The organism is Paenibacillus allorhizosphaerae (genome assembly GCF_042659105.1).
Taxonomy (GTDB): Bacteria; Bacillota; Bacilli; order Paenibacillales; family NBRC-103111; genus Paenibacillus_G; species Paenibacillus_G allorhizosphaerae.
On record NZ_JBHSRV010000005.1, the window covers coordinates 461372 to 502210 of the forward strand.

General features: G+C 53.4%; 35 protein-coding genes and 1 rRNA gene (1 of these 36 running past the window's edge). 32 read left to right on the plus strand and 4 right to left on the minus strand.

Translation table 11 applies throughout. From position 1 onward, the window contains the following. From ruvB to yajC, 5 genes are all read left to right on the plus strand, one after another. Positions 1–28, plus strand: the end of a protein-coding gene (ruvB, locus tag ACFQI7_RS21130; protein WP_218102251.1) for a Holliday junction branch migration DNA helicase RuvB. It extends 980 nt beyond the left edge of the window; only the last 28 of its 1008 coding nucleotides appear in the window; its start codon lies off the left edge, out of view; its stop codon occupies positions 26–28. Between the two features lie 62 nt (positions 29–90). Further along, positions 91–2223 (plus strand): SpoIID/LytB domain-containing protein, encoded by a 2133-nt coding sequence (locus ACFQI7_RS21135; protein ID WP_230415564.1) that lies wholly within the window; start codon positions 91–93, stop codon positions 2221–2223. Positions 2224–2233: 10 nt separating this feature from the next. Further along, on the plus strand, positions 2234–3298 hold the full coding sequence (gene queA / locus ACFQI7_RS21140; protein WP_218102250.1) for a tRNA preQ1(34) S-adenosylmethionine ribosyltransferase-isomerase QueA: 1065 nt from the start codon (positions 2234–2236) through the stop codon (positions 3296–3298). Positions 3299–3334: 36 nt separating this feature from the next. Further along, a complete protein-coding gene (gene tgt / locus ACFQI7_RS21145) occupies positions 3335–4468 on the plus strand; it encodes a tRNA guanosine(34) transglycosylase Tgt (RefSeq protein ID WP_218102249.1) in 1134 nt (377 codons plus the stop codon). A gap of 78 nt (positions 4469–4546) precedes the next feature. Continuing rightward, positions 4547–4894 carry a preprotein translocase subunit YajC gene (gene yajC / locus ACFQI7_RS21150; RefSeq protein ID WP_218102248.1) on the plus strand — a complete coding sequence of 116 codons (348 nt, stop codon included), beginning with the start codon at positions 4547–4549 and terminating at the stop codon, positions 4892–4894. A 79-nt stretch (positions 4895–4973) separates the two neighbouring features. Here the strand turns inward: yajC and ACFQI7_RS21155 are convergent, their stop codons facing one another. Further along, entirely contained in the window at positions 4974–5333 is a 360-nt protein-coding gene (locus ACFQI7_RS21155) for a TIGR04086 family membrane protein (protein ID WP_218102247.1), read from the minus strand. Between the two features lie 179 nt (positions 5334–5512). On the opposite strand from ACFQI7_RS21155, the gene ACFQI7_RS21160 reads away from it, so the two are divergent. Continuing rightward, positions 5513–6190: a DUF421 domain-containing protein gene (locus ACFQI7_RS21160; protein WP_218102246.1), complete on the plus strand. Its 678-nt coding sequence runs from the start codon at positions 5513–5515 to the stop codon at positions 6188–6190. 4 nt (positions 6191–6194) lie between these two features. On the opposite strand, the gene spoVB is transcribed toward ACFQI7_RS21160, so the two are convergent. Then, entirely contained in the window at positions 6195–7760 is a 1566-nt protein-coding gene (gene spoVB / locus ACFQI7_RS21165) for a stage V sporulation protein B (protein WP_218102245.1), read from the minus strand. A gap of 166 nt (positions 7761–7926) precedes the next feature. Between spoVB and ACFQI7_RS21170 the strand changes: the two genes are divergently transcribed. From ACFQI7_RS21170 to ACFQI7_RS21250, 17 genes are all read left to right on the plus strand, one after another. Beyond that, positions 7927–8508, plus strand: a complete 582-nt coding sequence (locus ACFQI7_RS21170; RefSeq protein WP_329958284.1) for a post-transcriptional regulator — start codon at positions 7927–7929, stop codon at positions 8506–8508. 111 nt (positions 8509–8619) lie between these two features. Next, on the plus strand, positions 8620–9852 hold the full coding sequence (gene secD / locus ACFQI7_RS21175) for a protein translocase subunit SecD (RefSeq protein WP_218102244.1): 1233 nt from the start codon (positions 8620–8622) through the stop codon (positions 9850–9852). Further along, entirely contained in the window at positions 9842–10747 is a 906-nt protein-coding gene (gene secF / locus ACFQI7_RS21180; RefSeq protein ID WP_218102243.1) for a protein translocase subunit SecF, read from the plus strand. Before secD ends, secF begins: the two co-directional genes overlap by 11 nt. A 90-nt stretch (positions 10748–10837) precedes the next feature. After that, positions 10838–11785 (plus strand): cation diffusion facilitator family transporter, encoded by a 948-nt coding sequence (locus tag ACFQI7_RS21185; RefSeq protein ID WP_218102242.1) that lies wholly within the window; start codon positions 10838–10840, stop codon positions 11783–11785. A 15-nt stretch (positions 11786–11800) separates the two neighbouring features. Next, entirely contained in the window at positions 11801–14269 is a 2469-nt protein-coding gene (gene recJ / locus ACFQI7_RS21190) for a single-stranded-DNA-specific exonuclease RecJ (RefSeq protein ID WP_218102241.1), read from the plus strand. A gap of 57 nt (positions 14270–14326) precedes the next feature. Continuing rightward, positions 14327–14839 (plus strand): adenine phosphoribosyltransferase, encoded by a 513-nt coding sequence (locus ACFQI7_RS21195; protein ID WP_218102240.1) that lies wholly within the window; start codon positions 14327–14329, stop codon positions 14837–14839. A gap of 218 nt (positions 14840–15057) precedes the next feature. Continuing rightward, entirely contained in the window at positions 15058–15450 is a 393-nt protein-coding gene (locus tag ACFQI7_RS21200) for a hypothetical protein (protein ID WP_218102239.1), read from the plus strand. 108 nt (positions 15451–15558) lie between these two features. Next, a complete protein-coding gene (locus ACFQI7_RS21205) occupies positions 15559–16626 on the plus strand; it encodes a CotH kinase family protein (protein WP_218102238.1) in 1068 nt (355 codons plus the stop codon). Between the two features lie 144 nt (positions 16627–16770). Next, a complete protein-coding gene (locus tag ACFQI7_RS21210) occupies positions 16771–18963 on the plus strand; it encodes a RelA/SpoT family protein (RefSeq protein ID WP_218102237.1) in 2193 nt (730 codons plus the stop codon). 43 nt (positions 18964–19006) lie between these two features. After that, positions 19007–19450 (plus strand): D-aminoacyl-tRNA deacylase, encoded by a 444-nt coding sequence (gene dtd / locus ACFQI7_RS21215; protein ID WP_218102236.1) that lies wholly within the window; start codon positions 19007–19009, stop codon positions 19448–19450. Between the two features lie 116 nt (positions 19451–19566). Further along, a complete protein-coding gene (locus ACFQI7_RS21220) occupies positions 19567–19743 on the plus strand; it encodes a hypothetical protein (RefSeq protein ID WP_218102235.1) in 177 nt (58 codons plus the stop codon). A 136-nt stretch (positions 19744–19879) separates the two neighbouring features. Next, on the plus strand, positions 19880–21418 hold the full coding sequence (locus ACFQI7_RS21225; protein ID WP_218102234.1) for a coproporphyrinogen III oxidase: 1539 nt from the start codon (positions 19880–19882) through the stop codon (positions 21416–21418). A 151-nt stretch (positions 21419–21569) separates the two neighbouring features. After that, positions 21570–23558 carry an FAD-dependent oxidoreductase gene (locus ACFQI7_RS21230; RefSeq protein ID WP_218102233.1) on the plus strand — a complete coding sequence of 663 codons (1989 nt, stop codon included), beginning with the start codon at positions 21570–21572 and terminating at the stop codon, positions 23556–23558. A gap of 511 nt (positions 23559–24069) precedes the next feature. Next, positions 24070–25332 (plus strand): histidine--tRNA ligase, encoded by a 1263-nt coding sequence (hisS, locus tag ACFQI7_RS21235; RefSeq protein WP_218102232.1) that lies wholly within the window; start codon positions 24070–24072, stop codon positions 25330–25332. Positions 25333–25371: 39 nt separating this feature from the next. Continuing rightward, positions 25372–27150 (plus strand): aspartate--tRNA ligase, encoded by a 1779-nt coding sequence (gene aspS / locus ACFQI7_RS21240; protein WP_218102231.1) that lies wholly within the window; start codon positions 25372–25374, stop codon positions 27148–27150. 30 nt (positions 27151–27180) lie between these two features. Beyond that, positions 27181–27933: a tRNA threonylcarbamoyladenosine dehydratase gene (locus tag ACFQI7_RS21245; RefSeq protein ID WP_218102230.1), complete on the plus strand. Its 753-nt coding sequence runs from the start codon at positions 27181–27183 to the stop codon at positions 27931–27933. Positions 27934–28152: 219 nt separating this feature from the next. Continuing rightward, positions 28153–29469: a replication-associated recombination protein A gene (locus ACFQI7_RS21250; RefSeq protein ID WP_218102229.1), complete on the plus strand. Its 1317-nt coding sequence runs from the start codon at positions 28153–28155 to the stop codon at positions 29467–29469. 389 nt (positions 29470–29858) lie between these two features. Here ACFQI7_RS21250 and ACFQI7_RS21255 read toward each other — a convergent pair whose 3' ends face one another. Beyond that, entirely contained in the window at positions 29859–29951 is a 93-nt protein-coding gene (locus ACFQI7_RS21255; RefSeq protein WP_268966859.1) for a putative holin-like toxin, read from the minus strand. A gap of 381 nt (positions 29952–30332) precedes the next feature. Here ACFQI7_RS21255 and ACFQI7_RS21260 point away from each other — a divergent pair, with 381 nt between their 5' ends. Beyond that, positions 30333–31688, plus strand: a complete 1356-nt coding sequence (locus ACFQI7_RS21260; protein ID WP_218102228.1) for a hemolysin family protein — start codon at positions 30333–30335, stop codon at positions 31686–31688. A 570-nt stretch (positions 31689–32258) separates the two neighbouring features. Here the strand turns inward: ACFQI7_RS21260 and mnmA are convergent. Further along, positions 32259–33344 (minus strand): tRNA 2-thiouridine(34) synthase MnmA, encoded by a 1086-nt coding sequence (gene mnmA / locus ACFQI7_RS21265; protein WP_329958283.1) that lies wholly within the window; start codon positions 33342–33344, stop codon positions 32259–32261. 178 nt (positions 33345–33522) lie between these two features. Between mnmA and cymR the strand changes: the two genes are divergently transcribed. The 8 genes from cymR to ACFQI7_RS21305 all read left to right on the plus strand — a co-directional run. After that, complete coding sequence (cymR, locus tag ACFQI7_RS21270; protein WP_218102226.1) at positions 33523–33942, plus strand: cysteine metabolism transcriptional regulator CymR; 420 nt, start codon at positions 33523–33525, stop codon at positions 33940–33942. A gap of 23 nt (positions 33943–33965) precedes the next feature. Next, on the plus strand, positions 33966–35111 hold the full coding sequence (locus ACFQI7_RS21275) for a cysteine desulfurase family protein (RefSeq protein ID WP_218102295.1): 1146 nt from the start codon (positions 33966–33968) through the stop codon (positions 35109–35111). A gap of 81 nt (positions 35112–35192) precedes the next feature. Beyond that, entirely contained in the window at positions 35193–35714 is a 522-nt protein-coding gene (locus tag ACFQI7_RS21280; RefSeq protein WP_218102225.1) for a PRC-barrel domain-containing protein, read from the plus strand. A gap of 10 nt (positions 35715–35724) precedes the next feature. Further along, on the plus strand, positions 35725–35922 hold the full coding sequence (locus ACFQI7_RS21285) for a hypothetical protein (protein ID WP_218093074.1): 198 nt from the start codon (positions 35725–35727) through the stop codon (positions 35920–35922). A 205-nt stretch (positions 35923–36127) separates the two neighbouring features. After that, positions 36128–37198 (plus strand): AI-2E family transporter, encoded by a 1071-nt coding sequence (locus ACFQI7_RS21290; RefSeq protein WP_218102224.1) that lies wholly within the window; start codon positions 36128–36130, stop codon positions 37196–37198. Between the two features lie 269 nt (positions 37199–37467). Beyond that, the gene (locus ACFQI7_RS21295; RefSeq protein WP_218102223.1) at positions 37468–38748 is read left to right on the plus strand and encodes an ArsB/NhaD family transporter; all 1281 of its coding nucleotides are present in this window, start codon (positions 37468–37470) and stop codon (positions 38746–38748) included. A gap of 29 nt (positions 38749–38777) precedes the next feature. Then, positions 38778–39062, plus strand: coding sequence for a hypothetical protein (locus ACFQI7_RS21300; RefSeq protein ID WP_218102222.1), 285 nt, complete (start codon positions 38778–38780; stop codon positions 39060–39062). 1068 nt (positions 39063–40130) lie between these two features. Beyond that, positions 40131–40839: ribosomal RNA gene (locus ACFQI7_RS21305) — 16S ribosomal RNA — on the plus strand; the annotation flags it as partial.

Consider the following 40839-nt stretch of genomic DNA (forward strand, 5'->3'; position numbering starts at 1 on the left):
CTTGCCGATGCCGAGCCGGTCATCGTAGCGGGGGCTGCCTGTGGAGGTACGGGCTGAAACAGTCATCAGGGAGAGGGGAATACGGTAGTGATGAGGGGAATAGGGCGGCTCCTCGGGGAACGAAGAGCCGTCCGTACGTTGAAATATGCCGCCGGGATCGGAATGAAGGCGGCGCTGATTGCCGGTCTGCTGCTGACCGGCGGGAGTTACGGCACAGCGGAGGCGGCCGTGCCGAAGCTGGAGCAGATCCGTGTCGCGCTGTTCATCGACACGGGCAAATACAGCGACACGGCGCCTGCGGTCACGCTGTCCTCGGGCGCCGGTCTGGCGCTCAGCCTGCGGGACTCAGGCGGCGCCGTCCATACGGCGGCAGCGAAGGAGCTGGTCCGCGTATACGCGGACGGCTACTATGCGCAGCTGCCGGATACGGCGGATGCCGCCCAAGCGAAAGCGCAGGCGCAGAAGCTGGCTGCGGCCGGCAAAGATGCGGGCATCGTGCAGCGCACGAAGCGCGGCCAGCCGGCCTATCAAGTATACCTTGGTCCGTATCCGACCAAGGAAGCCGCATCGGCCGCGGCGGCTTCGCAAGCCGGGGCGGTGCTGACCGGCCCGCTGCGTCTGAGCGCGGGCTCCTATAGCGGCGCCGCGGAGGCGCAGGCGCAAGCGGCCGCGATCGCGCAGGCCGGCTTCGACGCCGACGTGGCGCAGCTGACCGCCGGCAGCGCGGGGGCGCCCGCGTATGCCGTGCTCGTCGGCGGCGCAGCCGACGCCGCCGCGCTGCAAGCGCAGCGCACGCAGCTCGCCGCGGCGCTGCCGGGCGTGGCGTTGACGCCGGTCGACGCCGCGCAGCAGGGCTACGTCCTGCAGCGCAGCGAGCTGGCGGTCACCGCCGACGCTGCCGAGGCGGCCCGCGGCTTCGTGTTCGGCGGACCGGTCAAACTGTGGGCCGCACCGGCGGTGGCCGATGCCTCCGCATCGGCCGGCATTGTCGTCCGCGAGCGCGGGGGACGGGCATACCGCGGCGGGATCGAGCTGACGCGGCACAACGGAAAGCTCGCGGTGATCAATGAGCTGCCGCTTGAAGATTACTTATATTCGGTCGTCAGCTCCGAATTAACGAAAGATTGGCCCTTGGAGGCGCTAAAGGCGCAGGCGGTCGCCGCCCGCACTTACGCGCTCAAGCAGGGAGTGAAATACCAAATTGCGCATGTGGCCGATACGACGATTGATCAAGCCTATAAAGGACTGACCGCGGAATTTCCGGCCGCGCTTCAGGCGGTGCAAGCGACGAACGGCGAAGTGCTGCTTTATAAAAATGCTCTGATTGACCCGCTCTTTTATTCGAACGCTGGCGGCAAAACGTCCGAATCGACCGAAGTCTGGGGGAACAAAGTCGACTATTTGAAGAGCGTGACCTCCCCGGATGAAGGCGCCGGTGCCGGGAAAAAGCCATGGTATCGTATCGTTTTGCCGAACGGCAACACCGGATATATACATTCCGACTATGCGCGCGCTACCGGACAGTTGAATCCGGCCGGCCTGGAGTTCTATGTGTCGACCGGCACCGATGTAAGCGTACGGTCAGCGCCTTACGCAGACAATGCAGCCAACCCTGCACTCTTTAAAGTCAACATCGGAGACCGGTTCGTCGTGATCGATCAGGTAACCGAATCCAATGCATACGCCTGGGTTCGCGGGCCAATTGATGCCGCGAAGCTGAGAGACAAGCTGGCGAGTGCGCTACCGGCCGGCGCCAATGCGGCAACGATCGACAGGTTGGAAATATCGAAACGCGGACCTTCCGGCCGGGCGCTCGAAGTTACAGCAAACGGACAGCCGCTGAAAGCCGCATATCCGGATGCGCTTCGCACATTATTGGGCGGACTGCCGAGCACACTGTTTGAAATTGAAGAAACGGGACGGTATACTATATTGGGTACGGGCGGGGCAACCCGCAATCCATCGGCATCGTCGACATCCGTATACGTAGCTTCGGGTTCCGGCGCGACGATGGAACGCAATGAGCCGCAGCTGTTTGTAATGGACGGCGACGGCAACGTGCGAATCGTTACCAAAAGCCAGCAATATATATTTAAAGGAACCGGCCTCGGTCACGGCCTCGGCATGTCCCAATGGGGAGCCCGAGGGTATGCGGAGCTCGGTTACGATTACCAAAAAATACTGCAGACCTACTACGTAGGAGTCTCGGTCGTTAAGGGATGAAGCCAACATTATGCAAGTCGACTTGTTCGATTACCATTTGCCCGAATCGCTAATCGCCCAGACGCCGCTCGCGGAGCGCACCGCTTCGCGGCTCATGACGCTGGACAAGCGTACGGGCGAAATCGGTCATCATACGTTTGAACAACTGGAACATTATATTCAAGCCGGGGATGTGCTCGTGTTGAACGATACGCGGGTCATTCCAGCCCGGCTTTTTGGCGTGAAGGCGGACACCGGCGCCAAAGCGGAAGTATTGCTGCTCAAGCAGCTGGAGGGGGATCGCTGGGAAGTGCTCGTTCGTCCGGCGAAACGACTCAAGACAGGAGCCGTGCTTCATTTTGGAGCAGGGGCGGAACCATCGAACGGCTCGGGCATTTCCGGCGAACCTCCGCTTACGGCAACGGTGGAAGCGGAAGGGGAAATGGGCGGTCGCGTACTGCGCTTCCATTATAAAGGGATTTTTAATGAAGTGCTGGATCGGCTCGGCTCCATGCCGCTTCCTCCGTATATTAAAGAGCAGCTTGAGGATCGGGAGCGGTATCAGACGGTATATGCCCGTCATGAAGGGTCGGCCGCGGCACCGACGGCAGGTCTTCATTTCACCAAGGAATATTTGCATAAATTGGAACAAAAAGGTGTACAATTAGCTTATGTTACGCTTCATGTCGGTCTTGGCACATTCCGGCCGGTTTCTGTGGAGACGGTGGAGTCGCATGAGATGCATGAAGAATTTTATGAGGTTACGGATGAAACCGCGGCGCTGGTCAATCGTATCAAACAACAGGGGGGCCGCGTGATCGCTGTCGGGACGACGTCGGCGCGCACGTTGGAGACGGCTGCCGATGAGAACGGCCTGCTGCGGGCCGGGCGCGGATGGACGGGTATCTTTATTTATCCGGGCTATCGATTTCGTATCGTCGAAGCGCTTCTGACCAATTTTCATTTGCCGCAATCGACGCTCTTGATGCTGATCAGCGCGCTGGCCGGGCGCGAACATGTGCTGGCGGCCTACAACGAAGCGGTGCGCCGCGAATACCGTTTCTTCAGCTTTGGCGATGCGATGTTTATCCATTGAAGCGGTTTGTGAACTGACAGGGAGAAGGATTATTCAATGACGATTACATACGAACATATTAAGACGTGCAAACAATCCGGAGCGAGACTCGGACGGGTTCACACCCCGCATGGCGTGATCGAGACGCCTGCTTTTATGCCAGTCGGTACCCAGGCAACGGTGAAAACGATGAGCCCGGAAGAGCTCAAGGCGATGGATGCGCACATTATTTTAAGCAATACGTACCATCTGTTTCTCCGGCCCGGACATGAGCTGGTCAAGGCTGCCGGGGGATTGCACCGCTTCATGAATTGGGATCGCCCGATTTTGACGGACAGCGGCGGCTTTCAAGTGTTTTCCTTGAGCGAAATGCGCAAAATCAGCGAACAGGGCGTAGAGTTCAGGTCGCACTTGAACGGGGACAAGCTGTTTATATCCCCGGAAAAGTCGATTGAGATTCAGAACGCGCTAGGCGCAGATATTATTATGGCGTTCGACGAATGCCCGCCTTATCCGGCCGAGCATAGTTACGCGAAGCATTCACTGGAGCGGACGACCCGCTGGGCAGAACGCTGCCTCAAAGCGCATAGCCGTCCGAACGAACAGGGATTGTTCGCTATCGTGCAGGGAGGCATGTATGAAGATCTGCGCAAGCAGAGCGCCGTTGAGTTGACTTCCATGGATTTCCCGGGGTATGCTATTGGGGGATTGAGCGTCGGTGAGCCGAAACATCTTATGTATGAGGTGCTTGACTATACCGTTCCTTTATTGCCGGCGAATAAGCCGCGCTATTTGATGGGCGTCGGTTCGCCGGATGCGCTTGTAGACGGTGCCATACGAGGAATCGATATGTTTGATTGCGTGCTTCCGACACGGATTGCGCGCAACGGAACCATTATGACCAGCTCAGGCAGGCTCGTCGTGCGCAATGCCAAATACGCGGAAGATTTCGGGCCGCTTGATCCGGAATGTTCCTGCTACACCTGCACCAATTACTCGCGGGCCTACATTCGCCACTTGATTAAAGCGGACGAGACCTTCGGTATTCGTCTGACTACATATCATAACCTGCACTTTCTGCTGGAGCTGATGCGGGGCGTTCGCCAGGCGATCCGCGAAGATCGTTTGCTCGATTTCCGCGCAACCTTCTTTGAAAAGTACGGCATAGACGAGAACAGCAAAGGGTTTTAATCGCGGCGGAACGTTCCTCTCGGAGCGATTCGGCTGCATACATAACGATTTTAGTTAATGGAGAAGGGGGTAGATTGCATGTGGTTAGCGGCTGACCCGGCGGCACAACCGTCCGGCGTTGAATCGATGCTTGTCACTTACGGTCCGCTTGTACTGATGTTCGTTGTTCTGTATTTCCTACTTATTCGTCCTCAACAGAAACGGCAAAAAACGCGCAGCATGATGCTGGGTAATTTGAAAAAAGGGGACAAGGTCGTTACCATCGGCGGTATGCACGGGACAATTGTCGAGATTACGGACGATTCCGTCGTACTTCGCGTCAACGATGTAACAAAACTCACTTTCGATCGTTCGGCCATCAATTCCATAACGAGCAGTTCGGCGGCGGAAGAAAAGAAAGAAGAAAAAAAGGAAGAAAAGAAATAAAGCGGCGAATGCCGCAAAAGAAAAGCGAGGCCAGGGTACATTCATCCGTCGGCGCTCGCTTTTTTTGTCTGGACATTCGTTACTTTTTCATATTGACCCCGATCATCCCTCCGAGCGCTCCCGCTGCAAAAGCGACACCGGTCAAGTACATCAGCTCTTTCGTCAGCCCGGCATCATACGCCAAAAAGCCGATGATCCAGACGATGACCGCGTAGACGATGCCGAGCAGGCCGCCATGATACCAACCCTTGCTGCCGCCTCGTTTTCCCGACGAAATTCCGCCGATGAACATGGCCACGCCGTGAATGAACAGAGCCGAGCTCAGCCACGAGCTCTCCGGCACATTCGTTCCGAGCATAATTAGTGAAGCAAGCAGTGTGCCGACTAGCATAAACAATCCCGCATACATTAAACCGGAAAACAAAGGAGAACTTTTCACATTCTTCAACCTCCATCACGAACCATTCTATACTCCCATTGTATGGGCATGTACTACGAAATAGTACATGTTCCTCCTTCGGAATTCGTTTTTCCTCTTACCAACATTTCACCCGCATGTTCGCCTTCACCCAAGGTCAAAATACCCATGCACCCTTTCCAAGGAGGACGGATCGATCCATGCAGATGTCAACTCTGCTTTTTCGCACCATACTGATTTATGTGATCGTATTTTTTACGATGCGTATTATGGGCAAAAGAGAAATCGGGAAGCTGTCTGTCTTCGACTTGGTCATTTCGATTATGATTGCGGAAATCGCGGTATTTGTGCTCGAGGACATGAACAAACCGCTATTGGAAGGCATATTACCGATGGTCACACTGGTCGCGATTCAAATGCTCATTGCATATGTGTCGCTTAAAAACGAAAAGTTGCGGCGATGGTTTGAAGGGAAACCGTCGGAACTCATCGTGAAAGGAAAGCTGAACCGTGAGGAGATGAAGCGGGAACGGTATAATCTGGACGATTTGCTGCTGCAGCTGCGGGAAAATAAAATATTGAACGTCGCGGATGTCGAATTTGCGGTACTGGAGCCTTCCGGTAAATTAACGGTAAAAGAAAGAACACCGGGGGAACCATCCGGTGATTCGAAAGACAAGCCGTTGTTCCGCTATGAAGGATTGCCGCTCCCGCTTATTATGGACGGAAAGGTGCAGGACGACAGCTTGACCAAGCTGGGCAAAACCCGGTTCTGGCTGAAGCGGGAGCTTCAGGCCCGAGGGATCAAAGAATTCAAGGACGTTTTTTTCTGTTCCGTCGATCACCGCGGCAAGTGGTTTATTGATAAAAAGCGATAAACGCCTACTTTACAAACCGTTTGCCCAGCCAGAACAATCGGAACAAATCAGACCGGTCGAACAGCCTCAGCAGCAGGGCAATCATTAAATACACGAGCATTCCGGCGCAGCATGCAGCAAGGAAACGGATCATCCCGCTGTCGGTCCATTGCGTAAACATGACCAGGTGGCAGGTCATTCCGGCAGCGGCCATGCTGAATGCCACTTTGAAGAAGTCGCTAGCGTTCATGGAAAATTTCAGCAGCCGGGCGATGCTGTTCCAATGCAAGACGGTGACGAGCATAATATTGACCGTGATCGCGACGACCGCGCCAAGAATGCCGAATTGCGGATTGCTGGCCAGGAAGTATATGAGAACAAGCTTTACGGATGATCCGACAAGCGTATTAATGAGCGCACTGCCGGGACGTTCAAGCGCCTGAAGCGCCGCCTGGAGAGGGGCTTGGAAGTAAATGAACAGCGCAGCAGGGGCCATCATTTTGAGCATGGCACCCACCCCGGCCTGTCCATACATATATAAGCATATCGGTTCAGCCAGCACATACATGATTACGGCAAACGGAGCACCGGTGACCAAGGCGAGCTTCAGCGATTGATGCAGCCGTTTGTGGATGGTCTTCATATCGCCGAGGGCCGACGCTTCGGATAAAGACGGAATTAACGAGACGGCGAGCGAGTACGTCAGCGCGCTTGGAAGCAGCAGCACAGGCATGACCATTCCTTGCAGAGCACCGTATTGGGCTGTCGCCACTTTGGTGGCGACGCCTGCGGCAGCCAAACATTGCACGATCAAAATCGATTCCAGCAAATAGGAGCAGGAGCCGACCAGCTTGCTGCCCGTTACCGGAAGAGCGAGCTTGACGATTTGCTTCAAGTTGTCGATGTGGGAGAGAGCGCCGGCCTTGCCGTTTTTACCCGCGGCAGCCGCAGGCGCTTTTTTGCGTCCCTGCCTGTACAACAGCATAAGAACAAGCATGGCGCATACTTCACCGGCGAGCACGCCGACCATTGCTCCGGCCGCCGCATATTCGATGCCGTAAGGCAGCATGAGGTAGGCGAACGCGAGGACGGTGACGATCCGGACGATCGTTTCGATGACCTGAGACAGCGCCGTCGGGATCATGTTGTGGCGTCCTTGAAAATAGCCGCGGAATACGGCGGATATTCCTACGATGAAGATGATCGGCGTCATGCAGAGAAAAGTTAAATATACCCTGTCGTCGGTGAATAAATATTCCGTAATCCGGCTGGCTCCGAAATAAGTGCCGGCGGTAAAGACGGAGCTTAAGATAAATGAGAGCGACAGCGTAATCCGGAAAATGCTGCGGACTCTTGCTTCATCGCCCTCGGCTTCGGCAGCGGCGACCAGCTTGGCCACCGCAATGGGAATTCCCCCCGTGACAATCGTCAATATAACGATAAGAAACGGGTATCCCATCTGGTAAAGACCGATTCCTTCGGCCCCGATTACGCGCGGAAGCGTAATCCGCGGAATGAAGCCGAGAATGCGATTAATAATGCCGGCTGCAAGCAGGATGAGCGTGCCCTTGATGAACGATTGTTTTGTCACGGGAATAAACCTCTTTTCTGCCACCTGATTATTAATGGATATGCATAACCTGTCCGAATGCATGCAATAATTTTTATAAAGGCCGGGAAGCGCCCGGCGGCAGGAAATCGGATGCACGCAGCGAATACATTATTCGACAAGCGATTGCGCGGGAGGTCAAGCATATATGGGGCAAGACGAATGGAAGCAGAACCGGGAAGGCTCCGGCAAGCTGGAAGAAGTCGAGGAGAACGATTTGCCTGCTGCGAATGAGTCGAATGCCGGCGCAGAAGGGAAAGCCGTGGACGGCGTGCCATATATGGAACAGTTTTTCGGACCGGAAGCAGACGAGCGGCCGCAGCCGCAGGACATGCTCCCCGCTGTGGCGAACGAAATTGCGGCTGCGGGAGCGATCGACGCCGAAACCCCGGTTGAGGCCGAACATGCGGCGGATCAGGACCGTGCGGCGGACGATACTGAGGAAGAGTCGGGAATGGACGCAGACGATACGGATGAAGAGCCGGGAATGGACGCAGACGAGCTGAACCAGGTCATCGAAGAAATATGCCGCAGCAAGGCGGCGGAATTCCGTATGCTGGGTTACGAGCAAGTGACCGGAAGAGAAATTTGGGAATGCGTCAGCGATAAATACGGGAAGAGCGGTATTCCGCCGATACACCGGATCGTTAACGATATTTTATCGTTAAAAGTAACGCAGTTCATGAACTGGATGACGATGAGCATATACAAAGATGCCCATTTCCGTTGAGAAGGGCGTCTTTTTTCGTTGCTCCCGCGGCGAATTCGCCAAAATCCTTCAAATTGACTCGTTTTTCGGAGGTAGGTATAATAGGAATATTGATTATGGAAGGAGATCGTTATGGACATCAAAAGAATTGTCTCTTTTTTCGCTATCGTCGCGATTTTGTTCGCCTCCATTGCGTACACGAGTCCGGCGCTGGTGAAGAACATCAAGCTGGGACTGGATCTCAAGGGCGGGTTTGAAATTTTGTACGTAGCGGAGCCGATCGAGGCGGGGAAACCGGTTACACCGGAATCGCTCAAGCAGACGGCGGTCAGCTTGGAAAAAAGAGCAAGCGAGCTCGGCGTGGCCGAGCCGGAAATTACGACGGAAGGCACGAATCGCATTCGCGTAAGATTAGCCGGGGTCGTCAACGAAGAAGAAGTAAGAAAAATTATTAAGAAACCGGCGGAACTCACTTTCCGTGGTCCCGACGGAACGAAAGAAATGATCGGAAGCGACTTTGTCGAAGGCGGAGCGAAGCTCGGTTACGACCAAAGCAATCGGCCGATGATCTCGATCCAGGTAAAAGATAAAGAGAAGTTCAAAGCGGTGACCGAAAAGCTGTTAGGTAAGCCGCTGGCTATTTATTTGGATGAAACGGAGCTTTCCGCGCCGATCGTGCAGCAAGTTCTGACGGACGGATCGGCAAGCATTACCGGTAACTATACGTTCGATGAAGCGAAAAAGCTGGCGGATACGATCAACTTAGGGGCACTGCCGTTGAAGCTGACGGAAAAGTACACGCAAAGCGTTGGGGCTTCCCTGGGGCTATTGTCTTTGCAGGAAACGGTGAAGGCAGGATTGATCGGATCCGTCTTGATTTTACTGTTCATGCTGGTGTTTTACCGGATACCGGGCGTCGTGGCCTCGATTACGATCATTACTTACGCTTGGCTGCTGCTCATCATATTTGAACTTGCGAACGCAACGCTTACGCTGCCGGGGATTGCGGCCTTTATTCTCGGTATCGGGATGGCGGTGGACGCGAACATTATTACGTACGAACGGATTCGGGAAGAGATTCGCAGCGGTAAAAGCATCCTCTCCTCGCTCAAATCAGGCTCCAAACACTCGTTCCGGACGATAATGGATGCGAACATTACGAATATTATCGCAAGTGCCGTCCTTTTCTATATCGGGAACGGCGCGATTCGGGGCTTCGCTTTCACAAGTATCGTGAGTATCATTGTCAGTATTTTAACGAATATCTTTTTGGCGCGGCTGCTTATTCACTTGTTAATCCGCGGCAATTTGTTCAAAAAGCCGGGGTATTTCGGAGTGAAGGAGGCGGAAATTCGTGACCTTTAAACACCATATCGATTTTGTAAAGCATCGTAAAAAGTTTTATTTCAGTTCGCTCGCGATCATCGTGCTTGGGTTGATTTTTCTGCTTGTAGGCGGCATGAATTACGGCGTTGACTTCAAAGCGGGTACATCGCTTGATATTACGGTAGGACAAGCTTTGGATTCTGCGAAAGCGGAGCAAATCTTTAAAAATGCCGGCGTGGAACCGGCGGTCAGCACGATCGGCGGAGAGAGCGGCGACAGGCTTTCTGTCCGGTTCGACGATATTTTGTCGGAAGATACCGTGAAAAAAATAAAGGATGAGTTCGTCGCCACCTATGGGGACAAAGTTTCCCAAGAGGTGAACACCGTAACTCCGGATATGGCGATTGAACAAAGGAACAAAGCGATTATCGCCATCGCTGTTGCCAGCGTGGCCATCTGCCTGTACGTAACGATCCGGTTCGAATGGAGGTTCGCAATCGCATCCATTATCGCGATTTTACACGACGCCTTTATGGTCATTGCATTTTTCTCGATTTTCCGATTCGAGGTGAACTTGCCGTTCATGGCGGCCGTACTGACAACCATCGGGTATTCGATCAACGATAAAATCGTTATTTTTGACCGCGTACGGGAAAATTTGCGGTTCTCCAAGCTCAAAACGTCCGAAGACGTTGCGAAATTGCTGAATGACAGCATTTGGCAGACAATGTCGCGGAATATTAATACGGTCCTTACCGTATTGATTGCTGCAGTTTGTTTGTTTATTTTCGGCAGCCCGGCGATCAAACTGTTTGCTCTTGCGAAAATTATCGGGTTGACTAGCGGCGCATATTCGTCCATATGTATTGCCGGTCCGCTCTGGTACTACTTCAAGCACAAATCGCTCGGTTCTAAAAAGAAAGCCGCAGCGTAAAAAATAAAAGTACCGGCCGCGCGAAACCGCGAGTTTCGGCGGCCTTTCTAATCGCTCAATTACTTTATCATCTCATGGAGGGGTGACCCCATGACAGAGGAACGTTACAAGAAAACGGAATTTGTTGCATGGATTGGCATTGCCGGCAATATTGCCTTACTGGTGCTCCAAGGACTGGTCGGCTATGTTGCGCACAGCAAAGCGCTTATCGCGGATGCGCTGCATTCGGCTTCAGCGGCTGCAGGCTCTATTGCCATACTGATCGGGAGCCGGTCAGGCAAGCGGTCGCTCGATGATCACCGCTACGCAAGGGGAAAGACGGAGTCCGTAGCAGCAATGACCGTCGCGGTGCTTTTGCTTGTAATCGGGATTGAGGTAGGCATTACATCCGGGCAAGCGATCTACTATGGAGTTGACGAGCCGCCGAACCAACTCGCTTTCATTGTCGTCATCCTGTCGATTATCGCGAAAGAAGTCATGTTCCGTTACAAGTATCGGTTAGGCAAACAGCTTTCCAGCCAGACGCTGATGATGAACGCGTGGGAACATCGTTCCGACGTATACTCGTCCATCGCGGCTTTTATCGGCGTCGGAGGAGCGCTGCTTGGCCATTCCCTGGGAAATGATTTGTTTTATTATTTGGATCCCGCTGCCGGCTTGTTCATTTCCTTGCTCGTAGTTCGCAAAGGCTATCGACTGATTCAGCAATCCATACATAACACATTAGGTCGAATCCTCCATCAGGAAGATACGGCGGAGCTTCTGGAAACCGTCCAGCGTGTAAAAGGGGTTATCGCCGTTGACGAGCTGCGCCCTCGGGAACACGGGCATTATGTGATTGTGGACATGAAGATCAGCGTCAACCCGAAAATCACGGTTCAGGAAGGCCATGACATCGCCAAAATTGTAAAACATACGTTGATGAAACGGTTTATTCATGTGTCCGACGTGTTCATTCACGTCAACCCGTATGATGCGGGATATCCATACAAGAACGCGGAAACGGAAGCGGATGATTATCCGACATTGCTACATTAAGGAGGCACTGCCGGCATGCTTCAAGCAAAGGCTAGGTGGAGCATAGGCCAAGGGGATGCGGAAAAGGCGGATGCCTTGTCGAAAGCGCTCGACATATCGCCGCTGCTTGCCAATATGCTCGTGATCCGGGGAATAACAGACATCGAGCATGCCGCCAGCTTTCTATACGGGGGGGCGGATCAAACCCATGATCCGTATTTGTTGGATGGAATGAAGGAAGCGGTCGAGCGAATCCGATTGGCATTCGAACGCGGCGAGCGTATTCGGATCTACGGCGATTATGATGCCGACGGCGTCAGCAGCACGACATTAATGGTTCGACTGCTGCGCCAGCTTCACCATACATACGATTATTATATCCCTCACCGAGTGCAGGAGGGATACGGACTTCATTGCGCAGCGATCGACGCGGCGCATGCCCAAGGCGTTACCTTGATCATCACCGTAGACACGGGGATCAGCGCAGTGAAGGAGATTGCGCATGCGCGGTCGCTCGGCATCGATGTAATCGTGACCGATCACCATGAGCCGCCCGAGATTTTGCCGGAAGCTTACGCGCTGATCAATCCGAAGAAGCCGGGGTGCCCATATCCTTTCAAGCAGCTGGCGGGCGTCGGCGTTGCTCTGAAGTTGGCGCAAGCGCTGCTTGGCCGTTGGCCGGAGGAGCTGCTCGAAATCGCGGTGATCGGCACGGTGGCGGACCTGATGCCGTTAACCGGTGAAAATCGGGTGATTGTCAAGCAAGGGCTGCAGCAAATGCGCGAGACAAGCAGTCCCGGCATTAAAGCGCTGCTCGAAGTTGCCGGTATCGCGATCCGTGAGACGACCGAAACGCACATCGGCTATTCCTTGGCGCCGCGGATCAATGCAAGCGGGAGGCTGCTGAGCGCCGATACCGCAGTCCGGCTCCTGACGACGGAGGATGATCAAGAAGCGAGAAGAATGGCGGACGAGCTTGATCAGCTTAACAAGGAACGGCAAAAGATCGTCGACGAGATGACAAAGCAAGCGGTAGCGATGGTCGAGGAACGTTCACGGCAGACGGGCGAGCTGCCTAAAGCGGTCGTGCTGGCCCATGAAGATTGGAATGTGGGCGTCATCGGTATCGTAGCATCCAAGCTGGTCGACCGTTTTTACAAGCCGACCATCATTCTTGGGATTGACAAGGAGACCGGGATGGCCAAAGGCTCCGCGCGTTCGATTGCGGGCTTTGACATGTACCGGGCGTTAACGCATTGCCACGATCTGATGGATCATTTCGGCGGACATCCGATGGCGGCGGGAATGACGCTGCCGAGAGAGCATCTGCCGGAGCTCGAACGTCGGCTTGCGCGGCTTACGGAAGAATGGCTTACGCCGGATGACTGGGTCCCGCTGATGCAGGCCGATATGGTATGCAGCTTCGAGGAGGCGGCGATCGAAAACATAGAACAGCTGGAACTGCTCGGACCGTTCGGTATGGGCAATCCTTCTCCCAAGTTTGTGTTCAGCGGTTTACGGCTCGGCGAGCTGCGCACGATGGGCAAAGAGCAGCAGCATTTGAAGCTGTCGCTGCGCAGCGCAACGGATGAGGCTGCGTCAGGACTCGATGCCGTGGGCTTCAGCAAGGGGCGGCTTGCGGATTGGATTACCCCGTCGGCGCGCATCGATGTGTTGGGCGAATTGAACATTAACGAGTGGAACGGCGTGCGCCGGCCGCAAATCATGATTCAGGATTTGCGCATCCCGCATGCGCAGCTGTTCGATTGGCGCGGGACGCCGAGACCGGACAAAAAACTGGATGAGCTGTGCCGCCGGCTTGAGCGGGACGGTTCCGGGCAAAGCGCGGAGGCCAACCTGGCGGTTGTGCTGTTCGATGCGGTCATCCCTGCCGCGCTGATGCAGCTGCCTGCAATGTTCACGCTTTGGCATGTCGATCTGCGTGGGAGGCTTCACCCTCTGAACGAATTAGCAGCGAAGGCAAAGTACGAGGAAGCGCAGGATATTTTTTTCTACGCACTGCCCGACCGGTTGGAGCAACTCGATGCGGCGGTGGCGAATGGGGCGTCCGCCGAACGCTATTATGCCGCCTTCGGAGGCACAGAAGAGGAGAAGCAGTCGGCCGTGATGCCGAGCCGCGACATGTTTAAATCCGTATACGGCGCGGTTGGCGCTCTCCGGTCTGCTGATCCGTCGACGGCTGGGCGGACGGATTACATTCAAGCAATTTCGAAACGATGCAGCTTGACGTCAGGCACGGTCCGATTTATTATCGACGTCTTTGCTGAGCTTGGGCTGATGGAATCCGACGGCAAGACATGCCGGTTGATTCCGTCGTCGGATAAAAAAGATCTGACTTCCTCCGCTCTGTACCAGAGCCGTCAACATCGGCCGGAAGTGGAGCAGGAGCTGCTGTACACGTCGGCGAAGGAACTTCTATCCAGGCTTCTCCGGCAGCATGCGCATGTACATTCGGAAGACTACATGCAAAGCAGCGGCGCATAGAAGCGCTAGAACGATAAACTCAGGAAACTATATATCCTTTTTGGAGGGAATTGCTTAATGGATTTCAAACCTTATATTCGCGTCATTGACGATTTTCCGCAGCCCGGCATCAGCTTTAAAGACATTACGACGCTGCTGAAGGACGGAAAGGTATACCGGGAAGTGATTGCCGAGTTGGCCCGCCGTTTGGAAGGAAAACAGATCGACGTGATCGCCGGGCCGGAAGCGAGGGGCTTTGTCATCGGCGCTCCGCTGGCCGTGGCGCTTGGAATCGGCTTTATCCCGATTCGCAAGAGCGGCAAGCTGCCGGGCGAAACGATCGAGGCCGATTATGCGCTCGAGTACGGCAAAGACAAGCTCGCGATGCACAAGGATGCGATTCAGCCCGGACAAAAAGTGCTTATTGCCGACGACCTGCTGGCAACCGGAGGTACGATCGCAACATCGATTAACCTGGTCAAGCAGTTGGGCGGCGACGTTATCGGCGCGGCGTTCCTCATCGAACTGCTCGAATTGAACGGCAGAGAGAAGCTCGGCGGCATCGAGATCGAATCATTGGTACAATATTAATATACAGCCGATCGCGGCAGAAAAGGCGTCCGACGCAGGGCGCTTTTTTTGTATGCGCTTTTGACGACACGGCTTCGGGAAGGCCGCGATTTGCCACGAACGTTCGGGTGCTCGTTCCGTTTCGGCAACCCATTTTCGATGATGACCGCTATGGCCGTGTCTTTCAATCGATGGCAGCCATATATTGGACTATCCCGTAAAAGGAGGTAGTTTAGGAGATGGGCGCACATAAGTCTTCGAAAAGTAAAGGACACAAAAAACGCGTGTGCCGCTGCGGTAAAAAGCGCAGACCGGTTGGGCGTGGCAACGTGATCCGTCACAAGTCGAAAAAAGAGAACTCGAGTCTTGGAAACGTAAGCCAAGGCGCTTTGGAAAATGCGACGCGCGGCAATTTGACCCAGGGCGTAGCAGGCAAAGAAAATGCAACCCGGGGCAATTTGACGCATGGCCAAAAGACGAAGGGCCATCGGACGCACGGCCAAAAGACGAAGGGCCATCGGACGCACGGCCAAAAGACGAAGGGCCATCGGACGCACGGCAATGCGGTCCAGGGCACAGAGAATCAACAAACCGTTTCACCGTTCAGCGCACCGAACGGCTTTTGGTTGTAGGACAGAAGCCGTGGCTTCTGCGTGCACAATCGCATACGGTGTAATAACACAAAAAGCCTATCCGCATCGATAGGCTTTTTGCTTTCCGAACGAAAGGCGGAGCTTTCGATGCCGGCGGACATTCCCGTATGCCAAATTTGGGTTCACGAAGAGCAATTGAAACGGCTGCAGAGAAATGTATGGAGCGACCGTTTCGTTCCTGCGGCGATGACGAGGAACGGAGAACAGGCCCCCATTCTCATGCGCTACCGCGGAGGACATACGCGAGAGTATCCGAAGCGTTCGTATGAAATCGCAATTTCAGGAAAGACTTACCATTACAACGCTGAATACGATGATCCGTCCTTAATCCGCAATGCGCTGTCATTTCGTTTTTTCGAATGGATCGGCGTGCCTGCTCCGAGCACAAGGCACTGCTTGCTGTATTTGAACGGTCACAGCCTCGGGGTTTACCTAGAGATCGAGAGTGTCGACAGAAGATTTTTTCGCAAAAGAGGGATCGGCGCCAAAGCGTTATTTTACGCTTCCAACGATAATGCGAATTTTGGCCTTCGGTCGGGAGGCAGGAAGCGAAGAAAGGCGTCGCTTTTTTCCGGATATCAACAAATGATAGGAAGCGTTGCGGATCGTCGGGCGCTGATCGGTTTCGTCCGGCGGCTCAATACCGGTCCGGCACGGTCCGAAACGTTGCGCCGCTATTTGCACAGACGGCTTGATATCGACAATTACCTTCATTGGCTGGCCGGTGCCGTATTTACAGGCAATTACGACGGATTCGATCAAAACTACGCTTTGTATCTTCACGAAGGTACGCAAAAATACAGGATTATCCCATGGGACTACGAAGGCACCTGGGGCCGCAATTGTTACGGAAAGCCGTGCGGCAGCAGCCTGGTGAGCGTAATGGGTTATAATCGGCTTACGCGACGCTTGCTTCTTTATCCGTCGGTCCGGAAGCGGTACAAAACCATACTTGATCGCATTCTGAAAACCCATTTTACCGTTCAAAAGATCGTTCCGGCGGCCGTGGAAATGCATCGCAGCATCCGTCCTTACGTCTACCGCGATTCAGCCCGCAAATGGTCCTTCGGCGTCTTTGACGGAGAGCCGAAATTTATACGCCATTACGTGGAAGAACGGCGCCAAAAGATCGCCGAAGCGATCCGCACATTATAACTTTTCGAGCAGCGCCGGGCGGAAATGGCACGAGGCTGCTTTTCTTCTATGCGGAACATGTCGGATTGTCCCGTAAATTCTTGACGGCATGCCTATATCGGGGGCATAATGGATTAAAATCGAATTAAGGGAATGGATGAGCGGATGGGGATTGAGCAGCTTCTTGAGAAGGCATCCGGCTATTTGAAAGAAAGCGATCTGAACAAAATCCGGGAAGCCTACGAATTTGCGGATCGGGCGCACTACGGCCAAGTACGCAAGTCCGGGGAGCCCTATATATTGCACCCGCTTGCGGTTGCGGAAATACTCGTCGGCATGCAGATGGATACGACGTCCATCATTGCTGCGCTGTTGCATGATGTGGTTGAGGATACGACCGTGTCGCTCGAAACCGTCCATGAGAAATTCGGACCGACGTGCGCCATGATCGTTGACGGCCTTACCAAGCTGGAGAAAATCAAATTCAAGAGCAAGGTGGAACAGCAGAACGAGAACTACCGCAAAATGTTCGTGGCAATGGCTCAGGACATTCGTGTGATTTTGATCAAGCTGGCCGACCGTCTCCATAATATGCGTACGCTGAAGCATCAGTCGGAGGAAGCGCAGCGGCGAATTGCCGATGAGACGCTGGAAATCTTTTGTCCGATTGCGCACCGGCTCGGGATTTCCGCTATCAAGTGGGAGATGGAGGATATCGCGCTCCGCTACTTGAATCCGCAGCAGTATTACCGGATCGTCAATTTGATGCAGAAGAAACGCGCCGAACGCGAGCAGTACATCAATGACGTCATCCATACCGTGCAGGAAAAGCTTCAGGAAATGGGCATCGACGGCGATATTTCCGGGCGGCCGAAACATATTTACAGCATCTACAAAAAGATGACGGCGCGCGCCAAGCAATTTAACGAAATTTACGATCTGCTCGCACTGCGCATTATCGTTGACAATATTAAGGACTGCTATGCGACACTCGGCATTATTCATACGCTGTGGAAGCCGATGCCCGGCCGGTTCAAAGATTATATCGCGATGCCGAAGCCGAATATGTACCAATCGCTGCACACGACGGTGATCGGTCCCAAGGGGGAGCCGCTGGAGGTGCAGATCCGTACCTTCGACATGCACCGGACTTCCGAGTTCGGGGTGGCTGCGCATTGGGCTTACAAGGAAGGCACTTCGCTGCCGTCCAGCGGCTACGAAGACAAGATGCAGTTTATCCGCGAAATTTTGGAACTGCAAAATGAAGCGCAGGACGCGTCAGAGTTCGTTGAATCGCTCAAAATGGACTTTTTCGCCGATCTCGTATTCGTCTTTACGCCGAAGGGCGAGGTTATCGAGCTGCCGGCCGGTTCGGTACCGCTTGATTTTGCGTACCGGATTCATACCGAGGTAGGCAACCGGACGATCGGAGCGAAGGTGAACGGCCGGATTGTGCCGCTCGATCACAAGCTGAAGACGGGCGACATCATTGAAATATTAACGTCGAAGCATTCGTACGGCCCGAGCCAGGATTGGGTCAAAATCGCCCAGTCGTCCCATGCGCGAACGAAAATTCGCCAATGGTTCAAGAAGGAGCGCCGCGAGGAAAATGTCGTGAAAGGCCGCGAGGCCATCGAGCGTGAGCTGAAGCGCCTCGGCTACGAGCCGTCCGCACTCATGAAAGAAGAAGAATTGCTTGAAGTTGCCGGCAAATTTAACTTCCATGAGGTCGAGGATATGTTCTCGGCTGTCGGCTTCGGCGGCATTACGGCGGCTCAAATCGTGACCCGGCTCACCGAAAAGGTTCGCAAAGAAGCCGAGGAAGCGCAACAGCAAGCGCTGCAGCTGACTTCCGAGGTGCGCGAGGTTAAGGCGGGGGACAAGGAGCGTAAGAGCCGGCCGACGAACGGCGTCCGCGTCAAAGGGGTAGACAACCTCCTTGTTCGCTTTGCCCGCTGCTGCAACCCGGTCCCGGGCGACGACATCATCGGATACATCACCCGCGGTCGCGGCGTATCCGTTCACCGCTTGGACTGTACGAACATCCCTTCGCCGGAATGCGAAGACGAAGGGAATCGCGTCATCGAAGTCGAATGGGTGGAAGACATCGAAGCGAATTACAGCGTGGAAATCGAAATTACGGGACACGACAGGCTCGGTCTGCTCAATGAGGTGCTGAAAGCCGTCTCGGAGAGCAAGACGACCATTTCCGCCGTTTCCGGCCGATCGGATAAAAACAAGATGGTCGTCATTCATATGACGATCTTGATTCGCAACATCGATCATCTGCATTCCGTTGTCGAGAAGATCAAGCGGGTGAAGGACGTGTATTCCGTACAGCGGATTATGCAGACGTGAAACGATTGTTCCATGCGACGACAATAAGGAGCAAAGTACGAAGATGAGAGTAGTCATTCAGCGCAGCAAAGCTGCGCAGGTTACGGTGGAAGGGGAAACGGTCGGTCGAATTGATCACGGCCTTGTTCTATTGGTCGGCGTTTCTCATGAAGATACGGAGCAGGATGCCAAATATGTCGCGGAAAAGGTGGCGGGTTTGCGTATTTTTGAAGACGAGGACGGGAAGATGAACCGTTCGGTGCTTGAAACGGGCGGACAGGTGCTTTCCATCTCGCAGTTTACGTTATACGGCGATTGCCGCAAGGGGAAGAGACCGAATTTTATGGCCGCCGCCCGGCCGGAGCATGCCGAGCCGCTGTATGACCGTTTTAACGGGATGCTGCGGGAGCTAGGTCTGCAGGTCGAGACGGGACGTTTCGGCGCGATGATGGACGTTTCTCTGGTCAATGACGGGCCTGTTACGCTGATCGTCGAAAGCAAGCAGTAACCGGTAAGGGCGCAAAAGTTTCTTGGGTTTAAACGTTATGGATAGATGCGGCCTCTTGTGGGAAAAATAGGTGTAATGCGATTGCCTATTTACGAACCGTAAGGAGTGGACAAGACATGTACCGTTCCCCCAAGGAACGAATCGCAGCGATGCCAGAGCAGCAGCTGCTGGCCGGCGCGCTGCAGGATACGCAGGCGCTGCTCGCCACGGATATGACGGATACGGAGCTTAGCGCCGCGCATACTTCCGGCCAGGAGCAGATGAAACAAACGCCGCGCAAGTCTTACCGTTGAAGGACAGGCCGTTTTCGTCGGCAATGACGAAAGCGGTCTGTTTTGTTTTCATTGGACTGTTAATGTGCTACACTATTGCTAGTTTTGGTGTAAAAAAGCTTATCCATGTCCCTGAAGCGCAAGGAGGGAAAACGAAATGAAAATTCAATTCGAGCGGGTTGGCTTCGGCGAACAAGCAACGGAGATGTTTCATATAGGCAAGCTGTTTTTTGAAGATGTGGAAGCGGTGTACGAACCTGCGGACGATGCGCGCCTGCACATCAAGGTGACGGTGACGGCGGATGAGGCGATGCGAACGATTACGGCGGAAGTGTTGCTGACGGACCGCGACACGGGCGCAGTTCATAAAAGCCGTCACGAGCGGGCGATCGGCGCGCGGGATGAGGGGCATAAGCGTGCCGTGAAACGGTCGGTCGGCTACGGTTTGCTGCAGGTGCTGCGGGAGTACACCGGCATTGAGCAGGCGTGGGGGACGCTGACCGGCGTTCGCCCGACGAAGCTGATGCATAACCTGATGATGAAGCACGGAATGGAACACTGCAAGCAGGTGCTGCGCGACGAATATTTGGTGACGGAGCCGAAGGTGGAGCTGCTCAGCGGCATCGCCGAGCGGCAGCTGAAGGTCATTCCCGATTTGTTCCGGTTGGACCGCGAAGTAAGCATTTATATCGGCATCCCTTTTTGTCCGACCAAATGCGCCTACTGCACGTTCCCGGCTTACGACATCCGGGGAAATAACGGATCGGTCGAGGCGTTTCTCGAAGGGCTGCATTACGAGATTCGCGAGATGGGACGATGGATGCGGGAAGCAGATGTTACGATCACGACGATCTATTGGGGCGGCGGAACGCCGACCAGCATTACCGCAGATCAGATGGACGCGTTGTTCAATACGATGCAGGAAGCGTTCCCGGCGATGGAGGGGGTGCGCGAGCTGACGGTGGAGGCGGGACGGCCGGATACGATTACGGAAGACAAGATCAACGTGATGAAAAAGTGGAAGGTCGACCGCATCAGCATTAACCCGCAAAGCTTCACGCAGGCGACGCTCGATACGATCGGACGGCATCATACGGTAACGGAAACGCTGGACAAGTTCAAGCTGTCCCGCGAGATGGGAATGAACAACATCAACATGGACCTGATTATCGGCTTGCCGAACGAAGGGATGACGGAGCTGCAGCGGACGCTCGATCAGACGGCCGAACTGCTGCCGGAGTCGCTCACGGTTCATACGCTGTCGTTCAAGCGAGCTTCCCGCATGACGAAGAACAAAGACGATTACGAAGTCGCGGAGCGGGACGAGATAACCGATATGATCCGCACGACGGCCGAGTGGACCGAACGCCATGGGTACGTGCCGTATTACATGTACCGGCAAAAGAACATACTCGGCAACCAGGAAAATGTCGGCTACTCGCTGGTAGGGTATGAGAGTTTGTACAACATCCTGATGATGGAAGAGCGGCAGACGATCATCGGGCTCGGCTGCGGCGCGGTCAGCAAGGTGCTGTTCCCGAAGGTGGAGCATGAGGACGGCTATGAGCAGCGGATCGAAAGGTTTCCGAATCCAAAGGAGCCTGCGGTGTACAACAAGGCGTATAAGGAATATATCGTGAAAAAAATTAGCTTGCTGGACGAAGCGTACGGACGCGTAACAACGGGCCAATCGTAAGTGCAGCAGCGGTGTGGACTGGATTGAAAAGATCGTCAAATGTGTCATTATGATGAAACTTGTCGTAAATTTGCATCCTTTTGTAAATTTCCCCGTATATCATCAGGATAAGCGTGATCGGTTCATCTTATTTTTTATTCAGAGGTGTTGTATGTCGTCGAAAACGAGCACTACCCGCAGCAAACGCAACAGGGGCTATCTTATTATTGCTATTGCCGTACTTGTACTTTTGGCCGCCGCTTGCGTCAGTTGGTATTATTGGAAAACGAGTGGCAAAGGGCGTTTGGGCCCGCCGCAACAATTGACGGAAGTGAACACGGTCAAATCGCCGAAAGACAGCTATGACGTAATTGTCGTCGGAACCGATCCCGAAGGTGTGGCTGCCGCCGTCTCGGCAGCGAAAAACGGACTCAGCACACTGCTAGTGGACGGCAGAGACCGTGAAATTCTCGGCGGATTGATGACGCTGGGATGGTTGAACAGCCTTGACATGAACTACGAGCCGGACAAGGGACCGCTGTACAAACGAGAAATATTGAATAAAGGCATATTCACCGAGTGGTATAACAAAGTCGAAGGCGACTCGTTCGATGTAGTGACGGCGGCCAACGTGTTAAACGAATTGGTCGCGCAACAAAAAAATATCGACGTGCTGCTGAAGACGAAAGCGATGGAACCAGTGCTTACCAAAACGGGCGATACGTCGACCATAACCGGCATCAAACTAACGCAAGCCGACGGCAAAGTGAAAACCGTGCAGGCCAAAGCCGTCATTGACGCGACCCAGGATGCGGACATTGCCGCAGCGTCGGGCGTACCTTATACGTTCGGGCGCGAAGATCTGGGCGACAAAAAATCGAAAATGGCGGTAACGCTCGTATTTCGTTTGAAAAACATCACGCCTGAAGTTTGGAAGCAGATGCAAAAGCGGATGGAGAACGATAACGATGAGGGAACCGGCGCCAATGAGATGAGCGTCTGGGGCTATAAGGAAATGAAAGATTACCCGCCGCTCAATAAAGAACGGGTCGCGATGCGCGGTCTGAACATCGGAAGGCAAAACAACAACACGATGCTGATCAACGCGCTGCAAATTTTCGGCATTGACGGCACGGACCCGAAAGCCCGCGAAGAAGCGTTCGAGCTCGGGAAGAAAGAGCTGCCCCGCATCGTGGATTACATGAAGGAAAAATATCCGGAGTTCGCAGGCATTGAGCTCGACGCTACGGCGCCGGAGCTGTATGTTCGGGAAACCCGCCACATTCAAGGCGAATACCGGTTGAACATTCTCGACGTGATGGAAAACCGCGATCAATGGGACCGCATCGCATTCGGCGCTTATCCGATCGATATCCAGAGATTGTCGCCTGCGGATACCGGGGCGGTCGTCGGGCAGCCTCTTCAGTACGCGGTGCCTTACCGGAGCATTGTTCCGCTCAAGGTGGACGGGCTGCTTGTCGTCGGTCGGGCTGCCAGCTTTGATACGCTGCCGCACGGTTCGGCCCGCGTCATTCCGGTAGGGATGGCGACAGGCGAGGCGGCGGGCGCGTCGGTGAAACTGGCGATCGACCAGAAGATGACGTTCCGGCAGCTGTCGGCTTCCAAAGAATCGATAGCGAAATTGCAGGAGCAATTGAATCGGCAAGGGATGGTACTGAAGCCGTTTGACGTGAAGGCAATGGGCCTGCCGGACAGCAACACCGCCTACAAAGGCTGGAAGACGTTCATGGGGCACAAAGCATACAAAGGACTGGAAGTCGCCATGTCGCTCGCGCTTGCCACCGGGGCATATAACAACGATTTTTCGCTCGATGCCAAATCGAACCAGCAGCGCATGATCAATCAGCTAGAAGGGATGCGCAAGTTCAAGCCGGACAAGCTTGTCGGCAGTACATCCGCGGCGATTGCAAAAGGCACGGATCCGAAGACGCTGCCGGTGACGCTCGATCAGGCCGCTTATATGATCGCGCTGCTGCTCAAAGTGGATGCTACCCCGACAACCGCGGTTGCGGCGCTGCAGAGTATAGGCTTCCTGACGAAGGAATCGGTTGACACGATCGTGAATAAGCAGGAGTTGACGAACGGCGATACGTATATGCTGATCAAGGATGTTTATAACGCGCTGAAAGCGGCAAAATAACATCAGCTTCGCGAATGACTTCTGCGCATATGTTTTTCGGCGCAGCAAGACGGTCAGATGATGGGGACAAAGCTGCGATTTGGCTTACGGCAGCATGCCGGGTAACACCCATATGTCGTTTTTTGCTTGACTTTGGTAAAAATCGCGTATAGAATAATGCTTAATTCTTAATCGAAATTCGTTGATCCGTTGATGGGACAAAGTAATTCGAACCTTGCATAACCAGAGAGGGAAGCCGCCGGCTGAAAGCTTCCTTATGCGAATCGGACGAACAGACCTCCCGGAGGACCGGCGGCGAACCCTTACGGGCAGTAGTCGACCGGCGCAGGCGGGCGTTAACCGCATACTTAAAGTGTGAATGAACCGGTGAATCGGTTCGTTCGAATCGTGGGTGGTACCGCGGGAGCCTGATCGACATCAACTCTCGTCCCTGACTGCAATGCTGCAATCAGGGGCGGGAGTTTTTTATTTTGAACCCGCATGAGCCGGGAAGAAAGGAGCTGGAACATAGATGAGTATTCAAAAGCCAAAAGGTACGCAGGATCTGCTGCCCGGTGAAATCGAAAAATGGCAGTATATCGAAACCAAAGCGAGGGAGCTCTGCGCAAGGTTCAACTACAAAGAAATTCGCACGCCCGTCTTCGAGCATACCGAGCTGTTCCAGCGCGGCGTCGGAGAAACAACGGACATCGTGGAGAAAGAAATGTACACGTTCCTGGATAAAGCCGACCGCAGCATCTCGCTCCGCCCGGAAGGGACGGCCGGCGTTGTTCGGGCCTATCTGGAAAACAAGCTGTACGGCGAACCGGACGTGAACAAGCTGTACTATATCGGCCCGATGTTTCGGTATGAACAGCCGCAGGCCGGACGTTACCGCCAATTCCACCAGTTCGGGGTCGAAGCGTTCGGATCGCAGGATCCGTCCATCGATGCGGAAGTGATCGCGCTCGGGTATACGTTCTACAAGGAGCTTGGGCTGAAGGAAGTAACCGTGGAGATCAACTCCGTCGGCAATCCGGCGGTGCGCGCGGCTTACCGCGAACACATTCAGCGTTTCTTTGCGCCGGTGAAGGATAAGCTTTGCAAGGATTGCCAATCGCGCTTTGACCGCAACCCGATGCGGATTCTGGACTGTAAAATAGACCAGAAATACGGCGAAGGGGCACCAACCATCGTCGAGCATCTCGATGAAGAATGCTCCACGCACTTCCAGGCGGTACAGGATTACTTGACAGCGATGGATATTCCGTTCCGCTTGAATCCGCGCCTTGTCCGCGGTCTGGATTACTACACGCATACGGCGTTCGAGTATAAAGCCGGCGGGATCGGCGCGATTGATACGATTGGCGGGGGCGGCCGCTATAACGGCCTCGTCAGCCAAATCGGCGGGCAGGATCAACCCGGCGTCGGGCTTGGTCTCGGGATGGAGCGCATCCTGCTTGTGCTGCAGTCGCAAGGCGTCGACATCCCGGCACCCAAACCGCTTGACGTGTATCTGGTCGCGCTCGGCGAAGCCGCCGAGAAAGCGTGCGTCAAGCTGCTTCACGACCTGCGCCTGGCGGGGCTCAAGGCCGAGAAGGACTATCTCGGCCGTAAAATCAAGGCGCAGATGAAATCGGCCGACCGTTACAACGCGGCCTATGTAGCCATCCTTGGCGATGACGAGCTCGCCCGGAGTGAAATCACTGTCAAAGCGATGGCGACAGGCGAGCAGGAAACCGTATCGCTCGCTTCATTCGCGCAAACGATGCAAAGCCGAAACCGGCATGTATAAGGGAGTCCATTCTTAACCAAACTTGGAGGTAGATATCAAATGTTGTTAAAAACACATCATTGCGGAGCCTTAACGAAAGCGAACGTCGGGGAAACCGTCGTTTTGAACGGCTGGGTACAGCGCCGGCGCGATTTGGGCGGCGTATTGTTTATCGATCTGCGCGACCGCAGCGGCCTTATGCAAATCGTCTTTAACCCGGCGTTTTCCGGCGATGCGCTCGCCATTGCCGACCGCGCCCGTAACGAGTACGTGCTTGCCGTACGCGGCCAAGTCGTAGAGCGCGACAAGGAAACCGTAAATCCAAATATCCCGACAGGCGAGATTGAAATTCGCGTAACGGAAATCGAGATTATGAACGCGGCCAAAAACCCGCCGTTCTTCATCGAAGACGGCATAGAAATCGACGAATCGCTTCGCTTGAAATACCGTTACCTGGACCTGCGCCGTCCGGAAATGCAGCGTACGCTGATGCTTCGTTCCAAAGCGGCCAAAGTGTTCCGCGATTACCTCGACGACAACGGCTTCATTGAGATCGAAACGCCGATCTTGACCAAGAGCACTCCGGAAGGCGCGCGTGATTATTTGGTGCCAAGCCGGGTGCACCCGGGCGAGTTTTTCGCGCTGCCGCAATCGCCGCAAATTTTCAAGCAGCTGCTGATGGTAGGCGGCATGGAGCGCTATTATCAAATCGCCCGCTGCTTCCGCGACGAAGACCTGCGCGCCGACCGCCAGCCGGAATTTACGCAAGTCGACATCGAGACGTCGTTCCTGTCGCAGGATCAACTGCTTGAGTTGATGGAGAAGCTCGTCGTCCGTTTGTTCAAAGAAACCGCAAACGCGGACATCCCTACGCCGTTCCAGCGAATCAGCTATGCGGATGCCATGGGCAAGTACGGCTCCGACAAGCCGGACCTTCGCTTCGGACTCGAGCTGAAAGACGTGTCGGATATCGTATCCGATTCCGGCGTTCAAGTGTTCGCGAACGTCATTAAGAACGGCGGTCAAGTCAAGGCGCTCAACGCCAAGGGCTGCGCAAGCTGGAGCCGCAAGGAGATCGACGATCTCGGCGTATTCGCCGCCCGTTACGGCGCCAAGGGTCTCGCCTGGATCACGTATAAAGAAGGCGAATTGAAAGGGCCGATAGTGAAGTTCTTCAACGAGCAGGAGCTGGAGCTGCTGAAACAACGTCTGGATGCCGAAGAAGGCGACCTGCTGCTGTTCTCCGCCGACAAGAAGAAAGTGGTTGCGGACGTGCTCGGCAACCTGCGTCTCAAAATCGGCCGCGAGCTCGGCCTGATCGACGAAAGCCAGTTCAAATTCGCTTGGGTGGTTGATTTCCCGCTGCTCAGCTATGATGAAGAAGAAAAACGTTACGTGGCGGAGCACCATCCGTTCACTCGTCCGAAAGAAGAAGATGTGCATTTCTTCGATACCGATCCGGGGCAAATTCGCGCGCAAGCGTATGACCTTGTGCTGAACGGCTATGAAGTGGGCGGCGGCTCCATGCGGATTTACAAGCGCGAAGTGCAGGAAAAAATGTTCGGCGCACTTGGCTTTTCCAAGGAAGAGGCGCAAGAGAAATTCGGCTTCCTGCTCGAAGCGTTCGAATACGGCACGCCGCCGCACGGGGGTATCGCGTTCGGCTTTGACCGTCTGGTCATGCTGATTACAGGACGCAACAACTTGCGTGAAACGATCGCGTTCCCGAAAACCGCAAGCGCGACCGATCTGCTGACGGATGCGCCGGGACCGGTGGACGACAAGCAGTTGGAGCAGCTTTCGATCCGTGTTGCGCTCAAGCAGCCTTCTTCCAAATAAGAATCGAATAAGGAGTGTGGGCTTAAGCAGATGCTGCATCAATTTTCGCGAACGGAGCTTGCGATCGGACCCGAAGGTCTAAAAGCCATGAAAAACAGTACGGTGGCGGTGCTCGGCATCGGCGGCGTCGGATCGATTGCCGCCGAAGCGCTCGCCCGCACCGGCGTCGGCCGCGTCGTCATGGTCGATAAGGACGTCGTCGATATTACGAACGTGAACCGGCAAATTCATGCGCTCACCACGACCGTGGGTCAGCCGAAGGCTGAGCTGATGCGCGACCGCATTTTGCAAATCAATCCGGAATGCGACGCCGTTGCTCTGAAAATGTTTTACACGGAGGAAACGTACGAGCGGCTGTTCGAATATCCGATCGATTACGTGCTTGACGCGTCGGACACGATCAGCTATAAAATTCATTTGATCAAGCAATGCTTGACGCGCAAAATCCCGATCATTTCCTGTATGGGCGCGGCGAACAAGATGGACCCGACCCGATTCCAGGTGGCGGACATTTCAAAGACGACCGTCGATCCGATGGCCAGAGTCATTCGCCACAAGCTTCGCAAGGAAGGGATTAAGAAGGGCGTCAAGGTCGTCTTCTCCACGGAAGAGCCGATAAGGCCGCGGGGCGATGTGACCCAGCGCATTGTACCGGAGAATGCGCCGGAAATCCGCAAAGCGCAGCAACCGCCGGCCAGCAATGCATTCGTACCGCCGGTTGCGGGGCTGATTATGGTCAGTGTAGCGGTAAGAGACTTGCTGGCGAAGAACGGGATTCAGTAGCAAAGCGCTTGCTGCCGTAGGGAGCGGGAACGACGCTGAGGTTTATTAAACCGTTGCAGTCCTTTATAATAGAAACATAGGGTTGGTAGGGGAACATATACCGAAGCCCTGTGTTTCTTTTTTTGCGCGCCAATTTCACTGCGGGTTGTCAGGATCGGGGCGATAGCAGCCGACAAGTCGCACTGTTTTTATTTCATACGAATAAAGGTTGTGTGAGAGATGGATCTATTTACACTGGCGGCGGAGCAAAGTCCAAGCGGCAAACTGCTGGCGGACCGGATGCGTCCGGTGACGCTGGATGAATATATCGGGCAGGAGCACATCGTTGGAGCCGGGAAGCTGCTGCGTCGCGCCATTGAGGCGGATCAAGTGACCTCGATTTTGCTGTACGGTCCTCCCGGCACCGGCAAGACGACGTTGGCGAACATTATTTCCCATCGGACGTCGGGCATATTTGTGAAGCTGAATGCGGTCGATGCCAGCGTCAAGGATGTTCGCGAAGTAATCGATCAAGCGAAACAAAATCGGACGCTGTACGGCAAAAAGACGATTTTGTTCCTTGACGAGGTACACCGGTTCAATACGTCCAGGCAAGACGCGCTGCTGCCTGCGGTAGAACAGGGGATCATTATTTTTATCGGAGCGACGACGGAAAATCCGTTCCACCACGTCAACGGCGCGCTGCTCTCGCGTTCGACACTGTTTCAACTGCAGCCCTTGACGCACGAGCACTCGCTGATCGCCATGCGCCGGGCGCTTGCTGACCGCGACCGCGGACTCGGCTTCATGGCGATCGAGGCTGAGGACGGCGCGCTCGAGCATCTGTCGCGGATGGCCGGCGGCGATATTCGCCGGGCGCTCAATGCGCTCGAGCTTGCGGCGGTGACGACGCCGCCCGAGGCAAGCGGTACCGTGCGCCTAACGCTCGAGGTTGCCGAAGAGTCGATTCGGCGCCCGACCGTCAAAGCGGACGAATCGACGCAGTACGACGTGCTGTCCGCGTTTCACAAAAGCTTGCGCGGCTCTAGCGACGCGGCGCTGTTCTGGTTTCTGCACGCCGTCGAAAAGCTGGGTATGGATCCGATGACGTTTCTGCGGCGGCTGATCGTCATGTGCAGCGAGGACATCGGTCTTGCCAATCCGCAAGCGATGGTGCAAGCTGTTACCGCGATGGACGCCTATCACAAAATCGGCTGGCCTGAATCGAAATACGTCATTGCCCAGGCTATTTTATTTGCAGTGGAGAGCCCCAAATCCAACGCCATTCCCATGGCGATCGGAAAAGCGATGGAGGCGATGGAACGGCTGCGCTCTGCGGAGGTGCCGATGCATCTGAGAGATACGCATTACAAAGGAGCGGAACAGCTCGGACATAAGGGCTATATGTATCCGCATAACTATCCCGGCCACTACGTGGATCAGCAATATTTGCCCGATCCGATCAAGCAGGAGTATTTTTACGAGGCATCCCGCCAAGGGATGGAAGATAAGATCAGCCAAAATCAACAAAGACGCCGCTCCTCGGGCCGGCAATAATATCGCCAAAGGCACACCTCGTGGAATACGAGGTTTTTCTTTTAGCAAGAAAGAGCCTGACAGCTGCCATGCGAATATGCACGGATCGGAAGAAGTTTGCATAAAGTACATGGATATATTTCCTGTAGTGCAGTAGAGGGGACGCGCGTCATAAGCGATATACGAGCCTATTCACTATTATTCTATGAAAATGGTATTGTCAATACCCATAACATTGTATAAGATATTAAGTAATGAGTGTTTTACCTTCGGGCTGCATGCATATACTAAGTAAAAGAAGAGAGGATGCGTCAACATCCGCTCTTCGACGCACAATAGCCGCTTTTAAGGGCGGTTGGCTTCAAAGGGTGCTGCGACGAAATAGACCGTCTACCTTTGCAGAGGGCGGTCTATTTCTTTTTGTTAAGGTAAGTAAGCAAGGCTAAGATGAACATGCCGAACATGAACATCAGAGTAAGCGCTTGATACACCTCCACAGGCATCACCTCCCTTCCGAGAGGTTAGCCGACCGCCTATAAAGCCGTTCTATCGTGATTGCTTAATTGTACCATATTTTACCTTGCGTATGAACCTGCCTTGTCCAACGGAACCCCGATCCTGATATCCCGCCACCAAGTCACACCGCCACCCGCAAACGTTCGAACTTGTCCTCCTAAACGTTGAGCGTTTTACTCCCTTCGAAATGCGAATGCTCCGAAAAGTTCGTTCCGATTCATGCAAATAAAGCATATTTGAACAGGTTATGCGCTTATAATTTGATTAACAGTCTATTTACATTTCCTGTGACACGGCCAAGCGGCTTACAATTTGGTATTCCAAGGGAGGTGTACCTGTTCGCCTCAGCGGGTGGGTAGGTAAAACATTTGAGCGATGGCTCTGTACCGTTACTTCTGAACATCTTTTTTGTGCTGCTGTTGGTGTTTTTGAACGGTTTTTTCGTGGCTGCCGAATTTGCCATGGTCAAAGTGAGATCCAGCCGAATCGATACGCTGGTTCAGGAAGGAAACCGAAGCGCCGGCTTCGCCAAATCGATTGTCGGAAACCTCGATGCCTACTTATCCGCTTGCCAGCTCGGCATTACGCTTACCTCGCTCGGTCTAGGCTGGATCGGGGAGCCTGTCGTAGCCCGTGTGCTGGAACCTCTGCTTTATCCGCTTAGGCTGCCCGACTCCGTCATTCATACCATTTCATTCATAGCTGCTTTTTCCCTGATCACCGTGTTGCATATTACGCTTGGCGAGCAATTTCCGAAAACTTACGCGATCCGCAAGTCTGAGCAGGTAACGCTGCTTGCCTCCGTGCCTTTGATCGGGTTTTACCGCCTGATGTATCCGTTTATTTGGTTTTTGAACGGGGCTTCGAACATGCTGCTGCGGTTTGCCGGCATTGAGCCGACGGAAGAGACGCGGCTAGCTCACACGGAAGAGGAAATTCGCGTCTTGATGAAAGAAAGCAATCAGAGCGGATTGATCGACAGCACCGAGCTTGCGCTTGTGGACAATATTTTCGAGTTTACGGAAACGCATGCCCGGGAAATCATGATTCCCCGAACGGAAATGGTTTGCCTGTACGCCAACAATACGTATGAAGAAAACAAAGCGCTTGCGATCAACGAAATGCATACGCGATACCCTGTCTGCGACCCGGATAAAGATAGTATTATCGGCTTTATTCATATTAAAGATCTGCTGACGACCGAGGCGGATACGAACAGTTTGCAGGCGATGATCCGTCCGATGACGAAAGTGCCGGAATCGATGCATATTAGCGCGCTGCTTAAGCTGATGCAAAAAAAGAAAACGCAGATGGCGTTATTGATCGACGAATACGGAGGCACATCGGGGCTTGTGACGTTCGAGGACATCATCGAAGAGATCGTTGGAGAAATTCAGGATGAATTCGACGAGGAGCGCCCGCAGATTGAAAAAACAGACGATGCGGCATATTCGATCGACGGCCGGATGCTGATTGAGGAAGTGAACAGCTTTTTCGGTTTGCAAATCGCTTCGGACGATTACGATACGATCGGCGGATGGATCTATTCCCAAGTGGAAATGCCGCCGAAGAAAAACCAACGCATCGGTGGCGGAGATTCCACCCTGTTCATCATCGAGGAAACCGATCATTTGCGCATATCGCGAATACTTGTCAAAAAGCGGCTGCCGCAGGACGAAGAACCGCAGTCCGATATTGACACCACTGCGGCTGAAGGAACATAGCAGCGTAACAATGTGTGCTTGAAGGCAGTACAACGAAACAATGCTCTCGTTCTCCGTGCTCGGGATGGCGCGCATTCATCTCTTCGATATGCGGCAGCGCGGCACGGCCAACTCGACATAGCTTTTGTGCGTTCGCTTGGCATGACCTTTGGCATTACCGTCTTCGTCATCATCCAGCGCAATTTATTAGCCGGTGACGTCGGGCCGTTCTCGGAGGCGGCGCGAGCGGAGCGGGAATCAGCTTCAGCGATCCGCGCCAGTTGTTGTCGCCGGAGACTCGGAGCGGCAACCCGCCGCGATGCTGGATAAAATTACGGGAGCGCTCTCCGGTTCCATTGCCCATACGTTGCTTTGGGCGCTCGTTCCTGCGGTACTCACCATCGTATGGTTCTATGGATGAGTAAGGAAAAACTAAGTCCGGTCAAAGCACAGCAGCCGGCTGGGGACGTATTATCCAAAGCTTGATGCGAAAAAAGACGCTTTCATCCCACTCGGAAGTGGTTTGAAAGCGTCTTTTCATATGGCCCGGAACAGCCGCAGTGAAGCAGCTGCCCTCGTTATGCAAAACCGTTACTTGATCAGCTTGTCGATGACTGCGCCGCCGAGGCATACTTCCCCGTCGTAGAACACAACGGATTGCCCCGGCGTAATCGCCTTTTGCGGCATGTCGAAAGTCACTTCGCAGCGGCCGTCCGGACCGAATTGGACCGAGACGCCCTGATCCGGCTGACGGTATCGGAACTTGGCCGTGCAGCGTACCGCTTCCTTCGGCGGCTCCCCAGCGATCCAGTTCAAATCACTGGCAAGGAGGCCCTTCGAGTAAAGCGCCGGATGCTTCTCGCCTTGCACCACATAAAGAATGTTCTTCTCCAAATCTTTGCTGGCGACAAACCAAGGCTCTCCGGTGCCGGAACCGCCAATGCCGAGACCTTGACGTTGTCCGAGCGTGTAGTACATCAGACCGTCATGCCGGCCTTTCACTTCGCCCTCAAGCGTGCGCATGTCACCCGGTTGGGCGGGCAAATAGCCGCTTAGAAACTCTTTGAAGTTGCGCTCGCCGATGAAGCATACGCCGGTGCTGTCCTTCTTCTTCGCAGTTGCCAAGCCGCTTTTTTCAGCGATGGCCCGAACTTCGGGTTTCGGAATATTGCCGATGGGGAACATCGCTTTTGACAGCTGATACTGGTTCAGCGCATGAAGGAAATACGTTTGATCCTTGTTAGCGTCTTCGCCACGAAGCAGGCGGTACTTCCCGTCGACTTGATCCACGCGGGCATAATGGCCGGTAGCGATGTAGTCGGCGCCGAGCTCGAGCGCTTTTTGCAAAAATTCGCCGAACTTGATTTCCCGGTTGCACATGACGTCGGGATTCGGCGTACGCCCTTTGCGGTATTCGTCCAGGAAGTAGGAGAACACCTTATCCATGTATTGTTTCTCAAAATTTACCGTATAATAGGGAATACCGATTTGATCGCATACTCGACGCACGTCTTCGGCGTCTTCCTCCGCCGTGCAGTGGCCGAACTCGTCGGTGTCGTCCCAGTTTTTCATAAAAACGCCGATGACCTCGTATCCTTGCTCTTTGAGCAGCAGCGCCGAAACGGAAGAATCGACGCCGCCGGACATGCCGAGGACGATGCGCGGTTTGTTCGTCATTACGTTCAACCTCACTTTGTTCGCTTAAGCTGTTGTAGCTTGTTTTGTATTATACATCGGTTTGCCGCAATAATAAAATTTTTCATCATTATGTCAAGGTTTTTCTCCCACAATACACGGATTTATGATAACATAGTATTGATACAAAAATGTATGAAATGTAAACGAGGTGCTTGCATTGAAAATTTCTACCAAAGGTCGCTACGGCCTGACCATCATGATGGAGCTGGCTACCAAATTCGGCGAAGGCCCGACTTCATTAAAAAGCATCGCGGAAAAGCACGGGCTGTCCGAGCATTATTTGGAGCAGCTGGTCGCACCTTTGCGCAATGCGGGACTGGTCAAAAGCATTCGCGGCGCCTATGGCGGATATATTTTATCCAAAGCGCCTGAGGAACTAACTGCGGGCGATGTCATCCGCGTACTGGAAGGGCCGATCAGCCCGGTCGATTTTACGGAAGAGGACGATCCGGCGAAGCGCGATTTATGGATACGCATTCGCGACAGCATCGCGAACGTGCTAGACTCCACGACGCTGTCCGATTTGATCAGCTATAAAGACGAAGGCAGCAAGGACAGCTATATGTTCTACATTTAACGAAACCGATTGTGGTGAATGCATTGGAGTTTATTTATTTGGATCATGCCGCTACGACGCCGGTACATCCGGAAGTTGTCGAAGCGATGCTTCCGTATTTGACGGGGATATACGGGAATGCGTCCAGCACGCATCAAGCCGGTCGCGCCGCCCGTCATGCGCTTAACGACGCGCGAGACCGCATCGCCGCTTTTGTGGGCTGCCGTCCGGCGGAACTCGTATTTACTGGAAGCGGAACGGAAAGCGACAATACCGCGCTGTTCGGCGCCGCGGAAGCGGGACGCGAGCGAGGCAAGCACATCATTACGACGCAGATCGAGCATCACGCCGTTCTTCACGCATGCGAGCGGCTCGAACAGCTTGGGTATGACGTTACCTATTTGCCAGTCGACGCCCTCGGGCAAGTGGCTCCGGCCGATGTGGAAGCGGCTATCCGGCCCGATACGATCCTGATCAGCGTAATGTATGGTAATAACGAGGTCGGTACGCTTCAGCCAATCGTGGAGATTGGCGAGCTGGCGAGGAGCAAAGGCATCTGTTTTCACGTCGATGCGGTGCAAGCGCTGGCGCATGTTCCGATTGATCTACGTACGCTGCCGGTCGATCTGATGAGTTTTTCCGCGCATAAGTTGAATGGACCCAAAGGGGTAGGCGCGTTATATATAGCGAAGCATGTTCGTTTATCGCCGCTCATGTTCGGCGGCTCCCAGGAACGCAAAAGGCGTCCCGGCACGGAGAATACGGCAGGTATCTCCGGTTTTGCCAAGGCCGTGCAAATTTTTGAGCGCAACAGGTATGAATTGCAACAAAAGATGGAAAAACTACGTCAGGAAATGGTGAATGAGCTGCGAATACGTTTGGGAGAGCATGCATTTGTCATCAACGGCCATCCCACCGAGCGGCTTCCGCACATATTGAACGTGAGCTTTCCCGGAATATCCACGGAAACGATGCTGATGAACCTCGACCTGGCAGGGATCGCTGCAGCCAGCGGTTCCGCTTGCACCTCCGGTTCCCTCGAAGTGTCCCACGTCCTTCAAGCCATGCGGCTGCCTGAGGAAATAACGAATTCTGCCGTACGATTCAGCTTCGGTACGAACAACACCTTGGAGCAAGTAACCGCCGTCGCACAAATCGTTGAAACGATCATGAGCCGTTTGCGTAAATAAAGTTAAGCAAATGTTTATTTAAACCCGCGTATGCAGAACACTCCATTGGAAATTCATCTTTGTGCTAGGAGAGAATCCCTTTTGAAAAGAGCGCGGTATGTGATCGGGCTGCCGATCCTTTGCGTAGAAACCGGCAAGCAAGCGGGTATTGCAAAGGATCTCCTGCTGAATGCCGACTGGCAGGTAGAGGCGATTCTGCTCGAAATCAAACACTGGTATTCGGCTGCGAAGTTTATTTGGCTTGCGGATGTCATCGCGATCGGCGAGGACGCCATTACGATTCCAAACCTGGACGCGGTGAAACCGCTTGTGGAGCAGTTGGATTTGACCGCTTTGCTCAGCGGCGACAACAAAGTGAAGGGAATGCCGATCATTACGGTGAACGGCCAGCAGCTCGGCGTCATTGAGGATGTTTATTTGGAGCCTAAATGGGGTAAACAGGTAATAGGCTATGAGTTAACGGAGGGCTTCATTTCTGACTTGAAGGAAGGGCGCAAGTGGCTTCCTCTCCCGGATTCGGTAAAAATCGGCGAGGACGCCGTTATTGTTCCCGTCGGCGCTTCCGAAGCGCTGCAGGAAATCTTCGAACCATTAGAAGAATAGGGTGATAACTATGTTACGTTGTCCAAATTGCAATTCCAAAGATATCGGCAAGATCGGCTCCCATCAATTTTACTGCTGGGGCTGCTTCATCGAACTGACCGTGAACGGCGAGAAAATGTCCGTCTATCAAGTAGAAGAAGACGGCACGCTAAGCTCCCTGGACGATTTGTTTTTTGAAGAAGAGATTCCGCAAGTGCACGCGAATTAATCGGACCGTACGTACACCGTCTCCACATTTTCGTTTATTCGGAAGTGATGGAGGCGGTGTTTTTTGCGTTTTCGAGAAGCTTGCCTTCTCTCACATTGTATTCGACACATAGCCGGTCTATGTCCAAGATTGTACTTACTGGATTAGAAAAACCAACTTGTACATATACTGTAAAGGGCGCATTTTCAAGGGGGGAGGGCTTACGGTGGATCGGTTTACGAAAAACCATTTGTTCATCGGCATGGTTTATACGCTGCTGGGCTTGATCATATTATTTTTACTGGTCCAAATCAGGCCGCTAATCTCCTGGATCTATAACTTTTTATGCGAAATCCTTACGCCGTTTATAGTCGCATTGATCATTTCTTATGTGCTCAATCCCGTCGTCACGCTGCTGGGGGCGCGAAAAGTGCCGCGTACGGCCGCCGTGCTGCTGATTTACGCTGTCTTCATTACTTCTTCTACGGTCGTACTGATGAATGTCATTCCGATGCTCGTACGGCAGCTCAGCGAGTTGAACGAGCATATGCCCGACCTTGCTTTTAAGGCGCAGAGCGTCGTCGACGACTTGAACCAGGTTGAATTTTTGCCCGACAGCATCCGCAACGGAATCAACCAGTCGCTAGGCAAGCTGGAGAACGGGATTACGCTGGCCGTATCGGAATACATACGCGACATCGGGAATACGGTCGATACGTTGTTCTTGATCTTCATCATTCCGTTCGTCGCTTTTTATATGCTCAAAGATTTTCAACTGATCGAGAATACAGCGCTCGCTATCGTGCCCAAGACGCGTCGCAAACAAATCGTAACGATGCTCGTCGATATCGACACCGCACTCGGCAACTACATTCGGGGGCAGTTTCTTGTTTGCTGCATTATCGGTGGGCTGGCCTATGTCGGTTATTGGCTGATCGGCATGCCTTATGCGCTGCTGCTCGCCTGCATCGTGGCCGTGTTCAACATCATTCCGTACCTGGGTCCCTTTCTTGGAGCAGCACCGGCTTTAGTGGTAGCGTCGACGTTGTCCATAAAAATGGTGCTGTTCGTCATTCTGGTGAACACGGCGTGCCAAATTTTGGAGGGCAACGTCATTTCGCCGCAGGTGGTCGGACGTTCGCTCAAAATGCATCCGCTGTTCATTATTTTCGCTCTGCTGGTCGGCGGGGAGCTGGCGGGCATTGTCGGTTTGATTTTGGCGGTGCCGTTTTTCGCCGTCATGAAGGTGATCCTGCAGCATGTATTCACTTATTACGTGCATCGCCGTCCGACATAAAACAAGCTTTCAACAATCATGAACAGTTAGGTGAAACTTTTGTCCATCTATTGCGTACAACAACATGGTATTGCGCCGGCCGCAAAAATTTCATATTCGTATCATCGGAGGAGCCTGTCACCAAGGGCTCCTTTTTGTCTTTTTTTACTTTAACATTCTCGGGAAAGTTATGCTCAGGGGATCGTTCGATTTCGAGGAAAAAACGCGGCGTTTTTGAATCGTAAAAAGTGACTCCCGGGTTTTGAAACGAGTGGAGGGTACGTTCTATTATGGATCAGCAGGCTTGGATAGCGATCATCTTATTTTTGGTCGCCTATGCATTTATCGTATCGGAAAAGATTCATCGGACCATCGTCGCCATGATCGGCGGCATCTTGGTCGTAATTCTTGGCATTGCTTCGCAAGAGACGGCATTGCACCATATCGACTTCAATACGCTCGGGCTGTTGGTCGGTATGATGATCATTGTAGGAATTACCGCGGAAACGGGTTTGTTCAATTATATTGCGGTCTGGGCTGCCAAAAAAGCGGGAGGTCATCCGGTCCGTATCATGATCGCGCTTTGTTTGGTGACGGCGGTCGGATCGGCGTTTCTCGACAATGTAACGACCGTGCTGCTAATGGTACCGGTCACGTTCAGTATCACGCGGCAGCTTCGGGTCACCCCGGTGCCGTACTTTATATCGCAAATTATAGCTTGCAACATCGGAGGGACGGCGACGCTGATCGGCGATCCGCCGAATATCATGATCGGCAGCGCAGTGAAAGAATTGACTTTCATGGCTTTTATCAAAAATTTAAGTGTCATTTCGTGTTTTATCTTGATTGTACTGATTCCGATTCTCGTGCTGCTATATCGCAAAAAAATCCGAACCACTGAGGAGCTTCGGCAGCGGGTTTTGGATATGGACGAGCAGGCGGAAATCCGCAACCCGGCACTGCTGCGAAAAAGCTTGCTTGCTTTGGGTCTCACGATCATGGGCTTTTTTGTCCATCAGGTTGTGCATCTGGAATCGGCGACGGTGGCGCTATCCGGCGCTTTCTTCCTGCTGCTGCTTTCCGGAGAGCACTATTTGGAAAAAGCGTTCGAGCGAGTTGAATGGACGACGATCTTCTTTTTCATCGGGCTGTTCGTATTGGTGGCGGGTCTGGTCGAAACCGGAGTTATTGCCAGAATGGCCGAATATGCGGTCGGCATAACCGGGGGAGACGTAACCAAAGCGTCGCTGCTGATTTTATGGTTCAGTGCCATCGCCTCGGCCTTTCTCGATAATATACCTTTCGTGGCTACGATGATCCCGCTTATTCAGGAGATGGGGACGAGGGGGGTGACGAATTTGGAGCCGCTATGGTGGAGTCTTGCGCTCGGCGCATGTCTCGGAGGCAATGGAACGCTGATCGGCGCCAGCGCCAATCTCATCGTTGCGGGGATGTCGGCCAAAGAGGGACATCCGATTTCCTTCATGAAGTTTTTTAAAGTGGCTTTTCCGCTCATGCTCTTGTCCGTTGCGATTGCAAATGTATATGTATATGTGAGATATTTGATGTGATGTATAGCCACTATGAAGGAGGAGTACTCTTGCTGCACTATGAATACGACCAAGAGCTCCTGTCACTTGAAGAAAAGCTGGACGGGCAGGATATGGAGTTTTGGCTGCGGGTAAAGCGTCCGGATGCTGATGTGGAGAAGGCGGTCAAAAAGATACGGGATCATTTTAATGACAACGACGTGATGACGGACGTTTTGTTTTATGCGCATCATGGCGAGGAATATCAGTGGATCGTGCGGCACGATTATTATGTGGACTTCATCCTGTGCTTACTCAAGCACCGGCTGCTTACGGCCGTCAGATGGAGCGTGTAATAACGTCGAACATCCATGAAGGGACCTTTGCTCGCAACTCTGGGGCGAAGGTCTTTTTGTTGAAAGTTCCGTTTTTGCACACGTTGTGGCCCGGCTTCCTTTAATGGAAAACATTATACTTGCTATGGCGCATTCAAATGTGGTACATTGTTAGTCCGGTTGTCCGAGACACTTATCGAGCAACTTGACTCAAGAACCCAAGACGATTTGTAAGTTCTGATCTTGCTAGGCTGACTTCAAGAATGGAAGACATATTGTACTTGCGTGAAAGTATCAAATGTGGTAAGTTGTGAATCCGGCTGTCCGAGGGGACAATACGGAGGACTTGATCCAAGACGATTTGTAAGTTCTGATCTTGTTAGGTTGACTTCAAGAATGGAAGACATATCGTACTTGCGTGAAAGATTCAAATGTGGTAAGGTTGTGAATCCGGCTGTCCAAGGGGACAATACGGAGGACTTGATCCAAGACGATTTGTAAGTTCTGATCTTGTTAGGTTGACTTCAAGAATGGAAGACATGTTGTACTTGCGTGAAAGCTTCAAATGTGGTAAGTTGTGATTCCGGCTGTCCAAGGGGACAACACGGAGGACTTAATCCAAGACGATTTGTAAGTTCTGATCTTGTTAGGTTGACTTCAAGAATGGAAGACATGTTGTACTTGCGTGAAAGCTTCAAATGTGGTAAGTTGTGATTCCGGCTGTCACAAAGACATCACCGGAGTGCTTGTTAGTAAACAGAAACCGTTTGATGCTCGTGAAGAAGCGTCGACATATGGAAAAAAGTTTTGCTTGCTTTTCATAAGCGAATATGGTAAATTACGATCTTGTCGCTGCTAAAGCGGTTGACAAATCAAGTTATGAATTGCCCTTTGAAAACTGAACAACGAGTGAGTGAATTAGAGAATGAAAATTCTCGTCAGCATGTTGCAACTGTTACGGCGATTCTCGCCGGCGTCAGTTGTCAACGATAAATTTTGAGCTTAATCAGCTTACATTATAGCGAGCATCGCCTTCGGGTGATGGGAGCCATTTGTATCAATTTCGGTCTTCGGTCCGAAAATGATACTTTAATGGAGAGTTTGATCCTGGCTCAGGACGAACGCTGGCGGCGTGCCTAATACATGCAAGTCGAGCGAACCCTTCGGGGTTAGCGGCGGACGGGTGAGTAACACGTAGGCAACCTGCCTGTAAGATCGGGATAACTACCGGAAACGGTAGCTAAGACCGGATAATTAAGCGGAATGCATGTTCCGCTTATGAAACACGGTGCAAGCTGTGGCTTACAGATGGGCCTGCGGCGCATTAGCTAGTTGGCGGGGTAACGGCCCACCAAGGCGACGATGCGTAGCCGACCTGAGAGGGTGATCGGCCACACTGGGACTGAGACACGGCCCAGACTCCTACGGGAGGCAGCAGTAGGGAATCTTCCGCAATGGACGAAAGTCTGACGGAGCAACGCCGCGTGAGTGATGAAGGTTTTCGGATCGTAAAGCTCTGTTGCCAGGGAAGAACGTCCGGGGGAGTCACTGCCCCTGGAATGACGGTACCTGAGAAGAAAGCCCCGGCTAACTACGTGCCAGCAGCCGCGGTAATACGTAGGGGGCAAGCGTTGTCCGGAATTATTGGGCGTAAAGCGCGCGCAGGCGGTTTTTTAAGTCTGGTGTTTAAGCCCGGGGCTCAACCCCGGTTCGCACCGGAAACTGGAAGACTTGAGTGCAGGAGAGGAAAGCGGAATTCCACGTGTAGCGGTGAAATGCGTAGAGATGTGGAGGAACA

Bases quoted from the DNA above. Each gene is read 5' to 3' on its own strand.
- ACFQI7_RS21220 (WP_218102235.1), top strand. From the start codon at position 19,567: ATGTACCGTTCCCCCAAGGAACGAATCGCAGCGATGCCAGAGCAGCAG.
- ACFQI7_RS21135 (WP_230415564.1), top strand. From the start codon at position 91: ATGAGGGGAATAGGGCGGCTCCTCGGGGAACGAAGAGCCGTCCGTACG.
- ACFQI7_RS21195 (WP_218102240.1), top strand. From the start codon at position 14,327: ATGGATTTCAAACCTTATATTCGCGTCATTGACGATTTTCCGCAGCCC.
- ACFQI7_RS21210 (WP_218102237.1), top strand. From the start codon at position 16,771: ATGGGGATTGAGCAGCTTCTTGAGAAGGCATCCGGCTATTTGAAAGAA.
- ACFQI7_RS21285 (WP_218093074.1), top strand. From the start codon at position 35,725: ATGTTACGTTGTCCAAATTGCAATTCCAAAGATATCGGCAAGATCGGC.
- ACFQI7_RS21245 (WP_218102230.1), top strand. From the start codon at position 27,181: ATGCTGCATCAATTTTCGCGAACGGAGCTTGCGATCGGACCCGAAGGT.
- ACFQI7_RS21160 (WP_218102246.1), top strand. From the start codon at position 5,513: ATGCAGATGTCAACTCTGCTTTTTCGCACCATACTGATTTATGTGATC.
- tgt (WP_218102249.1), top strand. From the start codon at position 3,335: ATGACGATTACATACGAACATATTAAGACGTGCAAACAATCCGGAGCG.
- ACFQI7_RS21170 (WP_329958284.1), top strand. From the start codon at position 7,927: ATGGGGCAAGACGAATGGAAGCAGAACCGGGAAGGCTCCGGCAAGCTG.
- ACFQI7_RS21205 (WP_218102238.1), top strand. From the start codon at position 15,559: ATGCCGGCGGACATTCCCGTATGCCAAATTTGGGTTCACGAAGAGCAA.
- yajC (WP_218102248.1), top strand. From the start codon at position 4,547: ATGTGGTTAGCGGCTGACCCGGCGGCACAACCGTCCGGCGTTGAATCG.
- ACFQI7_RS21200 (WP_218102239.1), top strand. From the start codon at position 15,058: ATGGGCGCACATAAGTCTTCGAAAAGTAAAGGACACAAAAAACGCGTG.
- secD (WP_218102244.1), top strand. From the start codon at position 8,620: ATGGACATCAAAAGAATTGTCTCTTTTTTCGCTATCGTCGCGATTTTG.
- ACFQI7_RS21225 (WP_218102234.1), top strand. From the start codon at position 19,880: ATGAAAATTCAATTCGAGCGGGTTGGCTTCGGCGAACAAGCAACGGAG.
- ACFQI7_RS21295 (WP_218102223.1), top strand. From the start codon at position 37,468: ATGGATCAGCAGGCTTGGATAGCGATCATCTTATTTTTGGTCGCCTAT.
- ACFQI7_RS21230 (WP_218102233.1), top strand. From the start codon at position 21,570: ATGTCGTCGAAAACGAGCACTACCCGCAGCAAACGCAACAGGGGCTAT.
- ACFQI7_RS21255 (WP_268966859.1), bottom strand. From the start codon at position 29,951: ATGCCTGTGGAGGTGTATCAAGCGCTTACTCTGATGTTCATGTTCGGC.
- dtd (WP_218102236.1), top strand. From the start codon at position 19,007: ATGAGAGTAGTCATTCAGCGCAGCAAAGCTGCGCAGGTTACGGTGGAA.
- aspS (WP_218102231.1), top strand. From the start codon at position 25,372: ATGTTGTTAAAAACACATCATTGCGGAGCCTTAACGAAAGCGAACGTC.
- queA (WP_218102250.1), top strand. From the start codon at position 2,234: ATGCAAGTCGACTTGTTCGATTACCATTTGCCCGAATCGCTAATCGCC.
- hisS (WP_218102232.1), top strand. From the start codon at position 24,070: ATGAGTATTCAAAAGCCAAAAGGTACGCAGGATCTGCTGCCCGGTGAA.
- mnmA (WP_329958283.1), bottom strand. From the start codon at position 33,344: ATGACGAACAAACCGCGCATCGTCCTCGGCATGTCCGGCGGCGTCGAT.
- ACFQI7_RS21185 (WP_218102242.1), top strand. From the start codon at position 10,838: ATGACAGAGGAACGTTACAAGAAAACGGAATTTGTTGCATGGATTGGC.
- recJ (WP_218102241.1), top strand. From the start codon at position 11,801: ATGCTTCAAGCAAAGGCTAGGTGGAGCATAGGCCAAGGGGATGCGGAA.
- ACFQI7_RS21250 (WP_218102229.1), top strand. From the start codon at position 28,153: ATGGATCTATTTACACTGGCGGCGGAGCAAAGTCCAAGCGGCAAACTG.